Origin of the sequence: Bradyrhizobium sp. AUGA SZCCT0176 (assembly GCF_018130145.1) — a bacterium.
Taxonomy (GTDB): Bacteria; Pseudomonadota; Alphaproteobacteria; order Rhizobiales; family Xanthobacteraceae; genus Bradyrhizobium.
Window position 1 is genome coordinate 56110 of sequence record NZ_JAFCMB010000014.1, and the last position, 56742, is coordinate 112851.

Genomic DNA, 56742 nt, shown 5'->3' on the forward strand with positions numbered 1-56742 from the left:
GCTCGACGACGTGATCAAGGCCCGCAACTCCGCGATGTCCGCGCAAGGGCCGGCGCAGATCGGCGCCGCCGAGAACCAGCTGAGCGGTGCGCTCGGCCGCCTGATCGCGCTGTCGGAGGCCTATCCGGACCTCAAGGCCAACACCAATTTCCAGCAGCTCGCCGGCGAACTGTCCGACCTCGAAAACAAGATCGCCTCGAGCCGCCGCTTCTTCAACAACGCGGTTCAGGAATACAACACCGGCATCCAGCAGCTGCCCGCCGCGCTGTTCGCCGGCATGTTCGGCTTCACCAAAAAGGAATTCTTCGACCTCGGCGCCAGCCGCACCGAAGTCGAGGTCGTGCCGACCGTGAAGTTCTAACGGCCGCGACGTCCCAGCGAGAAGCAGCACATCATGGCCGCGTACGGGCTCTACACGCATATCGCATCGAACAAGTTCCGTTCGATGCTGCTGCTCGCCGGCCTGTTCCTGCTGATCTACGTGCTGGTCTATGCCGGCGCGCTGCTCGCGGAAGTCGTGATCCGCAGTGACCGCTCGGTCGATTATTATTTGCGGACAGCGGGGCGCGATCTGGTCACGGCCTTTCCCTATGCCACCGGCATCGCGGCGCTCTGGATCGTGATCGCCTATTTCTTCCATCAGAACATGATCGACGCCGTCACCGGCGGCGAGGACGTGACGCGAAAGCAGCAGCCGCGGCTCTATAATCTCCTGGAAAACCTCTGCATCTCGCGCGGCCTTCCGATGCCGAAGCTGAAGGTGATGGACAGCCCGGCGCTGAACGCATTCGCGAGCGGCCTCAACCGCCGGCAATACGCCATCACCGTCACCACAGGGCTGCTGAGGACGCTCAACGACCAGGAGGTCGAGGCGGTGCTGGGCCATGAGCTGACCCATATCCGCAACGGCGACGTGCAGCTGATGGTGATCGCGGTCATCATCGCCGGCGTGGTCGGCTTCTTCGGCGAACTGTTCTTCCGCATGTTCACCAACCTGTCGTGGAATTCGTCCGGCGGATCGTGGTCATCCTCGTCCTCGCGTTCGTCGTCCTCTTCGTCGTCGGACAGCGACAACAAGAGCTCCGGCGGCGGCGCGATCATCGTCGTCATCATCGCGGTCGCGCTGATCCTGCTGGCCTGGCTGCTGTCGCAGGTGGTCAAACTGGCGCTGTCGCGGTCGCGCGAATTGCTGGCCGACGCCGGCTCGGTCGAACTGACCAAGAACCCGGACGCCATGATCACGGCACTGCGCAAGATCGAAAATCGCGGCGAGCTTCCCGGCGCCACCTCGGCCGTGATGGAACTGTGCTTCGACAATCCCCGCGAGGGATTTGCCGATCTGTTCGCGACCCATCCGTCGGTGGATTCGCGGGTCAAGGCGCTCGTGCAGTACGCCGGCGGCCGCGATCCCGGCCCGCTGGCCTTGCCTGACGAGGCCGACGACGAGCCGGAGGATCAGGCGGAACCGCAGTCGGCGGATCAACTGCCGCCCCCGGTCACCCACGGTCCGTGGAGCGATGCCGCAGCGCCCGCGGGCCTGCCGCAAGGTCAGCGGCAGGGCGCACGACAGGGTCCTGGCTGGGGACCCTGGGGCCGGCACAGCTGAGCCCTCGGTACGGCGCCATTAACGAATTACCTACGAATAACGCCGGCGCGGGCTCAAGGAATTGAATTCTCCCTTGTTTCTGCCATGTTCGCGCCCAAACAGGTATATGGGGACCTGCCGATCGCTCCCGCGATCGGGGGCGCGTAGTAGGAAATTCCATGGCAAAGCCAGTCGTGATTGTGGTGGGCGCGGACAAGGGCGGGGTCGGCAAGACGACCGTGTCGCGAACGCTCCTGGATTATTTCAGTGCCAACAACGTCCCGACCCGGGCGTTCGACACCGAGTCGCCGCGCGGCACGCTGATGCGCTTCCACCCCGACATCACCCAGATCGTCGACATGACGACGACCGCGGACCAGATGAAGATCTTCGACACGCTCAATGCCGGGACCTCGGTGACCGTGATCGACGTGCGCGCCGGACTGCTGTCGCCGGCGCTGGCCTCGCTCCGCGACATCGGCTTTCTCGATGCCGCCAAGGCCGGCCAGATCACCTTTGCGGTGTTCCATATCCTGGGCCCCTCGATCGCCTCGCTGGACGAAATCGCCGAGACCGCCAATTTCATGCAGGGCGCCAAATATTACCTGGTGAAGAACTTCATCAACGACACCCAGTTCTTCCAGTGGGACCAGGCGACCTACAATTCCTATTTCCACCGCATCAAGGATGCCACCGAGCTCACGATCCCCAAGCTCAACGAAATGGCCTATGAGCAGGTCGAGGTCTCCTCGGTGCCGTTCCTCAAATTCGTCGCCAACAAGGGCACCAACGACGAGGCCGCGAACTATTCGTTCGTGCTCCGCGGCTATGTCCGGCACTGGCTCGCCAATGTCTGGAGCGAGTTCGACCGCATCAAGCTGACCGACCTGGTAGGCGGCGGCAGCGGCAGCGGCAAATCGAGCACCCGCAGCGGCGAAAAATAATCGCGCCAGGTGCGCGATGGGGCTGGATTAGGCGGAAAAATCGCCTGATATAGCGCGTGATGAGCCCCACGTCCGTCTACATCATCTGCTCGCCCCGCCCGCTGGTCGGCAAGACGCTGATCGCGCGGCTGCTCAGCGAATTCCTGCTGTTGAAGAACGGCACGGTGATCTCCTTCGACATCAATCTGAAGGAACCCTCGCTGCTGGAATATCTGCCGCGCACCACCGAGACGGCCGACGTCATCGACACCTTCGGCAAGATGCAGCTGATGGACCGCCTGATCGTCAATGACAGCGTCGCCAAGGTCCTCGACCTCGGTTTCCATGCTTTCGACGAGTTCTTCAAGATGACCGATGAGATCGGCTTCATGAAGGAAGCCGTGCGCCGCGGCGTCGCGCCGGTGATCCTGTTCGTGGCCGATACCGACCGTGCCTCGGCCACGGCCTACCAGATGCTGAAACAGCAAATTCCCGCGAATGCCCTGATCGCGATCGACAATGAGCACGTGGTGCGCGGCGAACTGCCCGCCGCGATGGAGCGGGGACGGGTGCTGCGGATATCGGCGCTGCCGGTGTTCCTGAAGACCTATATCGACCGGCTGACCTTCTCCTTCACGGGCTATCTGCGCCAGGAGAAGGATTCCTCGACCGAACTGCATCAATGGATCCGCAGGAACTACACCAGTTTTCGGGAGCTGGAACTCAGCCTGATGCTGCAGAGGTCGTGAAGCCGACCAAACAATATTACCCGGATAATATTGACGCAGGCCCGTCGGACTGGTACCGCCTCCCCGACAGCAAATCTCCGCGCGAGGCCTCCGGTGACATCAGACAGAAAAGCCGCCATCGCCGCCTACAAGGAGCGGAAGACCATCGCGGGGATTTTCGTGATCCGCAGCAAGGCCTCGGCCGAGCAATGGGTCGGTCAGGCCCCTGACCTCGAGAAAATCCAGAACCGGATCTGGTTTTCGCTGCGCCAGGGCAGCCACACCTGCCGCAGCCTGCAGACGGCATGGACCACGCATGGGCCCGAAAATCTGACCTTCGAGGAATGCGAGCGGCTGGAAGAGGAAGAGACGTCCTACATCAGGGACGCGCTGTTGAAGGAGCGCCTGCTCTATTGGCGCAAACAACTCGGCGCCGCTGCGGTCTAATGTCGTCCCTGCGCACGTGTTCGCAGGGACGACGAGGAAGAAAACTCAATGCCCTTCAAACGCCATCAGCGTTCGCACCGGCACGTCCATTGCCCGCAGCTTGTCGGCGCCGCCCAGATCAGGCAGGTCGATGACGAAGCAGGCCGCGACCACGTGGGCGCCGATCTGGCGCAGCAGCTTCACCGCGCCTTCCGCGGTGCCGCCGGTGGCGATGAGATCGTCGACCAGGATGACGCGCTCGCCGGGCTGCACGGCGTCGGCATGCATCTCCATTTCATCGAGGCCGTATTCCAGCGAATAGGCGATCCGCACCGTGGTGTGCGGCAGCTTGCCTTTCTTGCGGATCGGCACGAAGCCGGCGGAGACCTGATGCGCCACCGCGCCACCGAGGATGAAGCCCCTCGCCTCGATGCCGGCGACCTTGTCGACCTTGCTGCCGGCCCAAGGCTGCACCAGTTCATCGACCGAACGGCGGAACGCGCGCGCATCCGCCAGCAGCGTGGTGATATCGCGGAACAGGATGCCCTTCTTCGGGTAATCCGGAATGGTGCGGACGGTGGCTTTCAGATCATGTTCAAACGTCATCGGTTTCTCTTTTCCCCACTGTCATTCCGGGGCGATGCGAAGCATCGAACCCGGAATCTCGAGATTCCCCGGTGCGCAACTGCGCACCTGTGGTCTGGTGCTAGCGCACCATCCTGAATGACGCGTTGCCTCAATTCGCCGCAACATGCAGCCGGAACGCGTTCTCGACAATACGTAAACCCACCTCCCCGCCGAGCGACATCAGCGATTCCGGGTGAAACTGCACGCCGCCGACCGGCAGGGTCTTGTGTTCGATCGCCATCGCGACGCCGTCCTCGGTGGTCGCGGTGACCGTGAGCACGTCGGGCACGCTGTCGCGCTCGACATAGAGCGAGTGATAGCGGCCGATCACGATCTCATTGGGCAGGTTCTGCATCAACCGCCCGCCCCGCACCTGGACCCGCGACGGCCGGCCGTGCGCGGGCTGACCGAGTTGCCCGAGCTGGCCGCCGAAATATTCGCCAATTGCCTGCACGCCGAGGCAGACGCCGAAGATCGGCAGCTTCTTCTCCAGCGCCGTTCCAATGGTTTTCGAGATCCCGAAATCCTCGGGCCGGCCCGGACCCGGCGACAGCACCAGCAGATCCCAGTTCTTCTGGTTCAGCATCTGCTGCGCATGAACGTGCCGGACCACGGTCACGGACGCACCGACCTGCCGGAAATAATCCGCCAGCATGTGCACAAAACTGTCGTCGTGATCGATCAACAGCACCTTCTTGCCCGAACCGGTGGCATCCGGCGCGAACGCCGACAGCGGCTTCGGCGGATCGCCGCGCAGCGCCTGGAACAGGGCGGCCGCCTTGACCTGGCATTCCCTGTCTTCGGCGGCGGGATCCGAATCGAACAGACAGGTCGCGCCGACGCGCACTTCGGCGAGCCCGTCCTTCATCCGGATGGTGCGGATGGTAAGCCCGGTGTTGATGCTGCCGTCGAAATTCACAGCACCGATCGCGCCGGCATACCAGCGCCGGGACGAGCGCTCATTGTCCTCGACGAACTGCATCGCCCATAATTTCGGTGCACCCGTCACCGTCACGGCCCAGGCGTGGGTCATGAACGCATCGAGCGAGTCGAAGCCGGGGCGAAGAATGCCCTCGACATGGTCGACGGTGTGGAACAGCTTTGAGTAGGTCTCGATCTGGCGCCGCGCCAGCACCTTGATGGTGCCGGGCACGCAGACGCGCGCCTTGTCGTTGCGGTCGACGTCGGTGCACATGTTGAGTTCGAATTCGTCTTTTTCCGAATTCAGCAATTGCCGGATTTGCTCGGCATCGCCGATCGCGTCGACACCGCGCGCGATGGTGCCCGAGATCGGGCAGGTCTCGACCCGCCGTCCGTCGGAGCGCACGAACATTTCCGGCGAGGCGGCGACGAGAAACTCGCCCTCGCCGAGATTCATCAGCGCGCCATAAGGCGACGGGTTGATGCGGCAGAGCCGCTGGAACACTTCGGCCGGCGAACGCTCGCACGGCTCGGCGAATAACTGCCCGGGCACCGCCTCGAACAGATCGCCACGCGCGAACGCGGCGCGTGCGGTCTCAACCGTCGCCTGGTATTCGCCGGGCGCGTGATCGGCAAAACCCTGCCGCGGCGTCTTGGCGTAGACGCTCTCGGCGGTGTCGCGCGGCAGGCCGGCGGTGGATCTGCCGTTCCAGCTGAAATCGTAACTCAGCACCACGCCGCGGCCGGTGGCGCGGTCATAGGCGAGCAGGCGATCCGGCACATACAGCACGATGTCGCGCTGGTCGGTCTCGCGCGCGCGCTTCTGCACGAGGTCCTCGATCTGGAATACGAGGTCGTAGGCGAAGGCGCCGAACAGGCCGAGCAGCGGATCGTCATTGGCGGTGAAGCTTGCGACGAGATCGCGCACCAGCGACATCACGCTGGCGCGTCGGGTGCGCTGGTCTTCATCGACAGGCGCGGGTCCGCGGATGATATGGCCGGCGAGACGCGACGCGCTCTGCTCGGTGACGACGACGCAAGCCTCGCGCAGGACGTCGCCGAGAAAGGCGATCAGCACCTCGCCGCGCCCGTTGAGCGCGCTAAGCGCGAAATTCGCGCCCTCGGTTTCCAGCACCAGCGGCGGGTCGGAAAAGCCAAGGTCAAAGCTCTCGTAGCGGCCCGGCACCGTGGTGCCCGAAGACAGCACCACGCCACGGCGGCGGTCGAGCAGGTCGATCAGGTCATCGAGCCGCTTGGCGTCGCCGGAAAATTGCTCAACGGTGCGCGAGATCGCAAGACCACTGGCGGTCCGGTATTCGCTGTGCTCGGGCAGGGAGAAGACGGTCCTGTTCATGTGATCCTCTTACGAAACTTGGTGAGGGAACGCCACACAGGACAAACGAAGGGCAAACAAACTAACCGCCGGTCGCACTGCGATGGCGACCTTCGACGATTGTTAAAATGAAATCGCACCGGCCACCTCTTTAAGAGGTGCGCCACCAAAGACGGGATGGGCGGACGGCGGTGCTCATGGCGCTTAATCACCATCCGCCGCGAGCGATGTCAAGGGAGGCCCTGGCGCCCTGGCCTGCCCGTGCCTGGCCCGCCGGCCATCTTTTGGGGTTTGAAACGGGCAAAATCCGCGTAGCATCCGGCCCAAGCGGCGGCGGCAACAACGCCCGAAAACAACAAGCAGGCGGAGGCAAGGGATGGCATTGCTGGGTCTGGGATACGCGGGCTTCGGATCGGATGCGCTGGAGGACTGGCGCCAGTTCGGGACCTCGCTGGTCGGCCTGCAGGCGGTCGAGCGCGGCAACTCGCTGCTGGCCTTCCGGATGGACGACCGCAAGCAGCGCATCGTCATCGACCGCGCGATGGGCGAAGGCGCGCGCTTCTTCGGCTGGGAAGTCGCCGACGCGGCGGCGCTGGACCAGCTTGCAGCCCGGCTCGAACAAGCCGGCGTCAATGTCACGGCCGAGCCAAAGACGCTGGCCGATGCCCGGCGCGTGCGCGGCCTGATCTCGTTTCGCGATCCCGGCGGCAACCGGCTCGAGGCGTTTTACGGCGCCGAGATCGACGAGACGCCGTTCAGTCCGGGCCGCTCGATCTCGGGCTTTCGCACCGGTCCGCTCGGCCTCGGACATGCCGTACTGACCGTCGAGCACATCGATCCGATGATGGCGTTCTATGTCGACGTGCTCGGCTTCGGGCTTTCCGACTACATCGAAAAGCCGTTCCGCGCCTATTTCTTTCACGTCAACGCGCGGCATCACAGCCTGGCGCTGATCGAGACCGGCAAGAACGGCATGCATCATCTGATGGTGGAATTGTTCTCGCTCGACGATGTCGGGCAATCCTACGACATCGCAATGATGCAGCCGGACCGAATCGGCGTCACGCTCGGCCGCCACACCAACGATTTCATGACCTCATTCTACGCCAAGACACCGTCGTCCTTCATGATCGAATGCGGCTGGGGCGGCCGCGAGATCGATCCCGCGACATGGCAGCCGGTCGAAATGCATCACGGCCCGAGCCTGTGGGGACACGAGCGCGTCTGGCTGCCGCCAAAAGACCGCGAGACCGCGCGCCAGATGCGGATGCAAGCCGCCACCGAAGGCCTGCGCGCGCCGGTGCAGGTGATGGAAGGTAATTACCAGCTGATGTCGGGCACGTGTGCGTGGTGGGATGGGGTGAAGCAGTAGGACCGGCATGTCGTCCCGGCGAACGCCGGGACCCATAACCACCACTGTTCGTGGTTACGGGAGTCGTCGAACACTGATTTCTAACCGATAAGCCGCGGCGTATGCGTCCCGGCCTTCGCCGGGACGACGACTTCGTTGCTACCGATAACACCCCTCTTCGATCTCCTCGATCAGGCTCCGCGCCTGCGGCTTCCAGCCGAGCTGCCGTGCCCGCACCGCACGCACGCGGCTGTTGGATGCCATGGTGTTTTCAGCCGTGCCCTCGCCCCATTCGGCGGCCGCCTCTTCCATCGACATCGCCGATGGCGGTCCAGCAAAACCCAGCATGCGGTTGATGGCTTCGCAAACCTCGCGCATCGAATCCTCGCCGTTCTCGGCGAAGTAGAACGCACCGGCCGGCGACTTCTCGATCGCAAGCGCATAGAGCGTCACGAGATCGTCGATATGAACGTTCGACCAGATATTCTCGCCGGGACCGGCATGGGCCGCGTTGCCGCGTTTTTTCGCGAGCTTTATCAGGAAAGGTACCTGCACGCTGTCGCGCCCCGCCCCGTGGCCGATGCCGTAGATCAGGCTCGGGCAAATGATGACGGGACGGCAGCCCTTGTCGCGATAGGAGAGGATCAATTCGTTCAGCGCGACCCGCGCCGCACGCGCAGGCGATGGCGTAAACGGCGTGTCTTCATCGAACACCGCATCAGAGCGCTGGCCCTTGGATTGCGTGCCGATGATGCTCGACCCCGAGGTGTGGATGAAAGGCTTGCCGCTTCCGGCCAGCGCGCCGAGCAGGGCATCCACCGCGCCGGTGTGATCGGCGCTCGCCGCATTGATGACGACGTCGGCGGCGCGCGCCGCCTGCGCGAGGATTTCCGCGTCATCCAGCGTTCCCGATAACGGCTCGATGCCGCGGGTGCGCACCGCGTCGGCCTTTTCCGGGGAACGAACCAGGCCGGTGACCTGATGTCCGGCGGCCGCGAGATGAGCGGCCACCGATCCGCCGATATAACCGGACGCGCCTGTGCAGAAGACTTTCATTTACAACTCCACCGTCATTGCGAGCCGACGGGTCGCGCGGATGCGCGCCCGATGACAGGCTCCGCGAAGCAATCCAGTGTTAGGGACGCAAGATGGATTGCTTCGTCGCGACGCTCCCTTGCGCAAACGCCCGCGTTTGTCGCAGGCAATGACGAGGAGGCGCTTGATCTCACCCCAGATGCTTCCTGAAAAACTCCGTCGCGCGGCCCCAGGCGAGCTCCGCGCACTGCCGGTCGTGCACCGACAGGCGCTGTTCATTGCCGAAGCCGTGCTCGGCGTCATAGCGGAACAGCTCCAGCGACTTTCCCGCTTCCTTCATCGCCTTTTCGAAACCATCGACCAGCGCCGGCGTGCACCAGTCGTCCTTGGCGGCGAAATGGCCCTGCAGCGGAATTTTCACATCCGCCGGTTTTGCCGCCTGCTCCGGCGGGATGCCGTAGAACACGACACCGGCCGTGAGCTCCGGAATCCTGGTGGCGCCGATGATGGTGACAGCACCGCCGAGACAAAAGCCGGTCAGGCCGACCTTGGCGCCGTTCTTGGCGAGATATTGCGCGGCGCCGCGCACCGTCTGCGTCGTCGCATCCATGAAATCCAGCGAGTTCATCTCTTTGCCGGCGGCGTCGGTGTCGTGATACGGCACCACCGTGCCCTTGTAGAGATCCGGCGCCAACGCGTCGAAGCCGGCCACGGCGAAGCGGTCGCACATGCCCTTGATCTGGTCCTGCAGCCCCCACCATTCCTGGATCACGACCACGCCCGGCGCATTGCCGCGCGCGGCATTGGCGAGATAGCCGGCCGCGTCCTTGCCGTCGGGACGCTTGAAAGTGATGCTGGTTCCCATGAGGTCCTCCATATTTTTTGGGGAGCGATTGGCGGCCATTTTGTCCGCTGCAGGGTCAGGAAGCAATCCGCCTCCACCGTCATTCCGGGATGGTGCGCTAGCACCAGACCCGGAATCTCGAGATTCCGGGTTCGATGCTGCGCATCGCCCTGGAATGACGAACACAAAAAAAGCCCCCGCAGGGGCTTTTCCAAATTGCGATGACGCCAGCGCTTAGTGCGCGTTAGCCCAGACCTTCTTCTTGGTGAAGTAGAGCAGGCCCGTGAGCAGGATCAGGAACACGAACACCTGCAGACCGAGCCGCTTGCGCGCCTCCATGTGCGGTTCCGCGGTCCACATCAGGAAGGTGGTGACGTCCTTGGAGTACTGCGCGACGGTGGCCGGCGCACCGTCGTCATACGTCACCTGGCCGTCACTGAGCGGCTTCGGCATCTTGATGGCGTGGCCGGGGAAATACTTGTTGTAGTAGGAACCTTCCGGGAGCGAGAAGCCGGCCGGCGGCTTGTCTTCATAGCCCTGCAGCACGGCCGTAACGTAATCCGGGCCCTGCTCCTGGTACTGGGTGAAGAAGTCGACCAGGAACATCGGGAAGCCGCGCTTGTAGGAACGCGCCTTGGTGATCAGCGACAGGTCCGGCGGAAACGCGCCGCCATTGGCGGCCCGCGCCGCGTTCTCGTTCGGGAACGGCGACGGGAAATAGTCGGCCGGCCGGCCCGCCCGCTCGAACATCTCACCCTTGTCGTCCGGACCGTCCTTGACCTTGTAATCGGACGCGAACGCCGCCGCCTGCGCCACCGAATAACCGGGACCGCCGGCTTCGGCGAGGTTGCGGAAGGCGACGTAGGACAGGCCGTGGCAGGACGCACAGACTTCCTTGTAGACCTTCAGGCCGCGCTGCAGCGCGCCACGATCGAACTTGCCCATCGGGCCCGAGAACGACCACTTGTTTCCGGGCGGGGCAACGCCATGGTCCTCGGCGCGTGCATTCTGCGTACCACCGACCAGGAGACCGCCAGCGACGACGAGCGCGACCACCACTGAGGCCACCTTGCCGCCGTGCTTGGCCAGCACGTCGTCGGCGATCGAGTTCGGCACCGGACGCGGCGTCTCGATCCGGCTCAAGAGCGGCAGCAGGATCAGGAAATAGGCGAAATACAAGAAGGTCAGGATACGGCCGGCGATCACGTAGATGCCTTCCGGCGGCTGCGAGCCGAGATAGCCGAGCCCGAGGCAGACCACGACGAAGATCCAGAAAAACTGCTTCGCCAGCGGACGATATTTCGAGGAGCGGGTCCGCGCGTTATCGAGCCAGGGCAGGAACGCCAGGATGATGATTGCGCCGAACATCGCCACCACACCGGCCAGCTTGTTCGGGATCGAGCGCAGGATCGCGTAGAACGGCAGATAGTACCATTCCGGCACGATGTGCGCCGGCGTCACGCCGGGATTGGCGGGAATGTAGTTGTCGGCGTCGCCGAGATAGTTCGGCATGTAGAAGATGAACCATGCGAAGAACAGCATGAAGCAGGAGACGCCGAACGCATCCTTGATGGTCGCGTAGGGCGTGAAAGGCACGGTGTCCTTTTCGGTTTTCGCCTCGACACCGGCTGGATTGTTCTGGCCCGCAACGTGCAGCGCCCAGACGTGCAGCACGACCACGCCGGCGATCACGAACGGCAAGAGATAGTGCAGCGAGAAGAAGCGGTTCAGCGTCGGGTTGCCGACGGCATAGCCGCCCCACAGCAGCGTCACGATGCTCTCGCCGAAATACGGTACGGCCGAGAACAGATTGGTGATGACGGTGGCGCCCCAGAAGCTCATCTGGCCCCACGGCAGCACATAGCCCATGAAGCCGGTCGCCATCATCAAGAGGTAGATGATGACGCCGAGGATCCAGAGGATTTCGCGCGGCTCCTTGTACGACCCGTAATAAAGGCCGCGGAACATGTGGATGTAGACGGCGAAGAAGAACATCGAGGCGCCGCAGGCGTGCATGTTGCGCAGCAGCCAGCCGTAATTGACGTCGCGGACGATCAGTTCGATCGACTTGAAGGCCATGTCAGCGTGCGGCGTGTAATGCATCGCCAGGATCACGCCTGTCAGGATCTGCAGGCCCAGCATCATTGAGAGGATGGCGCCGAAGGTCCACCAGTAGTTCAGGTTACGCGGCGTCGGATAGGCCACGAACGAGGAATGGACGAGGCCCATGATCGGGAGACGCCGTTCGATCCACTTCAAGGCGGGATTGGTCGGCTGGAAATCGGATGGTCCGCTCATTGATGCGATCCTGAGGAAGTAAAACGACGCGACGGATTGAGGTCCCGGACGGGCGTCCGGGCCTTAGCCGATCTGGATTTTGGTGTCGGAAACGAACGTGTAGGGCGGCACCGGCAGGTTGCTGGGCGCCGGGCCTGAACGGATGCGGCCCGAGGTGTCGTACACCGAACCGTGGCAGGGGCAGAAGAAGCCGTCGTAACTGCCCTCATGGGCGATCGGGATGCAGCCGAGATGGGTGCAGATGCCGATCACGACCAGCCACTGGTCGTGGCCCGCCTTGACGCGTGCCGAGTCGGGCTGCGGATCGGGCAGGCTCGACAGCGACACCTTTTGCGCCTCTTCGATCTGCTTCTTGGTGCGATGGCTGATGTAAATCGGCTTGCCGCGCCAGAACACCTTGATGTCCTGTCCCTCGGCGATCGGCGTCAGATCGACCTCGATCGGCGCACCGGCCGCGATCGTCGCGGCGTCCGGGTTCATCTGGGCAACGAGCGGCCATACTGCGGCGGCGGCACCTACGGCGGCGACGGCTCCCGTTGAAACAAAAAGAAAATCACGGCGTGTCGGATGGTCCGCCGAAGACGCTGTCGTCACGATTCCAAGCCCTTTCTCATCTGCAGCCAGCGGAACCGCCCCGGAAACGCTGAAAACGCACCCAGAAGAGGCTGCCGGCGCCCGCGGCCCCCGCGGCGGCAGAAAGACCACTTTTCCCCGCCAAATCCGGCGGAACAAGCAATCCAGAATCGTTCTATTGGCACCCTTGCCGTAAGAGCGCAAGCCCGCTATCGGCTCGCAAGCGTGCAATGCACTAAATCCACGCCGAGCTGTGATTTTTCAGTCATTTCATCAGGGCTTCACAGGCCGCCAACATCATGCAGATTGCGCTTTTCCAGCCCGACATCCCCCAGAACACCGGAACGATTCTGCGCCTGTGCGCATGCCTGGATGTCGCGGCCCACATTATCGAGCCCGCGGGCTTTCCGGTCTCCGACCGCCATTTCCGCCGCTCCGGCATGGACTATCTCGACCATGTCGCTATTACACGCCACGACTCATGGTCAAAATTCGAGCAATGGCGTAACGACGGCGGTTTCCGGCTGGTCCTGCTTACGACCAAGGGGGCCGGTTCCTATCTGGATTACCGATACCAGCGGGACGACGTCCTGCTGTTCGGGAGGGAATCCGCGGGGGTCCCCGACGAGGTCGCCGGCGTCGCGGACGCGCGGCTGGTGATCCCGATCAAGCCGGGCCTGCGTTCGCTCAACGTCGCGATGGCGGCCGCCATGGCACTAGGCGAGGCGCTACGGCAAACCGGTTCCAAGACCTGATCGAGAAAGGCTTGATCGAGACCTGATGGAGAGATGGTGAGTTACGCGGTCAAAGAGATATTTCTGACCCTCCAGGGCGAAGGCGCGCATGCCGGCCGTGCGGCCGTGTTTTGCCGTTTCGCCGGCTGCAACCTCTGGACTGGCCGAGAACAGGACCGTAGCTCCGCCACGTGCAAATTCTGCGACACCGATTTCGTCGGCACCGACGGCACGCTGGGCGGCCGCTACGCCTCGGCCGATGAGCTCGCCGATACCATCGCCACGCAATGGACCGGCGCGAGCGCCAACCGCTACGTCGTGCTGACCGGCGGCGAGCCGCTGCTGCAGGTGGACACGCCGTTCATCGACGCGCTGCATGCGCGCGGCTTCGAGATCGGCATCGAAACCAACGGCACCATCGAGCCGCCCGAGGGCATGGACTGGGTCTGCGTCAGCCCGAAAGCCGGCTCCGACCTCGTGGTGCGCCGGGGCCATGAGTTGAAGCTGGTCTATCCGCAAGCGGGTGCAGCCCCCGAGCAATTCGAAGGTCTCGCCTTCGAGCGCTTCTCGCTGCAGCCGTTGGATGGACCCGACGTAACCGCAAATACCGCGCGCGCGATCGACTATTGCCTGCAGCACCCGCAATGGCGACTCAGCCTGCAGACACACAAGACACTCGGCATCAGGTAGTACTGGCATCAGATAGGATTTGAGCTTTCGCAATGTGGGAACTGACGAAATCGTTTCGCTTCGAGGCGGCGCATTCGCTGCCGGGAACGACCTTTGGCGCTGATAGCGAAGAGATTCACGGCCACTCGTTTCGCGCCGAAGTGAGCATGCGCGGCACGCCCGATCCCGCCACGGGGATGGTGCTCGATCTCGGCCTGCTCGAACGCAGCATGGCGGAGGTCCAGAAGACGCTCGACCACAAGCTCCTCAACAAGGTCGAGGCGCTTGGCCCGCCGACGCTGGAAAACCTGTCCCGCTTCATCTGGGAACGGGTCCAGCACGCCGGAAAGATCACCCGCGTCAGTGTCCACCGCGACAGCTGCAACGAGAGCTGCACCTATTACGGCCCGCAGAACTAACCCGTCATTGCGAGGAGCGAAGCGACGAAGCAATCCACACTTTCTTTGTCGCACCATGGATTGCTTCGCTTCGCTCGCAATGACGGAGGATAGACGTTAGGAATTACCGATGGACACCACCGTCATCGAGGATCGCAAGGCGCGGGCGCGGGGTTGGTTCGAAGCGCTGCGCAACGACATCTGCGCGGCCTTCGAGCGGCTGGAAGACGATGCGCCCGCCTCACTCTATCCCGGCAGCGCGGGGCGCTTCGAGCGCACGCCGTGGGACCGTGCCGACCATACCGGCAAACCCGGTGGCGGCGGCGTGATGTCGATGATGTACGGACGGCTGTTCGAGAAGGTCGGCGTGCATTGCTCGACGGTTCATGGCGAATTCAGCCCCGAATTCCGCTCGCAGATTCCGGGCGCCACCGATGACCCCAGGTTCTGGGCATCCGGCATCTCTGTCATCGCGCATATGCGCAACCCGCACGTTCCCGCCGTGCATATGAACACCCGCTTCGTGGTGACGACGAAGGCGTGGTTCGGCGGCGGCGCCGACCTGACGCCGGTGCTCGACCGGCGCCGCAGCCAGGAAGACGCCGACACGATCGCCTTTCACGCGGCGATGAAGGAGGCCTGCACCGGGCCGAACGGCGTTGCCGATTACGACCGATACAAGAAATGGTGCGACGAATATTTCTACCTGCCGCATCGCAAGGAAGCCCGCGGCATCGGCGGCATTTTCTATGATCACCACGATTCCGGCGACTGGGATGCCGACCTCGCCTTCACCCAGGACGTCGGCCGCGCCTTCCTGAAAATCTATCCCGAACTGGTAGGTAAGAATTTCGAAACGCCGTGGACGCCGGCCGATCGCGAGGAGCAACTGGTTCGCCGCGGACGCTACGTCGAATTCAACCTGCTCTACGACCGCGGCACCACCTTTGGCCTGAAGACCGGCGGCAATGTCGATTCAATCCTGTCGTCGATGCCGCCCGAAGTGAAATGGCCCTAAACAAGATGGTCCTGAACAAAAACAAGATGGTCCTGAACAAGATGACAAAGCTGCCCCGCGCCATGCTGATCGACATGGACGACACCATCCTGTCGGCCTATGGCCGCCCCGAGATCGCCTGGAATAATGTCGCGGCGGAATTTGCCGATGAGTTGGGCTCCATCCCATCGCAACAAGTCGCCGCGGCGATCGTGGAGTCCGGCCGGAATTTCTGGGCCGCGGCCGCAGCCGAATGGCGGCTGAAGCTCGAGGAGGCCCGACATATCGTGGTCGGCAACGGATTTGCAGCGCTTGCCGCCGCCGGCCACGCGCCGCTGTCGGCGGATCTGGCCGCGCGGCTCGCCATCCGCTTCCATGCCTACCGCGAGGAAGAGATGTTCGTCTTCCCCGGCGCGCACGACGCGATCGACGCGCTAAAGGCGCACGGGGTCAAGCTGGCACTGGTGACCAACGGCGCCGCCGGTCCGCAGCGCGCCAAGGTCGAACGTTTCGCGCTGTCGCACAGATTTGATCACATCCAGATCGAGGGCGAGCACGGCTTCGGCAAGCCGGAAGAGCGCGCCTATCTGCACGCGATGGAGGCCCTCGGCGTCACCGCGCCCGAGACCTGGATGATCGGCGACAATCTGGAATGGGAAGTCGTGGCGCCGCAGCGCCTCGGCATCTACGCGATCTGGATCGACGTGCACGGCGACGGCTTGCCCGCGGATTCGACGATCAAGCCCGACCGCATCATCCGCTCGCTGACCGAGTTGCTGCCTTAGAGCGTTTTCGAGCGAAGTGGATACCGGTTCGCGTGAAGAAAACGCGTCAAACAAGAGTCTAGAGCTTCGGTTCCACCGCTCAAATCTCCACCGCGAAAACGGCCGGTCGTGATCCGCCTGTCATGACAGATCGATAGCCTGTTCGTCGCGTCAGCGCGGAGGGAAGATCATGGAATTGAAGCCAGGCGATGTTGTTATTCTGAAATCCGGCGGTCACCCGCTGACGGTGGCCGAGGTCAACGACGACACGGTCGAATGCCTGTGGATGGGCGGCGAGGGCGATCTGTTTCGCGAAACGCTTCCCAAAGCGGTCCTCGAGCCTGCCGAAATCGATGATGCGGAAGACGACGATCAGGACGAAGACGATCAGGATGAAGACGAGAGCGAAGACGACGAAGATGAGGACGACGACCACAAGAAGAAAAAGAGCAAGAAGGTAGCGTAATAACTCCTTGCGATACCGCCGGGTCAGGATACCCGGCGGTATCCTTTTCCCGGCATTCCAATCGGCGCGCTCGAACCGAAGCGAGCTAGCCGAACAGAGATCGCGCGGCGGTCGAGATCATCACCACGCCGCCGGTGATGACGGCGGCGTCGAGGATCGCGGTATGAATATGTACCGGCATGCGCTCGACAAAGGCCTTGGCGAGAAACGCGCCAGGGATCGAGATCGCCCCGATCAGGATTGCAAAGGCGAGCACCTGCGCGGTGACGGCGCCGGCCAGGCCAAACACCGAAATTTTGATGATTGAGGTCGCAACCGAGATCACGGCGTCGGTGGCGATTACGGCTGCGCCTTCGAGGCCGACCGCCATCAACAGCGACAGCAGGATCACGCCCGAGCCCGAGGTGCCTCCGACCACCACCCCATACCCGACCGCGCTGGCGCCAAGTCCGGCGTCGCTGATCCTGATATCGCGGCGTTTGGCAAAACGGCGCAGCGGCACGCTCAGAATCAGCATGCTGCCGATCACCAGCGCCGCGCCGGAACCGGACAGCCGCGTATAGCCGTAAGCCCCGAGCGCCGTGGTCAGCGCCGCGGCCGATATCACGATCAGCGCGCGGCGGCGGTCGGCATAGCGGACATAGGCGACGAAGCGGCTGATATTGGTGAAGATCGAGGAGATCGCGATGATCGGCACCACCGGCTCGGCGCCGATCAACGGCACCAGCACCAGCGGCATCAGCGCGCCGGTGCCGTAGCCGGCAAGGCCGCCGACCACGGAAGCAAACAGCGCCACGCCGGCGACCAGCAACAGCTGGACGATCGAGATGTCGGCAAAGCCTGCGAGAATATTCACGGTTGCCGTTTCACAGCCGGTGGTCGCGGGTGAAGCGGGCGACGGTCTGGTCGGCAATGGCCGATAGCGCGGGTTGATCGAGCGGAAAATCCGCCGCCAGCCAGGCGTCCTCCGCCAGCGTCAGCACGTGGCCGAGCGCCGGGCCCTCGGCAATGCCGCGCGCGATGAAATCAGCCGCCTTTAGCGGGAATTTCGGAGCGCTCCAGCGCTGCGGCAGGGTGGCAAATTCACGCCAATAGGCGGCGCGATTGTCAGCGAAGTCCTGGCTCCCCCCTGAGCGCGCCCAGGCCAGCAGCAGCCGGTCGCGATATTGTTCCTCGCCTAGCCGGTAGAGCCGCCGCCGCGCCCTCGCCTCGTCCATGTCGGCAAGCCGCCACCAGCGGTGACCCATGGAGTCGAGCGCCTTGGCCTCGGCGTTGGTCAGACGCAGCCGCGCCGCGACACGCTTGGCGTCCTCGGTTACCGCCACCGAGAGCGCGCCGAGCCTGCGAACCGGGCTTGGCGTCAGCCCCAGCATGTGTTCCGCCGATATCATCGCAGCCATGGGTCCCGTGTAGGTGACGCCGCCGAAGATCGCTTGCAGCAGACCGGCATCGCCCATCGCGGTGACGGCAACCAGCGCGCCCTCCGCGACCATGATCTTCAACATTTCCATGCGCACGCGTTCGGCGGAGAGACTGGCCAGTCCCGCACGGCCGCCAATGCAGGCGAGATAGCCGACGCGGTCGGGCTCGCCAACGCCATAGACGGCGTTCATGCGGAAGAACCGCAGGATACGTAAATAATCCTCGGCGATGCGCTGACCGGCGTCGCCGATGAAGCGCACGCGACGGGCTGCGATATCGGCGAGCCCGCCGACATGATCGTGCACGACGCCGTCAGCATCGACGGACAGGCCGTTGATGGTGAAGTCGCGCCGCTCCGCATCGCGAACCCAGTCGCGGCCGAACGCGACCTTGGCCTTGCGGCCAAAGGTCTCGGTATCCTCGCGCAAGGTCGTGACCTCGAACGGCTCGGCGTCGACCACCAGCGTCACGGTGCCATGCTCGATGCCGGTCGGCACGCATTTGATGCCCGCCGCCTTGGCGCGACGCGCCACTTCATCAGGCAGCGCCGTGGTGGCGATGTCGATATCGCCGGGCGGGATGTTCAGAAGCGCATTGCGGACGGCGCCGCCGACCACGCGGGCCTCCTCGTTATTACCGTTGAGCAGAGCGAGCACGCGGGCAGCCGGACCTGACGTGAGCCAGGGCGTGTTGGCGAGCACGCGCACCTCGCTCATTTTCCGGCTCCGGGTCTATCGGTACCCGGAACGAACTTGCCGTTCTCGATGTGGGCGGGAACGTAGGTCGAATCCGGCGCTGCGCCTCTGAAATGCGCGAGCAGGACGAAACTGACGATCACGAGCAGCAGCGACCCCAGCACGAGCTTGGCGACGAGATGCGCCGGCCAGGAAGATTTCGCCAGCACGCCGGAACGGGTCGCAAGCAGGAACAGCGCATAGGCCACGAACGGGATCAGGAAAATTGCAAGTTCGGTCAATACCGGACGGATCATGCGAGATAAATCCGCTCGTACAACACCCGCAGGATGCCGGCGGTGGCGCCCCAGATGTAACGCTCGGCGAACGGCATCGCGTAATAGGAACGCTCCATGCCGCGGAATTCCTTGGAGTGGATCTGGTGGTTCTCCGGATTCATCAGGAACGCCAGCGGCACCTCGAAGGCGTCGACGACCTCGCCCTCGTTGATGTCAAGTTTAAAACCCGGCTTCACCCGCGCCACCGTCGGCAGGATGCGAAAGCCGAACGCGGTGCCATAGAGATCGAGATAGCCGATCGGCTCGATGAAGTCGCGCTTCAGTCCGACTTCCTCGTCGGCCTCGCGCAAGGCAGCGTCCATCGGCGAAGCATCGGTTGCATCGATCTTGCCGCCGGGAAACGAAATCTGGCCGGCATGGCTGCTCAGATGCTCCGAGCGCTGCGTCAGCAGCACCGTCGGCTCCGGATGATCGACCACCGGGATCAGCACTGCCGCCGGCCGCACCGGCTGTTCCTGGGCGATGATCTCGAGCATCCGATCATTGCCCTCGTCGCCGGTTCTGGGAATGATATTCGGATCGATCAGGCCGGGCGGGACGTCGAAGTTCAGCCGCGCCTTGGTCCGCGCGAAGAATTCCGCCGAGCTGACCGCTGCCGGTTCCAACTTCTTCAGCATCGGCTCGTTCAAAGCGCGTCCCTCACCTGCTTCGCGTCGGCCATCGCGAAGAATTCGCCGCCGGATTCGATTCCGAACATTGGCTGTCCATCGACCACCCGCTCTTCCCCCATGTCAACCAGATCGTAATAGAGCGCGCGGGTGACCTTGGCCCAGAGATCGCTGCGCACGTGAAGATAGGGCGTGAGGCCGCCGTCGGCAGCCATCTCGAACCGCAACCGGTGCTCGCCGTCGCAAGGCACCCAATCGTCTACATTGGTGCGGAAGCGCAGCAGGCGGCCACCGCCCTCGCTTTGCTCGTTCTGCATTTCGACCGCCAGGAACGGCGCATCGTCGACACGGATGCCGACCTTTTCTACCGGGGTCACGAGAAAGTGCTTGCCGTCCTCGCGCTTCAGGATGGTCGAAAACAGCCGGACCAGCGCCGGCCGCCCGATTGGCGTGCCCATGTAGAACCACGTGCCATCGCCGGCGATTCGCATGTCGAGATCGCCGCAAAACGGCGGATTCCACAGATGCACGGGCGGCAGGCCGCGTCCGGCGGGGCTGGCCTTTGCCGCATCGGTCGCTGCGGCGGTCAGACCTTCGAGACCGGTGTTTTCACGGCCTGGTTTGCTGGTTTGCCCTTGCTTCGCCATTGTTTGCCTTAAAGCTTCTGCGGCTCAATCTGGCACGATTGGTGCACGTCCGAGAGACGTGAGCGGGAACAATATTCTCGCCATATCGTGATGCCGTTCATACCCCCATATACCGATAATGTGGGGATAGTTTAATTCAGCGAATACATGGCCTTTGCGCAGGTTTAGCATGAGGTTCGTGGCATGACGACGCATTCGGCGGGGTCATGAAGCGGTGAAGGAGATGGATATGCCTGGCGCAGATGGTGTCGAAAAGCTCGAGGACGCAATCGTCCGTTCGGCCGAACAAGTCGCCGGCCAGATCAAGGCCGCGAAAGAAGCCATCTCGACCGTCATTTTCGGCCAGGAACGGGTGATCGAAAATACCCTGGTGACGATCCTGTCCGGCGGTCATGCGCTCCTGATCGGCGTCCCCGGCCTCGCCAAGACCAAGCTGGTCGAAACCCTCGGCATCACCCTTGGTCTCGATGCCAAGCGCATCCAGTTCACGCCTGACCTGATGCCGTCTGACATTCTCGGCGCCGAAGTGCTGGACGAGAGCAACTCCGGCAAACGCTCGTTCCGCTTCATCTCGGGCCCGGTATTCGCGCAGCTTCTGATGGCCGACGAAATCAACCGTGCCAGCCCGCGCACCCAGTCGGCCCTGCTGCAAGCCATGCAGGAACAGCACATCACCGTTGCAGGCGCGCGGCACGATCTGCCCAAGCCGTTCCATGTGCTCGCGACCCAGAACCCGCTGGAACAGGAAGGCACCTATCCGCTGCCGGAAGCCCAGCTCGACCGCTTCCTGATGGAAATCGACGTCGACTATCCCGACCGCGACGCCGAGCGCCGCATCCTGTTCGAGACGACCGGCGCGGATGAGACGCTCGCCAAGGCCTCCATGAACGCGGAGATCCTGATCACCGCCCAGCGGCTGGTGCGCCGCCTGCCGGTCGGCGACAGCGTGGTCGAGGCCATTCTTTCGCTGGTGCGGGCCGCGCGTCCCAATCCGGATGGCGAGAGCGAGAAGCTGATCGCCTGGGGCCCCGGTCCGCGCGCCAGCCAGTCGCTGATGCTGGCGGTCCGCGCCCGCGCGCTGCTCGACGGCCGTCTCGCGCCCTCGATCGACGATGTGCTCGACCTTGCCGAACCGGTGCTCAAACACCGCATGGCGCTGACGTTCTCGGCGCGCGCGGAAGGCCGCACCATTCCCGACGTGATCAGGCAATTGAAGACGCGGATTGGTTGATGGCCGCAGAGACCAAGCACGCCAACGGGGAGATCACAGCAATCCGACGTGCCGATGGCGAAAGCCGTACGCTCGCCGCATCGCTGCCGCGTCTCGTGCTTGAAGCCCGCCGCATCGCCGCCAACGTCATTCACGGCCTGCACGGCCGCCGCCGCGCCGGCTCCGGCGAAAGTTTCTGGCAATACCGCCGCTTCGTCTCGGGTGAGCCGTCGCAGAACGTCGACTGGCGCCGCTCGGCGCGTGACGATCATCTCTATGTCCGCGAGCAGGAATGGGAGGCCGCGCACACCGTATGGGTGTGGCCCGACCGCTCGCCGTCGATGGCCTTTGCCTCGAAGCAGGCGCGCGACAGCAAGCTGGAGCGCGGCCTGATCGTGACCTTCGCGCTGGCCGAACTGCTGGTCGCGGGCGGCGAACGCGTCGGCATCCCCGGCCTGATGAACCCGACCGCCAGCCGCAGCGTCATCGACAAGATGGCGCAGGCGATGCTGCATGACGATGCCGCGCGCGCGAGCCTGCCGCCGTCGTTCATCCCGTCGGCGCTGGCCGAGATCGTGGTGCTGTCGGATTTCTGGTCGCCGATGAGCGAAATCCACACCATGTTCGCGGGCCTGTCGGCCTCCGGCGCGCATGGCACGCTGATCCAGATCGTCGATCCCGCCGAAGAGACCTTTCCCTATTCCGGACGCGTCGAGTTCGTCGAACCGGAAAGCGGCGGCGTCATCACCGCCGGCCGTGCCGAGAGCTGGGCCAGCGACTATGTCGCGCGCGTCGCCCTGCATCGCGACGAGATCCGGGGCGAGACCAACAAGCTCGACTGGCTGTTTTCGACCCATACCACCAGCCGCTCCGCGGCCGAGCTATTGTTGTTCCTGCACTCGGGCATGATGGTGAGCAAGGGCGCGGTGCGCTCCTCGACCGTCAAAGCGGGGCGAAGCGCATGATCGCGGGCCTGCCGCTCTCTTTTGCACAACCGCTGCTGCTGCTGGGCCTGTTGTCTCTTCCAGTGCTGTGGTGGCTGCTGCGCGTGATGCCGCCGCGTCCGAGGCGGATCGAGTTTCCGCCGACGCGGTTGCTGTTCGACATCAAGCCCAAGGAAGAAACCCCGTCGCGGACGCCGTGGTGGCTGACGCTGTTGCGCCTGACCGCAGCAGCCCTGGTGATCCTCGCCGCCGCGGGTCCGATCTGGAATCCGCAGACCGCCGCCGGCGGCAGCAGGGCGCCGCTGGTGATCCTGCTCGATGACGGCTGGAGCGCGGCCTCGAGCTGGGAAACGAGGATCAAGGCCGCCGACGAATTGATCGCCAATGCCGACAACGACCGCCGCGGCGTCGCGCTGGTACCATTGTCCGAACCGGCGCGCGACGTCACGCTGATGCCGGGCGGCACGGCCCGCGTCGCACTGCGCCAGCTGGCGCCAAAGCCCTATTCGATCGATCGCGTCGAAACGCTCGCCGCACTCGACCGCTTCCTCAAGACCACCGGCGATGCCGAACTCGCCTGGCTATCCGACGGCGTCGATACCGGACGCGGCGCCGAATTTTTGGAGGCGCTGGCCAAGACGGTCGGCGATCGCACGCTGACGATCTATGAAGGCGGCGCAGCCTCAGCCCTGGCGCTGGTCGCCGCCGAAAACGCCGCGGCGAAGATGACGGTGAAAGTATTGCGCACCAACAGCGGCATTGCCGCCGGCGTGGTGCGTGCGATCGACGCCAAGGGTTCGCCGATCGGTGAAGCCCGTTACGCGTTCGGACCGCAGGACCGCGAAGCCGAAGCCGCGTTCGAACTGCCGGTCGAGTTGCGCAACGACATCTCGCGGCTGGAAATTGCCGGCGAGCGATCCGCCGGCGCCGTGCAGCTGCTCGACAAGCGATGGCGACGGCGCGCGATCGGCGTCGTCACGGGCGCCACCAGCGACACCGCGCAGCCGCTGCTCGCCTCGACCTTCTATCTCACCCGCGCGCTGTCGCCGTTCGCCGACGTGCGGCTCGGCGACCGCGGCGCACCGCAGCAGGTGATCGGACAGTTTCTCGATCAACGGCTGCCGATGATCGTGCTGGCTGATGTCGGCACGCTGTCACCGGAAATCCGCGAACGCCTCAACGCCTGGATCGACCAGGGCGGCGTGCTGGTGCGTTTCGCAGGTCCCCGCCTCGCTCAGGCCGATGACGATCTGGTGCCGGTCAAACTGCGCCGCGGCGGCCGCAGCCTTGGCGGCAGCCTGACCTGGGAAAAGCCACAGCATATGGCCTCGTTCGCCGCCGACGGCCCGTTCGCGGGCTTGCAGGTACCGAAGGACGTCACCGTCAACCGCCAGGTTCTGGCTGAACCAGATGCCGTGCTGGCAACCAAGAGCTGGGCTTCGCTGGAAGACGGCACGCCGCTGGTGACCGGCGAACATCGCGGCAAGGGCATCCTCAGCCTGTTCCATGTCGGCGCCGACTCGCGCTGGTCCGACCTGCCGATGTCCGGCAGCTTCGTCGAGATGCTGCGTCGGCTGGTCGATACGTCCGGCTACACGCAAAAGCCGGGTGCGGGCGTCGCCGGCGAAGCGACCAATGTCGAGACCGTGGCGCCGCTGCGCACGCTCGATGGCTTTGGCGCATTCGGCCCGCCGCCCTCCACCGCCAAGCCGATGCCGGCCGATTATCGCGACCGCGCCACCGCGGATCATCCGCCGGGTTTCTATGGCGCGGCCGAAGGTCCGATCGCCGTCAACACGCTGGCCTCAGCCGATCGTATCGCAGCACTCGACACGACGTCCCTGCGCGCCCGGCGCGCCAGCTACACCAACGCCGAACCGCGCGATCTGCGCGGCATCCTGTTGTCGTCATCGCTGGCGCTGTTCCTGATCGATGCGATCGTGGTTGCCATGCTCGGCGCGGGACTTGCCGCGCTGTGGCGGCGGCGTGCTGCGCCCGCAGCATTGGTGTTGGCGATGATCCTGGCCGCGACGTCGATCGCGCCCGCCCCGCTCCGCGCCGCCGACAATGACGATTTTGCGATCAAGTCGGTCTCGCAGACGCGCCTCGCTTATGTCGTCACCGGCAATGCCGACGTCGACTCCATCGTCAAGTCAGGCATGTCGGGACTGACGTTGTTTCTCGCCCAGCGCACCGCGCTGGAAGCCGGCGACCCCGTCGGCATCGATCCCGCGCGCGACGAGCTGGCGTTCTTCCCGCTGATCTACTGGCCGGTGGTACCGGGGGCGCCGAAACCGCCGCAGGACGCCATCAACCGCATCGACGCCTATATGAAGCAAGGCGGCACGGTCGTGTTCGACACCCGCGACGCCATCGAGGCGCCGCCGGGCGAGAACGGCGCATCGCAGACGCCGGGCATGCGCACCTTGCGCGAGATTCTCTCCTCGCTCGATGTGCCCGAGCTCGAGCCGGTGCCACGCGAGCACGTGCTGACCAAGACGTTTTATCTGCTGCGGGATTTTCCGGGCCGGTTCAACTCGGGCCAGACCTGGGTCGAAACCCTGCCGCGCGAGGATGACGACGAAGCCGCATCGCGGCCCGCGCGCGGCGGCGACGGCGTCTCGCCGATCATCATCACCTCGAACGATCTTGCGGGGGCCTGGGCGATCCGTCCCGACGGCCAGCCGATGCTGCCGCTGACGCCGAGCGAGCCGCGCCAGCGCGAATTCGCCTTCCGCGCCGGCGTCAACATCGTGATGTACACGCTGACCGGCAACTACAAGGCCGACCAGGTGCACGCGCCTGCCCTCATCGAACGGCTGGGGCAATAACGGCATGCAGTACGGCATCGCGTTCACCCCCCTCGTCCCCAGCCTCGTGCTGTGGATCGCGCTGGCCGCGATCGTCGCGATATCCGTGCTGCTGCTGATCGGCCGCGCGCGGGGCGCAGCCGTGCGCGTCACCGCGCTGGCGCTGATCTTGCTCGCGCTCGCCAACCCTTCCTTCACCCGCGAAGACCGTGAGCCGTTGTCGTCGGTGGCCGCCGTGGTCATCGACAAGAGCCCGAGCCAGAATTTTGGCACGCGCAACGAGGAGACAGTGAAGGCGCAGGAAGCGCTGGTCGACAGCCTCAAGAAGGTCAAGGGACTGGAAGTGCGCGTCGTCGATGCCGGACAGGCCGACGGCGAAACCGACGGCACCAAACTGTTCGGCGCGTTGTCGTCGGCGCTGGCGGATGTTCCCGTCGATCGCGTCGCCGGCGCCTTCCTGATCACCGACGGCCGCGTCCATGACATTCCCGCCAACGCCGCGGCGCTCGGCTTCCAGGCGCCGGTGCATGCGCTGGTCACCGGCCGCAAGGACGAACGCGACCGCCGCGTCGCGATTTCTGCTGCGCCAAGATTTGGCATCGTCGGCCAGCCCCAGACCATCACCTACCGGCTGGACGACCAGGGCGTCACCGGCCAGCGCGCCAGGATTGTGGTGCGCCGCGACGGCGAGGTGATCAACGAACGCACGTTGCAGAGCGGCCAGACCGCCAATGTCGAGATCGACATCAAGCATGCCGGTCCCAATATCGTCGAGATCGAAGCCTCGCCGCTGGAAAACGAGCTGACGCTGGTCAACAACCGCGCCGTGGTCGCGATCGACGGCGTGCGCGACAAATTGCGCGTGCTGCTGGTATCGGGCGAGCCGCATTCCGGCGAACGCACCTGGCGCAACCTTTTGAAGTCCGACGCCAGCGTCGACCTCGTGCATTTCACCATTCTTCGCCCACCGGAGAAGCAGGACGGTACGCCGATCAACGAGCTGTCGCTGATCGCTTTCCCGACCCGTGAATTGTTCCAGCAGAAGATCAACGAGTTCCAGTTGATCATCTTCGACCGCTACGCCCGCCAGGGCGTGCTGCCGATTCCCTATTTCGAGAATATGGCGCGCTATGTGCGTGCCGGCGGCGCGGTGCTGGTATCCGCCGGACCGGACTACGCCTCGACCAGCAGCATCTGGCGCACGCCTTTGGATTCGGTGCTGCCGGCCGAACCCGTCGGCGTCTCCGAGAAGCCGTTTTATGCACGTCTGAGCGACATCGGCAAACGTCATCCGGTCACGCGCGGCCTCGAAGGCTCCGCCAACGAACCGCCGCGCTGGAGCCGGTTTTTCCGCACCGTGGAAACGCGCAATGCCATCACGCCGCCGGTCATGACCGGCGCCGACGGCAAGCCGCTGCTGCTGCTGTCGCGTTTCGGCGAGGGCCGCGTCGCGCTGCTGCTGTCTGACCATATCTGGCTGTGGGCGCGCGGCTATGAAGGCGGCGGCCCGCATCTCGATCTGTTGCGGCGGATGTCGCATTGGCTGATGAAGCAACCTGATCTGGATGAAGAAGCACTGCGCCTGCAGATCCAGGGCAAGGACCTCGTGGTGTTGCGGCAGACCATGGCCGACAACGTCGCACCCGTAACGGTGACCTCGCCGAGCGGCGCCACGCGCGAATTGACGCTGAGCGCGAGCGATCCCGGCACCTGGCGTTCGACCATACCGGCGAGCGAACTCGGCCTGTGGCAGGCGACCGACGGCACGCTGAAGGCGCTGATCAATGTCGGGCCGACCAACCCGAGGGAATTTTCCGAAGTCACTTCGACGATCGAAATGCTCAAGCCGCTGGCGCAAGCGACCGGCGGCGACGCTCGACGCGTGGTCGACGGGTCAAGCATCGACCTGCCCCGCATCGTGCCGGTGCGCTCCACCAGCATCTTCCGCGGCGACGGCTGGATGGGCGTGAAGATGCGCGACGCCAGCGTCGTCAAGGGCGTCGGCGTGCTGCCGATGTTCGCGGGCCTGATCGGCCTGCTGCTGCTGCTCGGCGCCTTCGCAGCCACCTGGGTCCGCGAGGGGCGCTAGGCGCGGCTGCATAAAAAGCTATGCGGCCTCATCGGCACGTCGCCATCTGGGGAAAGGATCGGGCAGACTAGCCCATTCCTCGATGTGCATGCCGGACTTTCCTGGAACAAGACATGCGTCAAGGCGCGCCGTGATGGCATCCTGGTCCATGGCGGTGCCGATGAAGACGATCTCCTGCCGGCGATCGCCGTACAGTTCGTTCCAGCTCTTCTTGAGCGACTGCCGCCAGAACGGATCGTCCGGCCAGCGGTCAGCCGGCACGTTGGCCCACCAAAATCCCAGGCCTTCGGTTCGGACAATCGCGCCGGCCTGACTTAATTCACCCAGCCATTGCGGACGCGTGGCGATCCAGAAATGGCCCTTTGCCCGGATGACTCCAGTCCAGCTTTCCCTCAGGAACTGATGGAACTTCGCCGGCTCGAACGGTCGACGCGCACGATAGACGAAGCTGCCGACGCCGTATTGTTCGGTCTCCGGCGTATGGTCGGCAAAGCCATACAGCTCCTTGAACCAGAGCGGATGTTGTTGCGCCCGCTCGAAATCGAAACGCCCGGTGTTGAGAATGCGCTCGAAGGGCGCATTGGCAAAATTGGTCTCCACGATGTCGGCTGTGGGGTTCAACGCGCGGATGATTTTGCGAGCGGCCTCCAACTGTTCATTGGAAGCATCATCGATCTTGTTGAGCACCACCACATCGGCGAATTCGATCTGCTCAACCAGTAGATCCACCATCGTCCGCTTGTCGTCAGCACCGAGCGACTCGCCGCGATCCCGAATGAAGTCGGTCGAGGAATAATCGCGCAGCAGGTTTACCGCATCGACCACCGTCACCATGGTGTCGAGCACCGCCACGTCGGAAAGACTGTCGCCTTCCTCGGTGCGGAAATCGAACGTCGCCGCGACGGGAAGGGGTTCCGAAATGCCGGTCGATTCGATCAGGAGGTAGTCGAACCGATCGCTCTCGGCGAGCGCGCGAACTTCCTTCAAGAGATCGTCCCGCAGCGTGCAGCAAATGCACCCGTTGGTCATTTCGACCAGCTTTTCATCCGTCCGCGACAGGTTCGCACCGCCATCGCGTACGAGGTCGGCGTCGATGTTGACCTCGCTCATGTCGTTCACAATCACCGCCACTTTCAGGCCATGACGGTTGTTCAGCACATGGTTCAGCAAAGTTGTCTTTCCAGCCCCGAGGAAGCCGGACAAGACCGTGACGGGGAGTTTTCGCATCGAGGTCAAAGAGCCTGTTCAGTTCACGGAATCCCAAACTAGGACGGCGAGGCATGGGATGATCCGTATCTATGTAATGTTATAACATAACAATCTGAACGCGGTTCGGCTGTCAACCAGGAAACTTGAGGGACGCCAGGTGCGCCCAATCGACGATGATCAGCTCGACCCGCATACCGTTGCGTGAATCACACACACGCTTTGAATTGCGCCGGCACCCGGATCGAGCACGGTTGACCCCGCAGACCACCGCTGATGTTATAATATTACATTGGGACGGCCGAGACACCTTGGCCGGCCTGGGACAAGGCCTCCATCGTCGTGAAGTGGTTCCGGAATAACGTCAAACACGGCTCGCGGCTGGCGCTGCTCGCGCTCGCGATCCAGTTTGCGCTGTCGTTCGGGCATTTCCACCCGGTCGCGGCCGCGCCTGCGATCGCGTCCAGCCTGACGCAGGTGGATCTCGATCATGCGCAGATCCCCGCCGTACCGGAGGCGGCAGGCCAGGCCGCCCAGGCGCAGCCACCGTCCAGTCACGACACCGATCATCCGGCTGAGGCCTGCGCGATCTGCGCCGTCATTTCGCTGGCCAACAACCTCGTATTCCCGGCACCGCCGCTGTTGCTGCTGCCGCAGGCTATCGAACTTCTGTACCTGACGACCGACGCCGAATTCGCGCATCTGAGTTCGGTCCGCTCGCCGTTCCAGTCCCGCGCCCCTCCCGCCTCCTGAACATCGATTGACTGATGCGCCCGAACGGGATCGCCGCGTGACACGTGGCCGATCCGCCAAGGGATAATCGAATCGATCCGTCGCTTGACGGAATCAGGATCGGGACAAATGACATTCACTAAAAGACGAGCGTTCCACATCGGTGGCGCAAGCTGGCTATTCCTTTGCGCGGTCGGCAGCGGCGCGATGGCCCAGGACGCGGCTTCGCCATCCTCCTCGACACAACTGCCGGAAATCACCGTGACGGCGCCAAGCCCGATCGTGCGGAGAAACGTGACCCCGGCGCGAAAGCCGGCGCGCGTCGCCCGCGGCGTGCCCGGCCGCAATCGCGAGCGCGATAACGAGCCGCAACCGGTCCCCGTCGCCGCCACGCCCCAACAGGGCGTGCTGCCGGTCGTGACTGATCAGTTCGCAACCGTCACCGTCATGCCCAACGAGGAAATCCGCCGGCAGGGCGGTGGCACGCTCGGCGATCTCCTGTTCTCCAAGCCCGGGATCACCGGCTCGAGCTTTGCACCCGGAGCGTCAAGCCGGCCGATCATCAGGGGCCTCGACGTCAATCGCGTCGGCATCGTCGAGAACGGGATCGGCAGCAACGGCGCTTCGGACCTCGGCGAAGATCACTTCGTGCCGATCGATCCGCTTTCGACCAATCAGATCGAGGTCATCCGCGGTCCGGCAACCCTGCGTTACGGGTCCACGGCGATCGGCGGCGTTGTCAGCGCCACCAACAACCGCATTCCGGACGCCTTGCCCACCTGCGCGGCCCCCCCGTTTCAGACCTATGGGCTTCCGGTGAAGGCCCCGCTCGCCAATGCCGCATCGCCGGGGTGCCTGAACGTCGAGACCCGCACCGCGGTCAATTCGGTCGATCGCGGCGTCGAAGGCGGCATTCTGCTCGACGCCGGCGGCGGCAATTTCGCCATTCATGCCGACGCCTACGGACGAAAGTCGGGCGATTACAGCATTCCGAGCTATCCTTATCTGTTCGACCAGACCCGGCCGGTCGATGGACGCCAGCCGAATTCCTCGGCGCAGGCCACCGGCGCATCGATCGGCGGTTCGTATTTCTTCCATGGCGGATTCATCGGAGCGGCCGTCACGCAGAACGACACGCTCTATCACATACCCGGCATCGACGGCGCCGATCACCAGACCCGGATCGACGCACGTCAAACCAAATTCACGACCAAGGGCGAATACCGGCCGGACGCGGCGGCAATCGATGCGGTGCGTTTCTGGGCGGGCGCCACCGACTATAAGCACAATGAGATCGGCCTCGCCGACCCCGCCGATCTGACGACGCTTGGCGTGCGCCAGACCTTCACCAACAAGGAGCAGGAAGGCCGCGTCGAGGTACAGTTGGCACCGTTCAACGTCCGCTTCGCCGCCCTCACCACGGCTGTCGGCATCCAGGCGTCGCATCAGGAACTCACAGCACCGAGCCCGGATGATATCGGCAGTCCAGTGAACGGCTTGTGGGATCCCAACAAGAACACCAAGGTCGCCGGATACATCTTCAACGAGCTGAAATTCAGCGATGCGACAAAGGCGCAGATTGCCGGGCGTATCGAGCACGCCAACCTGACTGGAACGACGCCGGCTTTCATTCCCGATGAGTTCGACCTCAACGTCGATCCCGGTGCCATTGGCCCCGCCACGCCGCGCAACCTCAACTTCGCGCCGAAGAGCGGGAGTATCGGCCTGATCCAGAATCTTCCATGGAATCTGGTTGCGAGCATCACCGGCCAATATGTCGAGCGCGCCCCCAAACCCGCGGAGCTGTTTTCACGCGGCGGTCACGATGCGACCGTCACATTCGATATCGGCAATCCCAATCTGGGTATCGAGACCGCGAAATCCGTCGAAGTCGGTCTGCGACGGGCAACAGGCCCCTTGCGATTTGAAATCACCGGCTATTACACCAAGTTCAACGGCTTCATCTATCGGCGGCTGACCGGCAACACCTGCGAAGACGGTGTGTGCCAGGCGGGCCCGGGCCTCGAACTCAACCAGGCGATCTACTCCCAGCGCGACGCCACCTTCCGCGGCGGCGAATTCCAGTTTCAGTACGATGTGCTGCCGGTCTGGAACGGTCTGTTCGGAATCGAGGGGCAATACGATATTGTCCGCGCGACCTTCGAGGACGGGACCAACGTACCGCGTATTCCGCCGCAGCGGCTCGGAGGCGGCCTGTTCTATCGCGACGCCAATTGGTTGATGCGGGTCAATCTGCTGCACGCCTTCGCGCAGAACGATATCGCCGTGATCGGCGAGACGCCGACGGCGGGATATAATCTGTTGAAGGCCGAGGTCAGTTACAGGACCAAGCTCGATGCGTCCTGGTTCGGCGCGCGGGAAATGACGGTTGGCCTCGTCGGCAACAACCTGTTGAACGAAAACATCCGCAACTCGGTGTCCTACTCCAAGGACGAAGTCCTGATGCCGGGCATCGGGGTGCGGGCGTTTGCGAATTTGAAGTTCTAGTCTGGCGGCCGAAACGGGAAGCGAAGCAGCTCAGGATGTGAAATCCGGGCTGCGCCCAACCCGAGAACGAACAACCGGCCCCTCACGCAAGAATGCTGCGCTTGATACGAACGCCTGCGGCCTCGCGATCCCACGTGTCGGGCGTCACTCCTTCGCGCCGGAGCGCGTGTTTTTCGACCTTGGCCGTCGGTGTCTTGGGCAGCGCATCGACAACCCGCACATAACGCGGCACCATGAAATGCGAGGCGCGTTGCTCCATGAACGAGACCAGGCCCTCCGGATCGATCGTCGTTCCCGGCTTCGGCACAACGACCACGAGAACGTCTTCCTCGCTCACCTCGTTCGGTACACCGACTGCCGCGACCTCGAGCACCGAAGGAAATGACGCAACTTCGCACTCGACCTCGAAGGACGAAATGTTCTCGCCGCGGCGGCGAATGGCATCCTTGACGCGATCGACAAAAAAGTAGTTGCCGCCGGCATCGACGCGAAATGCGTCTCCGGTATGAAACCAGCCATTGCGCCAGGCTTTCGCGGTGGCCTCGGGCATCTTGTAGTAGCCACTGAACATCGTCCACGGGCAATCGGTGCGCAGCACGAGTTCTCCAACCTGGCCGACCGGGACCTCGCAGTCATTTTCGTCGACAATCCGAGCCTCGACGCCGCTGCGCAGCCTGCCGCAAGTCCCGCGCAAGGTCGGATTGAGCTCGGACCGGATAGCAGTGGAGATCTCACTCATGTTGAAAACGGTATACACGTCGACTCCAAACCGCTCCGCAAAAGCTTGCGAGTCGTCGCCCATTGGAAGCAACATGACGCGGCGCAGCGTATGATCGCGGTCCGCCGCAGCCGGTGGCTTCCCCATCAGAAAACCGGCCATGGCGCCGACCAGAACACACGCCGTGGCTTTGAGTTTCTTGCATGTTTGGAGAAACGTATCGGTTTGGAATAGCGACAGAAACGCTATCGACGAGCCGCGTGCAAGCGCGCCATAGGCGAACAGGGTTCCACCGACGTGGAAGAACGGCAGGTTGATGATGTAGCGGTCGTCGGCACCAAGGCCCTCCATGCATTCGCGCCCCATCACGCAAAGCTGCAAATAAGACGACATGACCGCCTTGGAGGGTCCGGTTGTGCCCGACGTGTAGCAGATCGCCTGCCAGCTCCACGGTTCCAATCCGGAGACCGGCAAATCGGCAGCGGCTTCCGCCTGCGTCAGCACTTCGTACGGCAGCAGATCGATCCCGGCCTCTCGAAACCGCGCGCCATCGCTTGCGATCTTCTCTGCTGCGGTCACGACGGTCTTCAGACGGCCACGGCGGGAAATGTCTAGCAGACGATCTGCAAGGTCGGGATGGCAGATCATGATTTCGGCGTCGGAATTATCGATCACATGCTCGAGCAACGCGCCTTTGTAGCCCGTATTGATGGCAACATAGACCGCGCCGACATAGCTGGTGGCAAACCAGCTTCCAAGGCAAAGCTTGTTGTTGGGAAGCCAGATGACGACCTTGTCTTCACGCTTGACGCCGATGTTTCTCAGGCCATTGCCGATCTGCCTGGCGATCTCCTGGGTGCGCTGATACGACCACGCCTCTTCATCCTCAAACACGACGAATACCCCGTCCGGGGCGTCGCGCGCGCGATCCTCAAGCATGTACGGAAGAACACATGCCTCCCTCGAAGGCATGCGTGGATCATACCGCACATTGTCATGCTGCATGGAAGCCTCCTCCATCTAGATAATCACCCGTTTCGACCGGGCCTGGCCTGGACCGGCCCCGAAAATCGATCGTTTTCAGACCGCGCATGATCCACAGACGCGTTTCGGAAGGATCGATAACAGCATCGATTTCCAACGTGGAAGCCATGTTGACGGCTTTGCCATGCTCATGGAACTGCGCGAGTTTCTCCTCGAAAAAGCTTTGCCGTTGTTTGGGATCGGCAATGGCTTCAAGCTCCTTGCGATAGCCGAGGCGGACCGAACCTTCCGGTCCCATTCCGCCAAATTCACCCGTCGGCCATGAAGCGTTCAAGACCGGCGCATGGAAACAGCCGGCGGCCATGGCTTGCGCCCCAAGACCATAAGCCTTGCGCAGAATGATGGTCAAAACCGGAACGCGAAGCCGTGCGGCGGCGAGATACATGGCGCAGGAGGCGCGAACCTGACCTTGCTCCTCGGTCTCAGGACCGACCATGAAGCCCGGTGTGTCGCACAGCGTGAGCAGTGGCAGGCCGATCGAATTGCACAGATCCATGAAACGGGTTGCTTTTTGAGCCGCCTCGACATCGATGGCGCCACCCAGATGCGTGGCATTGTTCGCCATCACCCCAAGCGCACGGCCTTCGATCCGTATCAGAGCGGTTACAATTCCCTGGCCAAAAGCGCGGCCGAGTTCGAGGACGGATTCCACGTCGGCCAGCACCTCGATGCCCGCTCGAATGTCGTAGGTGCGCCTGCGATTTTCGGGGATGAGATGACGGAGGTGGCGTTGATCGGGGCAGCTCCACTCCGCGAGATCTCCTTGCGTGTAAGACAGGTAGCGCTTTGCGAGCGCGACTGCTTCCACCTCGGTCTCGGCTATCAGATCGATGCCGCCGTTTCGGCTCTGGACCGCGGTTGCCCCGATCTCTTCCGGTTTATAGACACCCAGGCCGCCGCCCTCGATCATCGCAGGTCCACCCATGCCGAGATTGGCATCCTTGGTGGCAATAATCACGTCGCAGCAGCCCACCAGCGCGGCGTTGCCCGCAAAGCAGCGCCCGGAGACAATTCCCACCAGCGGCACTGTCCCGCTCAATCTTGCAAATCTTGCGAAGCTTGGTGTGTCGAGACCATGCGCGGACAAGCCGTCGGTCTCTCCCGGACGACCTCCGCCACCTTCGCCGAAGACCACAATGGGAATTTTCCACCTTCCGGCAAGCTCGAACAACCGATCCTTCTTCTTGTGGTTCATCCAGCCTTGCGTGCCGGCGAACACAGTAAAGTCATAGGACATCACCAGGCAGCGTGCTCGGGTCTCGCCAAACGACGCGGCATTCACGGTGCCCAGACCCGCGACCAGACCGTCCGCCGGGCTGAGTTCGATCAACTGATCCATGGTTCGCCGCTGCCGCTGGGCGGCCACGGCGAGCGCACCATATTCAACGAAGCTGCCGGGATCGCAGAGGTCGTCGACGTTTTCGCGCGCGGTGCGCTGGCCGCGGCGACGACGCCGTGCGACCGCTGCGGGGCGCGCAGCATCGAGACCCGCAGCATGGCGTTCGATCACGGTCGCAAGATCCGGACGAATGGCATCGAGATCAACCGAAGCGCTTTCTGCCTTCCCCACGACATCGTCGAATTCGACAGGATCGAGATAGAGGAGCGGCGCGCCGGCCGAGACCGTTACGCCGACCTCGGCGGTGATTGCGCGCACGCGGCCGCCGACGGCCGAAGCGACGAGATGCTCCATTTTCATGGCCTCGACCACGGCGACGTGGTGACCCGGCCGCACCAGATCGCCCAGGGCGACATGCAAGGCCGAAACCGTGCCCTGAATGGGCGTCGCAATCGACAAGCCGTCTTCCGGGAGAAGAACGGGCACATCCTGCAGTCCGGCTTCGCCCTGCGCGTGGCCAATCCGCCCGTTTTCCTTCGCCATCAACGCGCGCTCGCACGAAACGGCGGCGAGAATCTCGCGCAAATGCTCTTCAACGTAACGCGTATCGACCTGGTTTTGCGCGACCGCGTCCGTCGCAAGCAGCGCGCGCAGAAACGGCAGATTTGTCGTTACGCCACCGATCGTGAATTCGCCGAGTACGCGTCGGCAGCGCGAGATGACGGCGGAATAATCCGGCGTCGGCGCGTGGACGATGATCTTGGCGATGAGAGAATCAAACAGGCTGCTGATTCGATAACCCGAATGTACGGCGGTATCGACGCGAACCCCCGGACCGGTGGGCGGTTCGAACTGCACGATCGTCCCGGCCGCTGGACGAACGTCTCCGCTCTCGTCCATCTCTTCGGCATTGACGCGCACCTCAACGGCAAATCCTCGCGGAGGGGAGATGTCCTGTTGACGCAATCCGAGTTCCCGCAGCGTCTTCCCTGCCGCAATCTGCAACTGGGCCTGAACGAGGTCGATGCCTGTGATCGCTTCAGTCACGGTATGTTCGACTTGCAGACGCGGATTGGCCTCCATGAAGAAGAATCCGGCCTCGCCTGGCGCGGCATTCGCCTCCACCAGGAATTCGAACGTCCCGAGACCACGGTAGGGAAAATGTGCCGCGAGGCGAATCGCAGCCGCGGTAATCCTCCCGCGAAGCGCGGTATCGAGCGTCGGGCTCGGCGCGATCTCGATCAGCTTTTGATTGCGCCGTTGCAGGCTGCATTCACGTTCGAAGACATGAGCGACATCCGTGCCGTCTCCGACGATCTGCACTTCGATATGTCTGGCAGGGCGAACCACCCGCTCGACATAGAGGTCGCCGTTTTCAAAGGCCTTCGATGCTTCGGTCTGGCACTGATTGAACGCGGCGGCGACGTCGTCATCTCTTCCGACGACCCTCATCCCGCGGCCACCGCCCCCGGCGATCGCCTTGATCATGGCGCTCTGCCCCTCAGGCAGCGCGCGCACGAAATCGATGACTTCAGCGAGGCTTGTTGCGGCGAACGTCCCCGCCACCAGCGGCACATCGAGCGACCTGGCCAGCGCGCGGGCCCGCGCCTTGTCCCCCAGTTCCTCCAGCGTGGCCGGATCGGGACCCACAAAAACCAGGCCGTTGCGCTGACAGGCCCGGGCGAAATCGGCGCTCTCGCTCAGGAAGCCGTACCCCGGATGAACCGCGTCGCAACCCGATTGAAGGGCCGCCGCAACGAGCCCATCCTGGTCAAGATACGCACGCGCTCCTCTGCCTTCGAGCCGAACAACGTCGTCCGAAAAGCGCCGGCGAGACGATTTCTCGTCGGCGTCGCAATAGGCCCAGACGGTCCGGATGCCGAGATCTGCCGCAGCGCGCGCGATACGAACGGCGATCTCGCCGCGATTGGCTATCAAAAGTGCCGAAATCGTCATTCGTCCGCCTTACCGCCGGAAGCAGCGATCGACGTCGCGATGCAGAGTTCCGACACTCTGCATCCTTCATCAATCGCGAGCTTCATTTCTTTGCTTGCGCTTCTTTCACGCTCGGACATTCGCTTTCCGAAAGCGGACGAAAAGCTTCATCGCCGCTCAAACTCTGAACCTTCTTCATGAGATCCCACGCCCCCGTGGACTCTTCCGGCTTCTTGACCTCAAACAGGTAGAAGTCCCGGAGAACGCGACCATCCTCGCGGATGCGGCCATTTTTCGTCATAAAGTCGTTGATGGGAGTCTCGCGCATCTTGGCCGCGACTTTCTGGGAACCAGTCGTTCCAGCCGCCTTTACCGCCGTGAGATAGTGCCACACCGCACTGTAGGCACCTGCCTGCATGCTGTTTGGCATCGCCTTGCGGGTAACAAAAAAGCGCTTCCCGAATTCGCGGGTCGCATCGTCCATATCCCAATAGAAAGCTTCCGATAGCAGCAGCCCCTGGGTTGTCTTCAGACCAAGCGCATGTATGTCGGTGGCGAAGGAGACAAAGGCCGCAAGATGTTGGCCACCCTGCGCAACTTGAAATTCGCCGGCCTGCTTGATGAAATTGACGAGATCCTGCCCTGCGATCGCCAGCATGACCGCCTTTGCACGGGACGCCTGGGCCTGGAGGATGAAGGAGCCGAAGTCCGAACTGTTTAGCGGCACCCGCACACTGCCGAGGATTTTGCCGCCGACGGCTTCTGCGAACCGAGTGCCGTCCCGCGCCAGCGCCGCACCGAAGGCATAATCGGCAACAACGAAGAACAACGTATCGGCTCCCGACTTGACGGTCGCTCCACCGACGGTTTTCGCCAATGCGTAGGTATCGTAGACCCAATGAAACGATGTTGGTGTGCAAGCCTTGCCGGTGAGCTCGCTCGACCCGCCGCTTGTCACGATGTCGATCTTGCCCTTCGAACTGGCGACGCCGCGGGCTGCAAGTGCGACCGCCGTATTGCCTAGTCCGGTAATCATCTCGACGTCATCAAGGTCGAGCCATCGCCTCACAATCGTCGAGGCAACGTCGGCTTTGTTCTGATGGTCCGCTGAAAGAATTTCTACCTTTCGTCCCAACACCGGTCCGAAATCGTTGGCCGCCATTTGTGCGGCCGCCACCGTACCCGGCCCCGTGACATCAGCAAAAACACCGGACAAATCTTCAAGGACACCGATGCGTATCGGCTTCTCTTGCGCATCCGCGGCCAAAGGCACGAGCGCCATCCAGAGACCGATGCTCAGGGATCTTAGTACACGCAATTGCTCCTCCCGCTCCCAGCTATATACCCAATTTATTGTTTTTATACCCGCGGGTATAACTCGAGTAGTTGCAGCTGGCAAGGCCGCCGAGGCGGTTTTCTCAGGGAGTTTCGTGCAGGCCGCGTGGGCGAGGGTCAGTTGCCCCCAGCATCGCCATCGCAAGGTCGACAATCGCCTTGGTCACTTCCTCAGCCGGCTTCGGACCTTCGGACGAAAACCAGTTGAACAGCCAGGTACCCAGTCCAGTAAGGCTCTGACCCGTTATACCCGCGTCGATGAAGTGGAATTCACCAGTTCGTCGCCCCTCTTCGAGCAACGCACTCAACACCACGTGAAAGCGCCGGCGCCTATCACGGAACTCTGCTTGAACCTTGGTCGGGAGATGCCCGGCTTCACGAAACATGACCGCGATATATTTGCGCTCGTCGATAACTCGGAGGGCAAATGCGCGCATGAACCATTGCATGCGGGTAGTCGGCGAGTCCGGTTTTCGAAGGGCCTCTTCCGCAAGCGCGCGCGCAAAGTCAGTCGTGCGACTGCAAACCTCGGCAAGAATGTCGAGCTTGCTCGGAAAATAATAGTAGATAAACGGCTTGGTCACCGAGAGTGCTGCCGCGATGTCGTCGATCTTGGTGGGACCGTATCCTTTTGAATAGAACAATTCACAGGCAGCGTCGAGAATCAGTTCCTTCTTGTATTCCAGGATGATCTTCTTGGCCCCGGGCCTGCTCTCGGCAGTCGGTCGTTTGCCTGCCGTGACAGAAGGCTTGGACTTGGCGCGCGTTCGGAGTGGTCTCGGCATGCTCGACCCATAACGCTTTTGCTTCGACAATGCGATAGTGACTTGCGGAGGTATGGGAATCGATCCCGCGCCTCGCTTCTGGGTGCTCAAGCGCGCAGGATGACTATGAGCCCTCCGGTCGGAATTGGCGCCGAACGGGTTTGGACGTTGGGATGCGCGGCTCCAGTCTGGACATCCCGCTGGAGCAGGGCGAGATCAGCGCGCCTTGCTCCAGTCCGGGCGAATGGCACCGGAGACGCCATCGAAGGCGCCGTCGACGAGTTCGGCGACCAGGAGGCGGCTGTAATCGACCGGGCCGGGCATCGTCGCCTGCCCCTTCGGCACGGCCTTGAAACCGACACGGCTGTAATAGGCCTCGTCGCCGACCAGAATAACCAGGCGATGGCCCTTTGCCTTGGCATCCGCAAGCGCGCGATCGAGCAGCATGCGTCCGACGCCGCGGCTTCGAAATGGCGGCTCGACCGTCAACGGCCCAAGCATCAAGGCGGGGGTATCGCCGATGCAAACCGGCAACTGGCGCACCGAGCCGACCATCAGCGTACCGATCCGTGCCGTGAACGACAGATCGAGCAGATGATCGACGTGCTCTCGCAGCCGGTAGGCACTCAGCACGAAGCGGCCGGGGCCAAAGGTGCGTTCGAGCAGACGTTCGATGGCCTGCGCGTCCTTTGGCGTTTCGGGCAATATGGTGACGGAAAGTTCGCTCATGGTAAGGCGCGGAATAGCATCTGGCAGCGGCGCGGTCCATTGCCGCCAGCGCTAAACCATGCCTCATTTCTTGTTGATGGCCGGTTGCGACAGATAGGCCAGCAGTTTCATCTCGCGGCGGCCGCGCGTCACCGTATCCAGCACCAGCCCCGACGAAACCGACAGCACCGCCATAATCATCAGCCCCATCGACAATACCGCGGTCGGTAGTCGCGGAACGAGACCTTGCTCGAGATAGGTGATGATGACGGGGATCGCGAGGACGACGGAAATCACCATCAGCAACACGCCGATTGCGGTGAAGAATCGCAGCGGCTTTTCCGAGCGATAGAGTTTCAGGATGGTGCCGAGGATGCGGAAACCGTCGCGCCAGGTGTTCAGCTTGCTGAACGACCCCTCGGGCCGGGCGAAATAGGGTGTCTCGATTTCGGCCACCGGCAGCGCCAGTTCGAGCGCATGCACGCTGAGCTCGGTTTCGATCTCGAAGCCGTCCGACAACACCGGAAACGATTTGACGAAGCGGCGCGAGAACACGCGGTAGCCGGAGAGGATATCCTTGAACGCCTGACCGAACACCATCGAAAGGAATCCGGTCAGCATCCAGTTGCCGGTGCGGTGACCGGGCCGGTAGGCGGCGGCCGATTGATCGACGCGAAAGCCCACTACCATGTCGAGGTGTTCGTTGACCAAGACCTCGATCATGCGTGGGGCGCTGGGGGCGTCGTAGGTCGCGTCGCCGTCGACCAGCACGTAGATGTCGGCATCGATATCGGCAAACATCCGCCGGATGACATGCCCCTTGCCCTGACGGCGTTCGCTGCGCACCTCTGCGCCGGCCGCCCGCGCGAATTCGACGGTGCGATCTCTTGAATTGTTGTCATAGACGAAGATTTCGGCCGCCGGCAGTACTTTGCGAAAATCGGAGACCACGGTCGCGACGGCCGCCTCCTCGTTAAAGCACGGCACCAGAACCGCAACTCGCAACGCTGGTGTCGTCATCGCGGACCTGCCGAATCAGGCCTGACCATGGATCGCCGATGCCGCTTCAGGGCTTTTGCCAGTTGAGGGAAGCCCGGCTCGGCGGCGGCCTCGCCGCGCAGATTGAGCGTTGCGAACAGCAGCGTCCACAGCGTGAGCATGTCGATCGGCATGATGTAATAGGGCGTGAAGATCGGATGCGTCATGAAGAAAATCAGGTTTATCACGAGATTGGCGGCCAACACGATGGCAACCCGCCTCGCACCGCCGCGATTGAAACGCCAGAGCCAGGCGGTCCATGCCGCCGCGATCGCCAGCAAGGTGAACTGCACGTCCCTGAAATACTGCCAGAGGACGCCAGCATCCAGCTCCGGCGGCGTGACGTCCTGTCCGCCATAGGTCGTCGTGAAGGGGCTGCCCGCATTGATCGCATTCGCGATCAGCGTCGGCGCCATCCCGATCAGGAACGCAACGCCGAATGCCGCCCCTTGCAGGAACGTCTCCCTGTTTCGCGCCAGCAGGAATGCGCCGGCCAGATACAGGCAATAGCCCGCCGACAGGAACAGGTTCGGCAGGCGCAAATTCACGGACAGCCCGATCAGCAGCCCCACCAGCGCGAGCAGCACAAGTCGATGCCGCGATCCATCCTTCAACAGCTTCGCGGTGAGCCAGCCCGCGAGCGCGCAGACCATCATGGTCGGCGCTATCGAATAGCTCGCCTTGGTCGGATTGATCATCAGGTAGATAGCGACATCCCCGAAGACGGCCGCCAATGCGAGCGAATACCACGTTGATGCGCAGCTCAACGCGAGCAGTGCGAAACCGGTTACCACGATCGACGCCAGAACATAGAGCGGGATAACCTGGAAGCCTTCGGGGAACAGCGCCAGCGCAAACCCGGTCCCCGGCGGATATTGAATGACGGTTTTTTTCGTCTTCTCCATCCAGACGTGGCAGGGAGCCCGCGTCGCCACGTTCCACTCGGGATAGTCGATCGCCTTCAGCTTGTTGGCGAGATATTGGTCGTCCTCGCGCTTGATGTCGGTGTTGAGCCCGTCCAGGCCGAACAGCTTGAACAGATGCGCCTGCCGCAAATAGCAGATGTCGTCATAGACCCCGCGGCTTTCGCTCCAGCGCGAGATGGTCCAGATGTTGCTCGCCAGCACCACCAGGAAGGCGAAGCCGCAGAGAAGTTTAATCAGTTTCATCCTGTCCGGCCCCGCCTCGACTGCTCCGCTTCTAGGGGCTGTGATGGCGGCACGCAACCGAGCGCGTGCGCAAAAATCAGCGCCAGGTCGCGGTCCGTGCCTTGAAATCCAACACTTCGGCGATCCGAAGGCGCGTACCTCGGGTGGTGTCCGCCGGCAGCGCAGCCGCATCGTAGAACCCGCATTCCACGATTTCGCGGTTGGGCTCCGGCAAGCGGTCCTGCCGGAATTGCCTGACGACATAGACCGCGACGTGGTCGCGGCGGGAGATATGGCCGTTGAAAAACAGACCATGCAACGCCGGCTCGTCGGTCAGCTCGATCCGCCCCTCCTCCATGAGTTCGCGCCGCAATGCTTCGAGGAACGTCTCGCCGACCTCGACCCCGCCGCCCGGCAGATGCCAGCCGGAGATATAACTGTGCCTGACCAGAAACACCCTGTTGCTGCCGTCGAGCACGACGCCGCGGACCCCAAGCGTCATGCCGCGGGCGATCCGCCAGTAAAGATGCATTACCCGCCGCAGCTGCGGCTCGAAGCGTTTTCGAAGATTCTGCAGGGCGGTCACAAATACCTCAAATGGCGGACATGATGTTTGATCCTTGCGCAGATACCGCCGGCTTGCCAATACATTGCAGGGATTCTGGCAAGGATTCCTGACGAGGTTGTTGATGGCCGCATTCACGCTGGCGCATTTGTCCGATCCGCACCTGCCGCCGCTGCCGGCGGCACGGCTGCGCGATCTCGCGGGCAAGCGCGCGCTCGGCTATCTCAACTGGACCCGCAACCGCCACAAATACCACCGCCGCGAGGTGCTCGACGCATTGGTCGCCGACATGCAGGTCCAGCAGCCTGACCATATCGCGGTCACCGGCGATCTGGTCAATCTCGCGCTGGAAGCCGAGTTCTCGCCGGCGCAGGCCTGGCTTGAAAGCGTCGGCGCGCCGCAGGAAGTCACGGTGATTCCCGGCAATCACGACGCCTATGTGCGCGCCACCAGGCATCGCTTCGCCGGAACGTTCGGCGACTATCTGCGCGGCGATGCCGGGCCCAACGGCGCGACGTTTCCGTTCGTGCGCCGGCGCGGCCCGCTGGCGTTGATCGGCGTATCCTCCGCGGTGCCGACGCTGCCGCTGATGGCCACCGGCAGGCTTGGGCGGACCCAGCTCGATGGACTGGATAGAATCCTGACGCAATTGTCGTCCGAACAGGCATTCCGGGTGTTGCTGGTCCACCATCCCCTGCATTCGGATTCCCGCATCAAGCGGCTGACGGATTCGCGGCAGCTCCGCGCGCTCTTGAAGCGCCATGGCGTGGAATTGGTGCTGCACGGGCACGACCATATTCATTCGACCATGTGGATCGAAGGCACTGACCGCCAGATTCCCGCGATCGGCGTGCCTTCGGCGTCGGCACTGGCGCACCGGCACTATCCCGCCGCGGCCTACAATCTGTTTTCGATCGAGCGCGACGGCGACCACTGGCGCTGCGTGCAGACCGTGCGCGGCTTTGGCGATGACAATGTCATCCGGCAGTTGGCGCAAGTCAGGTTGTCGTAACCGGTTCAAGCAGGGTTAGTCCCCACCGCCACCGCCGCAACCGCCGCCGCCGCCATCTCCGCCACCACCCCCATCGCTAGCCCCGCCATCGCCGCCATGGCTGGCGTCGCCATCGCCGAAGCCAGACGACGAGCCATCGACCGACGAGTCCGCGAAATCACCACCGCAGTATGCGGTGCCGCTGCCGTTCTTGCGCAACTCCTCGCAGTCGGGATGATAGACAAAGCCGTTGGGGATCTTGAACTTGCTGTCGAGCGCAAATAACAGCGGCAGCCGGCTCGGCCTGACAGGATCGATACTCTCGTACTTGCAGCAGTACCACCAGACCCGCCGCAGGCCCTCGTTGCTCTTGCTATGCTCGCTCAGCACCACCGCCGGGGTGTGATGCAGGAAACCGCCGAACGCGCGGCGGCAAAACGCATCATACTCGCGCGTGTAGAGGATAAACTCGTGCCACAGATCGTCCGCGACTTGCGAGGGCATCGAGACGTAGCGCTTGCCGCTCATGAGATAGGCGAGGAAAAACTGCCGCAGGCCCCGCGAGACCAACGCGCTGTCCTTGCGCTGGAAGCCCGGGTAATGCTGCTCCAGCCGCTGCAGCAGCCCGCGCGGCCAGCGGAAGGTGCGGATATATTCGGCACGCCTCAGCGTCAGCCATTTGCCGTACAGGCTCGCGGCGATGACCAGGACGATCACCGCCACGATGGCGTTGCCGATGATGATGGCTGGCACGAGGTCCCCTTCAGGCTCCGCGCTAGAGGTTTCGCAGGCTCGCGAACAGCGCGACGCCGAACAGGGCGGCGGCGCCGAGCAGGAAGCCGAACACGAACATCCCGAGGCCGCCACGGCGCTTCGGCGGCTCTTCGGCTGATGGCTCGACCATCGGGGTCGCCACCATCGCATGCTCGCGCTCGATCATGCGGCGCGCGACATAGTCGGTGACGGCATCGACGATGACGGGCACGTCGTGGGATTCGGCGAGCACGATGCGGCCGAAGCGGGTGTCCTGCACGAAGCGGTAGATGCGCTTGTCGCGTCCCATCAGGATATGCGCGACCACGTCGATCCACAGCCGCGGGGTCTCGCCCTGGCTGACGCCGCGGTCGAACAGATCGACCTTTTCGGGGACCTGCGCGAACAAGGGATCGAGCGCCTCGTTCATGATCTCGAGCCGCGCGACTTCGGCATCGCGCAGTTCGACGACGACGCCGGTGCGGTCGGCGGCCTCGATCCGCGCCTTGCGCAGCGCGTCGCGCAGCCGCGTCGGTTGCGGTTCGGTGATGGCGGTACTCTGAACGTCTGACATCTTGCGGCCCGCCTTTGTCCTGAAGGGTTGGCGGGGGTTAACCTAGCAGTAACCATGTTTTGCGCAAAGCTCGTTTGTTCCCAATGACTTAGGTTTTGGTTGAAAAGCCTTGTTTCGGTTGAAAACGGCCGACGGCCCCACCCGGAGATCCGGATGGGGCCGTCCCACCTACGTTTTCCTTGGACGTTTCTTCTAGTTTATCGGCAGCAGCCGCTCAGGCCGAGACGCGGGAGGGCTCTTCGACGATCGAAAAGCGCACGCCGGCCTTGTGACGGTTCTCTTCCGAGACCGCGCGCCAGGCATCCTCTGCCTCTTTGCGGGTCTTGAAAGGTCCCTGTACCTGGGCCGAGCCTTCCACGAGCTTGTGGAAGTTCATCGAGCCGAACTCGCCGCCAATCACCCAGAAATTGCTCTTCGTCATGACTAGTCTCCTGCTTGTTACCGTTAGCCGAACTGGTTCATCGTGTTGTGGGCGCCGCCCGCCTTCAGAGCGGCTTCCCCGGCGAAATATTCCTTGTGCTCGTCACCAATATCGGAGCCGGCCATGTTCTGATGCTTGGCGCAGGCGATACCCTGACGGATCTCCTGGCGCTGAACATTCTTCACATAGCCCAGCATGCCCTGCTCGCCGAAATACTCCCTCGCGAGATTGTCAGTCGACAGAGCTGCCGTGTGATAGGTCGGCAACGTGATCAGATGATGGAAGATGCCGGCGCGCTTGGCTGAATCGGCCTGGAAGGTGCGGATGCGCTCGTCGGCTTCAATGCCCAGCGGCGTATCGTCGTATTCCGGCTTCATCAGATCGGCGCGGTTGTACTTGCTGACATCCTTGCCGGCTTCCTTCATCGCGTCGTAGACCTGCCAACGGAAGTTGAGCGTCCAGTTGAACGACGGCGAGTTGTTGTAGGCCAGCTTCGCGTTCGGAACGACCTCGCGAATGCGGTCGACCATCTTGGCGATCTGCTCGATATGCGGCTTCTCGGTCTCGATCCACAACAGGTCGGCGCCGTTCTGCAGCGAGGTGATGCTGTCGAGCACGCAGCGATCTTCGCCCGTGCCGGCACGGAACTGATAGAGGTTGCTGGCAAGCCGCTTCGGACGCATCATCTTGCCGTTGCGGTTGATGATGACATCGCCGTTCCGGGCATTGTCGGCCGTGATTTCCTCGCAATCCAGGAAGCTGTTGTACTGATCGCCGATGTCGCCGGGCTTGTGGCTGACAGCGATCTGCTGCGTGAGACCGGCACCCAGCGAGTCGGTGCGGGTCACGACGACGCCGTCTTCGACGCCGAGTTCAAGGAAGGCATGGCGGCAGGCACGAATCTTCGCCAGGAACACCTCGTGCGGCACAGTCACCTTGCCGTCCTGGTGGCCGCACTGCTTTTCGTCCGAGACCTGATTTTCGATCTGCAGCGCGCACGCACCTGCCTCAATCATCTTCTTTGCGAGCAGGTAGGTCGCCTCCGCATTGCCGAAACCGGCGTCGATGTCAGCGATAACAGGCACGACATGGGTCTGGAAGTTGTCGACCTTTTCGATCAGTTCCTTTTCCTTCGCCTTGTCGCCTGCCTTGCGGGCGGCGTCGATGGCGCGGAAGATATCATTGAGCTCACGGGAGTCCGCCTGACGAAGGAAGGTGTAGAGCTCTTCGATCAACGCGGGCACCGAAGTCTTTTCGTGCATCGACTGGTCGGGAAGCGGTCCGAACTCGGAGCGCAGCGCGGCGATCATCCAGCCGGAGAGATAGAGATAGCGGCGATCGGTCCTGCCGCCGAAATGCTTCTTCACCGAGATCAGCTTCTGCTGCGCGATGAAGCCATGCCAGCAACCCAGCGACTGGGTGTACTTGGTCGGATCGGCGTCATAGGCAGCCATATCGCTGCGCATCAGCGCCGCGGTGTACCGGGCGATGTCCAGGCCGGTCCTGAAGCGGTTCTGCAGACGCATGCGCGCCACGGCTTCGGCGGTGACACCGTTCCAGGTCGGCTGGGTCTCGAGCAGCGCCTTGGCAGCGCCAAGCTCGCTCGCGTAGGAAGCGGGTCCCTTGATCGCCTGGTCGATGCCACGTGGCTGATAGTTCATTTGCTTAATCCTTTCGGTGACGACTAATTTGCGGCATTCATCACTCTTTGCCGTAATCGACATTCATGACAGTGCATTGCAAAACGTACCGAAAGCTAAACGCCAAAATCCCGATTTCGTATAGATAGCTTGATTTTGAATGGTGATGTCATGTAACATCTATACTTGTCACAGATGTCATTTTGTCAATTTTGTCACAAAATCCGTCAGAAAGGCTGACATGGCGAGCGAGTCCGGAAAGAAGCTGTTTGTCGGTCCGCGGTTTCGCCGGATCCGCCAGCAGCTCGGCCTTTCGCAGACCCAGATGGCCGAGGGCCTGGAGATTTCTCCGAGCTATATCAACCTGATAGAGCGCAACCAGCGCCCGGTGACCGCGCAGCTGCTGCTCCGGCTGGCGGAGACCTATGACCTTGATTTGCGCGATCTCGCGACCGCCGACGAGGATCGTTTTTTCGCCGAACTGAACGAGATATTTTCCGATCCGCTGTTCCGGCAAATCGACCTGCCAAAACAGGAACTGCGCGATCTCGCTGAATTGTGCCCCGGTGTGACTCATTCGCTGCAACGGCTGTACGCCGCCTATACCGAGGCCCGCCGCGGCGAAACGCTGGTGGCGGCGCAAATGGCCGACCGGGACGAGGGAACCCGGTTCGAGGCCAATCCGATCGAACGGGTGCGCGACCTGATCGAGGCCAACCGCAATTACTTCCCCGAACTCGAACAGGCCGCGGAAAGCCTGCGCGACGAACTGGGCGTGCCGTCCGAGGAATTGTTTGCGGCCCTCGCCGCGCGATTGCGCGAAAAGCATTCGATCGTCACCCGCATCATGCCTGTCGACGTGATGCGCGAGACGCTGCGACGGTTCGACCGCCATCGCCGGCAGCTGCTGGTCTCCGAACTGGTCGACGGCCCCGGCCGCGCCTTCCAGCTCGCGCTGCAGATCGGGCTTGCCGAATGCAGCGCCAGCATCGATACCATCGTCAACCGCGCCGGCCCGCTCGACGACACGCCGCGAAGGCTCTACCGGATTACGCTGGCGAATTATTTCGCCGCCGCCACCATGATGCCCTATCAGGCGTTTCATTCCGCGGCCGAGGCGCTGAACTACGACGTTCACGTGCTGGCGCAGCGCTTCAATGCCGGTTTCGAGCAGGTCTGCCATCGCCTGACCACGCTGCAGCGGCCGAACGCGCGCGGCGTGCCGTTCTTCCTGCTGCGCGTCGACAATGCCGGCAATGTTTCCAAGCGGTTTTCCTCCGGCACGTTTCCGTTCTCGAAATTCGGCGGCACCTGCCCGCTGTGGAACGTGCACTCGACCTTCGACACGCCGGACCGGCTGCTCAAGCAGGTCATCGAATTGCCAGATGGCACCCGTTACTTCTCGATCGCGCAGATGGTGCGCCGGCCGGTGGCGCCGCACCCGCAGCCGCAGCCGCGCTTTGCGATCGGTTTGGGGTGCGAAATCCGCCATGCCGCAAAACTGGTTTATGCCGCCGGCATGGACCTGGAGAAAACCGAGGGTACGCCGATCGGGGTCAATTGCCGGCTCTGCGAGCGCGAAAACTGCAGCCAGCGCGCCGAGCCGCCGATCACGCGCACCCTGATCCTGGATGAGAACACGCGGCGCGTGTCGTCGTTTGCGTTCAGCAATGCGAGAGAGTTGTGAGTGTTTGAGATTTCTGACTGCACGAGATTTTGGGGCTGTCATTCCGGGGCGATGCGAAGCATCGAACTACGATGTGCTATTGCACATCGGAGAATCTCGAGATTCCGGGTCTGGTCCTGCGGACCATCCCGGAATGACGGCCTCCCCAGAGCCACAAATCCTCTGACCTGAGAGACAACCGAATGTTCGTTTCATTCTTCCCCCGCCCGAAAATCTTCTTCATCTCGGCGATCGTCTGGGCCGCGCTGGCGATGACGCTCTGGTACAGTTACGCCAACGAACTGTACGGGTCGTCAGCGCCTGTTGTCGGCGTCTCGACCTTCTGGTCAGTGCGTTCGCTGTGGTTCGATCTGTATTTCTGGGCGTTCGTCGGCATCTTCACAGCCTTCTGGATGTGGTTTTCGCCGCATCCCTGGGCGCTGTGGTCGATCCCGGGCTCGGCGCTGATCCTGTTCGCCACCTATTTCCAGGTCCAGGTCAGCGTCGCCATCAACACGTGGTACGGGCCGTTCTACGATCTGCTCCAGGCCGCGCTTTCGAAATCGAAGCCGGTCACTGTCGAACAGATCTACGGAGAATTTTCGACTTTTGCCGGCATCGCGCTGGTCGCCGTTACCGTCGGCGTACTGACGCGTTTCTTCGTTAGCCATTACATCTTCCGCTGGCGCACCGCGATGAACGATTTTTACATCGCCCACTGGCCGCGCCTGCGCACCATCGAAGGCGCCTCGCAACGCGTCCAGGAAGACACCATGCGGTTTGCGACCATCACCGAAGGCCTCGGCGTCAATTTCATCAGCGCGATCCTGACGCTGATCGCCTTCCTGCCGGTGCTGCTCAGGCTTTCCAGCATTATCACCGAGCTGCCTATCGTCGGTGCGATCCCCTATCCGCTGGTGATCGCCGCGATCGTGTGGTCGATCTTCGGAACCGGTTTGCTGGCGCTGATCGGCATCAAGCTGCCCGGCATCGAGTTCTTCAACCAGCGGGTTGAAGCCGCCTACCGCAAGGAGCTCGTGCTCGGCGAAGACGATCCGGCGCGCGCCGATCCGATGACGCTGAATGAGCTCTTCGTGCACATTCGCAAAAACTATTTCTGGTTCTATTTGAACTACCTGTACTTCAACGTCGGCCGCATCGTCTATTTGCAGACAGACGTCATCTTTCCCTACATCCTGCTGGCGCCGACGATCGTCGCCGGCAAGCTCACGCTGGGTCCGCTGCAGCAGATCCTGAATGCGTTCACTCAGGTGAGAAACTCGTTCCAGATACTGATCAACTCCTGGACCACGATCGTCGACCTGCTCTCGGTCTACAAGCGCCTGCGCGGCTTCGAAGCCATGATCGCCGGCGCCCCGCTGCCCGACATCGAGCACGTGAAGGAGCCCGCGGGGATTTGAGGGAGTTGCCGTCAATATCGCAATCGTCGTCCCGGCCTTGAGCCGGGACCCATACGCCGCGGCAGTCATTGTTGAAGAAGGTCTCTAACGCCAGAGCTTTCACCGATGGGCCGCGGCGTATGGGTCCCGGGTCAAGCCCGGGACGACGGCGGTGTTTGTTGTTGCACCATCATTCACATTCAAACGCAGCTCCACGTTCTCGCGGCGCATTGCGCCCGAGCGTTGCTGGAAACTTCTCGCCCTCATGAAATCAGAGGGCGCAGGGAATGCCGGATGCGCGCTGCACCCGCGGTCTCGTGTGCGAATTGTGCTAAGTAGGCTGCACACGAGCATACAGGGCAGCGGAGAGCATCCGACATTCCCTGCGCAATGGCTTTACGACTTATGACGCGCTCTCCCCGGTGAGACGGCCTCTATTGCCACCGTCGCCCCTCGGAAGCGTTAGCTCCCGAAAGGCTTGACGCCGTTACGGGCGCCAGGACCACACGCTTTCACCGTACGCATCAGCCGCGACCGTCAATCGCAACCTCAGCGTCCACCGCAACCCGCCCCTCGTCGTGACGACGGCCGACGCCCCTCTGAGTGGGACGGGATGGCTATTGATGTGCAGGTGATTTGGGGTCGAAGGAAAGCGAAATATTTTCGATTTTCGGAAATTTTCGACTTGACGCGATTTCTGACAATCGGAATTGATTTGCCCGTCGGGTCGTTTTGTCGCAGTCAGCCGCGTCTTCCTGCGCCTGACTCATAAAGAGATCAATGAAATAGCGCCTTGTACCGAACACCGTCATGCCCGGCCTTGTGCCGGGCATCCACGTCTTGGCTTCCATAACAAGAAAGACGTGGATGGCCGGGACATAGGCGAGCGGAAGCGACGCCGTCCTACAGACGGCTATGCCCGGCCATGAGGAAAAAAGTTGACCCGCTCAAATCGGGCGCCGGCGACCTGCGACCATGCTGTAGACAAGCAGGACAACAATGGCGCCCACGACCGCGCCGATCAGGCCGGCCCCCTCGCCGGGGCGATACCAGCCGAGTGCCTGGCCGAGAAACGTCGCAACGAACGCCCCGATGATGCCGAGTATCGTCGTGAGGATGAACCCCGAGGGCTCGTTATCTCCGGGCATGATGAACTTCGCTATCACGCCGGCCACGAAACCAATAATGATCGTCCAGATAATGCCCATATCAAAATCCTCGGTTTGTGAGCGTCAGCTCGGAAGGCGCCCGTCGGGCGTATATTGATCAACGGCATTTGGCAGTTCTCGCGACAGCCTTGCCAGGAGTTCTTCCTGCGACAGGCCGGTTTGCTGTTCGAGTGCGGCCAGCACATCCGCGCCGATAGCCTGTTTCAGTTGCGGGGCAGGAAGCTCCTTGTTCGGTCCCTTCCCGACCCAGGACTCGGCAGCATCTCCCTGGCCGTTCTCCTTGAAGCGTTCGAGCAACTCACCCAGCCCGCCGCCCAGCAGTCCGCCGACACCGCCGCCGCCGAGCGCTCCGCCGAGATTGCCGAGCAAGCCGCCCAGGGGACCTTGCTGGTTGCCGGCGCCCGGCTGCGCGTTGCCGGTCGCGCCTTTCAGCATCTCGGCGATCTTGTCCCTGTTCTGGTAGCCCGCCAAAGCGAGCAAGCCCAATAGCGCTGTCATCGATGGCATCCCGCGGGACATGGTCGTCTCCTTCGTTGAATCACTGAATCACCGCGCCTGTAACGTGCCAGTTCCTGCCGGGTTCCATGCCAGCCGTCAGATGGCTTCGATTGTCGTCTGAGAGGATTTGTCCTTTCGCACAGCGGCAGCACTCACCGCCCCAAAAACCCGCCAACGATCATACTGACCGGTCTGGTGGCGCCGAACGAAAGACGCATGACGTCGCGATGCGAGGAACCAAAGACATAACGGGAGATTAGGCCCGCTCCTGAAACTCTGGAGAAAATTATGAAACGCTCACTTCTTTTCGTTTGTATCGGATTGCTGGCGGCCACTACGGCCTCGGCGCAAAATCCGCCGGCGCAGCCCGGACCAAACAACAACGCGGTCAACAGCGCCGGACAGAACAACTCCAACGCTCCTGTCGCGGGTCGCAACAGTTTCACCGAAGGACAAGCCAAGTCGAAAATCGAGGATGCCGGCTACACCAACGTCACCGAACTCAAGAAGGATGACAACGGCGTGTGGCGCGGCAAGGCCAGCAAGAGCGGGTCCGCTACTGCGGTGAGCGTCGATTTTCAAGGCAACGTCAATACTGCCAAGTAAGGAAAAATAAAAATGACCGTCACAATCTCTCGCCTCTACAACAATCACACTGACGCTCAGCAAGCTGTCCAGCGCCTCGAAACCGCAGGCGTGCCGCACTCGGACATCAGCCTGGTCGCCAATAATTCCGACGGCTGGTTCAATACCGACAAGAAGGTGGATCGTGACCACGATGGCACCGACGACCGCGCCGAAGGTGCCGGCACGGGCGCCGGCATCGGCGCCGGCGTCGGCGGCGCAGCCGGCCTGCTGGCCGGACTAGGCTTGCTGGCGATCCCCGGACTGGGGCCCGTTGTTGCGGCCGGTTGGCTGGCCGCAACGGCGGTTGGCGCGGCCGCAGGTGCCGCGACCGGCGGTATCGTCGGCGCGCTCACGCAAGCCGGCGTTTCGGAAGCCGATGCTCACTCCTACGCCGAGGGCATTCGCCGAGGCGGCACGCTGGTGTCAGCACGCGTTGCCGATGCGGATCGTTCCCGCTTTGAGGCGGCATTGAACGAATCTGCCGTCAACCTGCGCGACCGCAGCGCCGCCTGGCAGAAGACCGGGTGGAAGTCGTTCGATCCCGCCAGCAAGCCCTACGGCGCCGAGGAAGTCCGCAAGGAGCGGCAGCTCTACGGCGGCGGACTTCGCTAAGCAAAGCATCAAGGCGGCCCGCCCCGGCGGGCCGCTTCTTTGCCGAACATCGACACTCAACATGAGAGATCAGTCATCGACGCAGTTCGCGGTCGAACATATAGGCCTTTAACGGACATGTTTTTCTTCCCCTGGTATTCCGCCATGATGCTTGCCGTTGAAGCAGGCACCGTTATCGACAGGAGATTGTGGAAGATAGCCCAGGGCGGGGCCGAAGGGGCGGCCGAAAGTCATCTGATGGTCCAAGAGAAGGTCGATGCCTTGTTTCAGGCGGGGTCGGTTCTGTTGGCTGGAGGAAGCTCCGCTCAGGTTATCGACATGTATCGCAAGCATGTGGCTGCCAACGCGTTACGGCTGCAGCCGCTCCTCGCGGCGCAAATCAACAAGCCGGAAGCAATACTTCCCTCCCAGGCGGACGAATTCTAATCGTCGTCCGCGGCCCAGGGAACGGTGCCGCTCTTCCACTTGCCTTCGACCTTGTCGGTATCCTCGATCAGTTGATCGATGACGCTGATCGGCTTCTTGCCCGGGTTCTTCTGGCAGAATTCGTAGATCAGCGGGAGGATCTTCTTTTCGTTCATCAAATAGAGGTCGACATACTGGCTGTCGCCCTCGAGCAATGCGATGTTGGCGGCGCTCATATAACCCTGGACCCAATAGAAGATCAGGGAGTTGGTCACATTGTTGAAGCCCTCTGCCGGATTCATGTCCTTGGCCAGCTTTTCGCAAGACGCGACGCCGATCCCGTTGGTCGCCAATTGTTGTGCGCCGGCCGGCGCGGCGGAGGTGAAGAAGCAAGCTGCAACGGCCGATAGTCCGTAAGAAATGCGATTGATAGCGCTCATGGAAGCTCCCGTTTGTGCGCGCAATGGCTGCAAGTATGCCTTGCAGACTGCCCCATCGGCGGATTCGAGTCGACTCCCCGGCCTAAGGTAAGCGATTCTGCCCCAACGACGGCGCGGCCGCTCTGCCCATCTCAACGCGCGCACCATGCCTCGGATATTCCAGCTGCATCGCGACAAAGTCGGCGGTCGGCATGCCGTAGCGCACCTCGATTGCGGCAAGCGTCTGGTCCAGCGCCTTCGCCGGCGGCGAAACGCCGATATCAGGCAGCCGCCGCTCCGCCGGCCAGGTGGCGGCGACCTCATCGGGCACAATGCGAATGCCGTTGCGGGTCGCTAGCGCGCCCGCGCTAGCGGCAAAAATCACTGCGCGTGAGCGATAGGTGCGCGACCACGCGTCCGCGACGAGGGCCAGCGACACTTCGTCCATGCCGGACGAAAGCTCGATGCCGAGTTGCTCGCGATTCCAGAAGGCCAAGACATTGCGCATCGCCGTCAGCGCGAACGAGCGCGTAAACTGAAAGGCGTTGCTGTCGTGACGCGCGTCCCAGTCGGCAAGGCCGATGTCGCGGCCGACGGCTTCGGCCTTGGCGCGGCCGGCGATGGCCTCGATCAGGGTCAGCGACATCGGCATCGACGCTGAGATCCCGGTCGTCGTCGCAACGGCGCCGTCGACCACCAGCCGCCGGTTCGCGACATAGCGGATCGACGGATGCTTGCCCTGCAACTCCTGCAGCGAATACCAGTGCGTCGTCGCCCGTTTGCCGTGGAGCAATCCGGCGTCGCCGACGACTTTTGCCCCGGCACAGACGCCGATAACGATCGCTCCCTTGGCCGCCTGGCTCCTGATCCATTGCAGCGCGGACGGATCGTCGTCACGGCTCATGGCGGGGACGATGACATAGTCGGCTCCATCAGGATGCTGCGCGTCGAAATCAGCGATGGTCGCCTGCGGCTCCACCTTCAGCACCGGGAATAGCGACATCGGCCCCGGATTGGTTGCCAGCGTCACCACATCGGCCACATCGGCGCGCCGCAAAATGCCGTAGGGCATCAGATAGTCCGTGGTCTCGGTGGCATCATTGATGCCGATGATCGCGATCAGCGGACGCTGGCGCTTCGGCGGCTTCAGCGCGGCAATCGTGGCCTCAGCCTCCTCTTTCGCGATCTGCGGCGCAGCGGCAAACGAGGCCGCCGGAGGCAGCGTGAAAATCCAGCCCGCAAAGATGATTGCGAACAGTGCCGGGGCGCCCAGGCCGATCCATTTTACAAGTCGCCAGTTCATGGTTGCTTGGCTCTGACATCCATTGCGATTTGGCGCGCAAGCTACTGCGCGCATGGCCGCGCCGAAATGGCGTAAATCGCGCAAAAACAGACATGCGTTGGAAGGCGATCATCGTTCACGATTTCATGAACCAGTGCCCTTCACGCGCCTGGTCATCATCTTGCCAACGTTATGGACTGAACAGGATTTCGGTTGGTTGAATGGCGCAGGAGCCCGCGCGCCGCGCACCCAGTATGGTCGACCAAGCCAGAGGTCAGCGTTGTCGGAATCTCCACTCATTCTCGTCGTCGAAGACGAGTACCAGTTGCAGGGCGTCGTCGAGGCCTCGCTGATCGACGGCGGTTTTGCAGCCGACATTCTGTCGTCGGGCGAAGAGGCGCTGACCCTGGTCAGAGGCCGGATCAAGAACTACCGGGCGCTCGTCACCGATGTCAGCCTGAAGGGCACGATGAGCGGCTGGGACGTGGCGCGACAGGTCAGGGAGATCGACCCGCATTGTCCGGTCATCTACATGACGGGCCTGGCTGCGGATGAATGGTCATCGCGGGGCGTGCCCAACAGCGTGCTGTTGCAAAAGCCGTTCGCGCCGGCGCAACTCGTCACGGCGGTTTCCCAGCTGCTGAATGCCGGCCCGGCAATCGCGTAAGCAAGGGCCGAACGCAGCCTCATCTCACGTTGCCCGATGAGCCCGACGTCAATCACTTCCCTATTCCCGCCTGCGCTGTTACGTTCGGCCCCACAAAAACACGGCACGTCGCCGGCCGCTCGGCGCAACTTCGGGGAGAAAGACAAGATGTTTTCGCACGTCATGATCGGGACCAACGATCTGGAAAAGGCCAAGGTGTTTTATGACGCCTTGCTGGGCACGCTCGACATTCCGCCCGGGCGGGTCGACCGCCACCGCATCTTCTACCGCAGCAAAACCGGCACCTTCTCGGTTTCGAAGCCGATCGACGGCAAGGAAGCATGCCACGCCAATGGCGGCACCATCGGCTTTACCGCCAATTCCCCCGAACAGGCCGACGCGTTTCATGCGGCCGGCCTCGCCCATGGCGGCAAGACCTGCGAGGATCCGCCCGGCATCCGCGAAGGCAGCGGGGTGAAACTCTACATCGCCTATCTGCGCGACCCTGATGGCAACAAGCTCTGCGCGCTGCACCGCGTGGCGTGAGGCGAATGTAGAGAGGCGAATGTAGCCCGCATGAGCGGAGCGATATGCGGGTAGATCCAAGATCCCGGATATATCGCTTGCCTCATCCGGGCTACGATTGCCACTCGGCGGCGTTGCCATGACCGCGGCGCGTCGAATCTTCGCAGGAACAATTCGTGATTCCGCCGGTTGCTCGTTCTCAAACAATGGAGGAGCAACCATGGTTACGGAAGCAAGAGAGACCGGTTCCCTGATCGGCAGCGACAAGGTGGAAGGAACCGCCGTGTACGGCGCCGACGACACCAAGATCGGGTCGATCGAACGCGTCATGATCGACAAGACGAGCGGCAAGGTCTCGTATGCCGTGTTGAGCTTTGGCGGCTTTCTCGGGATCGGTGACGACCATTATCCGCTGCCCTGGCAGTCGCTGAAATACGACACCAATCTCGGCGGCTATCGCACCGGCATTACCGAGACGCAGCTGAAAGGCGCGCCGAGATACGGCAATGACAACGCCTGGAACTGGTCCGACCCTGCGCGTGTACGCACGGTCAACGACTATTACGGCATCGCGATGTAGTCACCGCCGCCGCGCAAGACTGCAAAGGTCCGCTCTCAGGCGGGCCTTTTCGTTTGGCG

General features: G+C 62.8%; 55 protein-coding genes (1 of these 55 only partly in view). 27 read left to right on the forward strand and 28 right to left on the reverse strand.

What is annotated here, in order from left to right; translation table 11 throughout:
* The 5 genes from JQ600_RS26515 to JQ600_RS26535 all read left to right on the forward strand — a co-directional run.
* On the forward strand, positions 1-361 hold the 3' portion of the coding sequence (locus JQ600_RS26515) for a LemA family protein (RefSeq protein WP_212269505.1). 200 nt of this gene lie to the left of the window's left edge; only the last 361 of its 561 coding nucleotides appear in the window; its start codon lies off the left edge, out of view; the stop codon is at positions 359-361.
* 33 nt (positions 362-394) lie between these two features.
* Positions 395-1606 carry a M48 family metallopeptidase gene (locus JQ600_RS26520; RefSeq protein ID WP_212387664.1) on the forward strand — a complete coding sequence of 404 codons (1212 nt, stop codon included), beginning with the start codon at positions 395-397 and terminating at the stop codon, positions 1604-1606.
* 158 nt (positions 1607-1764) lie between these two features.
* Entirely contained in the window at positions 1765-2529 is a 765-nt protein-coding gene (locus JQ600_RS26525) for a hypothetical protein (RefSeq protein WP_192738565.1), read from the forward strand.
* A gap of 59 nt (positions 2530-2588) precedes the next feature.
* The gene (locus JQ600_RS26530) at positions 2589-3257 is read left to right on the forward strand and encodes a hypothetical protein (protein ID WP_212387662.1); all 669 of its coding nucleotides are present in this window, start codon (positions 2589-2591) and stop codon (positions 3255-3257) included.
* Positions 3258-3350: 93 nt separating this feature from the next.
* Positions 3351-3683 (forward strand): GIY-YIG nuclease family protein, encoded by a 333-nt coding sequence (locus JQ600_RS26535; RefSeq protein WP_212387660.1) that lies wholly within the window; start codon positions 3351-3353, stop codon positions 3681-3683.
* A gap of 45 nt (positions 3684-3728) precedes the next feature.
* On the opposite strand, the gene JQ600_RS26540 is transcribed toward JQ600_RS26535, so the two are convergent.
* On the reverse strand, positions 3729-4268 hold the full coding sequence (locus JQ600_RS26540; RefSeq protein ID WP_212269509.1) for an adenine phosphoribosyltransferase: 540 nt from the start codon (positions 4266-4268) through the stop codon (positions 3729-3731).
* Between the two features lie 130 nt (positions 4269-4398).
* Positions 4399-6564 carry an anthranilate synthase component I gene (locus tag JQ600_RS26545; protein ID WP_212387656.1) on the reverse strand — a complete coding sequence of 722 codons (2166 nt, stop codon included), beginning with the start codon at positions 6562-6564 and terminating at the stop codon, positions 4399-4401.
* Positions 6565-6919: 355 nt separating this feature from the next.
* Here JQ600_RS26545 and JQ600_RS26550 point away from each other — a divergent pair, with 355 nt between their 5' ends.
* The gene (locus JQ600_RS26550; protein ID WP_212387653.1) at positions 6920-7915 is read left to right on the forward strand and encodes a VOC family protein; all 996 of its coding nucleotides are present in this window, start codon (positions 6920-6922) and stop codon (positions 7913-7915) included.
* Positions 7916-8053: 138 nt separating this feature from the next.
* On the opposite strand, the gene JQ600_RS26555 is transcribed toward JQ600_RS26550, so the two are convergent.
* The 4 genes from JQ600_RS26555 to petA all read right to left on the reverse strand — a co-directional run bounded on the left by JQ600_RS26555 (position 8054) and on the right by petA (position 12665).
* Positions 8054-8950 (reverse strand): NAD-dependent epimerase/dehydratase family protein, encoded by an 897-nt coding sequence (locus JQ600_RS26555; RefSeq protein ID WP_212269512.1) that lies wholly within the window; start codon positions 8948-8950, stop codon positions 8054-8056.
* 169 nt (positions 8951-9119) lie between these two features.
* Entirely contained in the window at positions 9120-9794 is a 675-nt protein-coding gene (locus tag JQ600_RS26560) for a dienelactone hydrolase family protein (RefSeq protein ID WP_212387651.1), read from the reverse strand.
* A gap of 213 nt (positions 9795-10007) precedes the next feature.
* Complete coding sequence (locus tag JQ600_RS26565) at positions 10008-12071, reverse strand: cytochrome c1 (protein WP_212262500.1); 2064 nt, start codon at positions 12069-12071, stop codon at positions 10008-10010.
* A gap of 63 nt (positions 12072-12134) precedes the next feature.
* Positions 12135-12665 carry a ubiquinol-cytochrome c reductase iron-sulfur subunit gene (gene petA, locus JQ600_RS26570; RefSeq protein WP_212387648.1) on the reverse strand — a complete coding sequence of 177 codons (531 nt, stop codon included), beginning with the start codon at positions 12663-12665 and terminating at the stop codon, positions 12135-12137.
* A 278-nt stretch (positions 12666-12943) separates the two neighbouring features.
* Here petA and JQ600_RS26575 point away from each other — a divergent pair, with 278 nt between their 5' ends.
* From JQ600_RS26575 to JQ600_RS26600, 6 genes are all read left to right on the forward strand, one after another.
* Complete coding sequence (locus tag JQ600_RS26575; RefSeq protein ID WP_212262504.1) at positions 12944-13399, forward strand: tRNA (cytidine(34)-2'-O)-methyltransferase; 456 nt, start codon at positions 12944-12946, stop codon at positions 13397-13399.
* 36 nt (positions 13400-13435) lie between these two features.
* Positions 13436-14068: a 7-carboxy-7-deazaguanine synthase gene (gene queE / locus JQ600_RS26580; RefSeq protein WP_212262506.1), complete on the forward strand. Its 633-nt coding sequence runs from the start codon at positions 13436-13438 to the stop codon at positions 14066-14068.
* Positions 14069-14100: 32 nt separating this feature from the next.
* A complete protein-coding gene (locus JQ600_RS26585) occupies positions 14101-14466 on the forward strand; it encodes a 6-carboxytetrahydropterin synthase (RefSeq protein WP_212387646.1) in 366 nt (121 codons plus the stop codon).
* A gap of 109 nt (positions 14467-14575) precedes the next feature.
* Positions 14576-15463 carry an oxygen-dependent coproporphyrinogen oxidase gene (gene hemF / locus JQ600_RS26590; RefSeq protein WP_212387643.1) on the forward strand — a complete coding sequence of 296 codons (888 nt, stop codon included), beginning with the start codon at positions 14576-14578 and terminating at the stop codon, positions 15461-15463.
* A gap of 41 nt (positions 15464-15504) precedes the next feature.
* Positions 15505-16227, forward strand: coding sequence for an HAD family hydrolase (locus tag JQ600_RS26595; protein WP_249136103.1), 723 nt, complete (start codon positions 15505-15507; stop codon positions 16225-16227).
* Positions 16228-16396: 169 nt separating this feature from the next.
* Positions 16397-16672, forward strand: a complete 276-nt coding sequence (locus JQ600_RS26600; protein WP_212387633.1) for a YodC family protein — start codon at positions 16397-16399, stop codon at positions 16670-16672.
* Between the two features lie 85 nt (positions 16673-16757).
* Here JQ600_RS26600 and JQ600_RS26605 read toward each other — a convergent pair whose 3' ends face one another.
* Genes JQ600_RS26605 through JQ600_RS26625 form a run of 5 tightly spaced genes read right to left on the reverse strand, consistent with a single transcriptional unit; the run spans position 16758 to position 20382 of the window.
* Positions 16758-17528 carry a TSUP family transporter gene (locus JQ600_RS26605; RefSeq protein ID WP_212387630.1) on the reverse strand — a complete coding sequence of 257 codons (771 nt, stop codon included), beginning with the start codon at positions 17526-17528 and terminating at the stop codon, positions 16758-16760.
* Between the two features lie 10 nt (positions 17529-17538).
* Positions 17539-18810: a CCA tRNA nucleotidyltransferase gene (locus JQ600_RS26610; protein WP_212262514.1), complete on the reverse strand. Its 1272-nt coding sequence runs from the start codon at positions 18808-18810 to the stop codon at positions 17539-17541.
* A complete protein-coding gene (locus JQ600_RS26615) occupies positions 18807-19085 on the reverse strand; it encodes a DUF6111 family protein (RefSeq protein WP_212262516.1) in 279 nt (92 codons plus the stop codon). The genes JQ600_RS26610 and JQ600_RS26615 overlap by 4 nt, the downstream gene beginning before the upstream one ends.
* Complete coding sequence (locus JQ600_RS26620) at positions 19082-19744, reverse strand: CoA pyrophosphatase (RefSeq protein ID WP_409363283.1); 663 nt, start codon at positions 19742-19744, stop codon at positions 19082-19084. Before JQ600_RS26620 ends, JQ600_RS26615 begins: the two co-directional genes overlap by 4 nt.
* 8 nt (positions 19745-19752) lie before the next feature.
* Positions 19753-20382, reverse strand: coding sequence for a DUF1285 domain-containing protein (locus tag JQ600_RS26625; protein ID WP_212262518.1), 630 nt, complete (start codon positions 20380-20382; stop codon positions 19753-19755).
* Positions 20383-20611: 229 nt separating this feature from the next.
* Here JQ600_RS26625 and JQ600_RS26630 point away from each other — a divergent pair, with 229 nt between their 5' ends.
* From JQ600_RS26630 to JQ600_RS26645, 4 genes are read left to right on the forward strand one after another with little or no spacing between them, the layout of a single operon-like run.
* On the forward strand, positions 20612-21613 hold the full coding sequence (locus JQ600_RS26630; protein ID WP_212033218.1) for a MoxR family ATPase: 1002 nt from the start codon (positions 20612-20614) through the stop codon (positions 21611-21613).
* Positions 21613-22557, forward strand: coding sequence for a DUF58 domain-containing protein (locus tag JQ600_RS26635; RefSeq protein ID WP_212490157.1), 945 nt, complete (start codon positions 21613-21615; stop codon positions 22555-22557). Before JQ600_RS26630 ends, JQ600_RS26635 begins: the two co-directional genes overlap by 1 nt.
* Positions 22557-25367, forward strand: a complete 2811-nt coding sequence (locus JQ600_RS26640) for a DUF4159 domain-containing protein (protein ID WP_212387896.1) — start codon at positions 22557-22559, stop codon at positions 25365-25367. Before JQ600_RS26635 ends, JQ600_RS26640 begins: the two co-directional genes overlap by 1 nt.
* 4 nt (positions 25368-25371) lie before the next feature.
* Positions 25372-27435, forward strand: coding sequence for a hypothetical protein (locus tag JQ600_RS26645; RefSeq protein ID WP_212387629.1), 2064 nt, complete (start codon positions 25372-25374; stop codon positions 27433-27435).
* A gap of 18 nt (positions 27436-27453) precedes the next feature.
* Here JQ600_RS26645 and zigA read toward each other — a convergent pair whose 3' ends face one another.
* Positions 27454-28662 carry a zinc metallochaperone GTPase ZigA gene (gene zigA, locus JQ600_RS26650; RefSeq protein WP_212387626.1) on the reverse strand — a complete coding sequence of 403 codons (1209 nt, stop codon included), beginning with the start codon at positions 28660-28662 and terminating at the stop codon, positions 27454-27456.
* 321 nt (positions 28663-28983) lie between these two features.
* Here zigA and JQ600_RS26655 point away from each other — a divergent pair, with 321 nt between their 5' ends.
* On the forward strand, positions 28984-29394 hold the full coding sequence (locus JQ600_RS26655) for a DUF2946 family protein (RefSeq protein ID WP_212387623.1): 411 nt from the start codon (positions 28984-28986) through the stop codon (positions 29392-29394).
* Between the two features lie 108 nt (positions 29395-29502).
* Positions 29503-31881, forward strand: a complete 2379-nt coding sequence (locus JQ600_RS26660) for a TonB-dependent receptor (protein ID WP_212490158.1) — start codon at positions 29503-29505, stop codon at positions 31879-31881.
* Between the two features lie 82 nt (positions 31882-31963).
* On the opposite strand, the gene JQ600_RS26665 is transcribed toward JQ600_RS26660, so the two are convergent.
* From JQ600_RS26665 to JQ600_RS26700, 8 genes are all read right to left on the reverse strand, one after another.
* Positions 31964-33538, reverse strand: a complete 1575-nt coding sequence (locus tag JQ600_RS26665; RefSeq protein ID WP_212387618.1) for an AMP-binding protein — start codon at positions 33536-33538, stop codon at positions 31964-31966.
* Between the two features lie 55 nt (positions 33539-33593).
* Positions 33594-36938, reverse strand: a complete 3345-nt coding sequence (locus tag JQ600_RS26670; RefSeq protein WP_212387615.1) for a carboxyl transferase domain-containing protein — start codon at positions 36936-36938, stop codon at positions 33594-33596.
* Between the two features lie 82 nt (positions 36939-37020).
* A complete protein-coding gene (locus JQ600_RS26675; protein WP_312017264.1) occupies positions 37021-38235 on the reverse strand; it encodes an ABC transporter substrate-binding protein in 1215 nt (404 codons plus the stop codon).
* Between the two features lie 100 nt (positions 38236-38335).
* Positions 38336-39037 carry a TetR/AcrR family transcriptional regulator gene (locus tag JQ600_RS26680; RefSeq protein WP_212387612.1) on the reverse strand — a complete coding sequence of 234 codons (702 nt, stop codon included), beginning with the start codon at positions 39035-39037 and terminating at the stop codon, positions 38336-38338.
* Positions 39038-39232: 195 nt separating this feature from the next.
* The gene (locus JQ600_RS26685) at positions 39233-39745 is read right to left on the reverse strand and encodes a GNAT family N-acetyltransferase (protein ID WP_212387610.1); all 513 of its coding nucleotides are present in this window, start codon (positions 39743-39745) and stop codon (positions 39233-39235) included.
* A gap of 63 nt (positions 39746-39808) precedes the next feature.
* Positions 39809-40744 carry a glycosyltransferase family 2 protein gene (locus JQ600_RS26690; protein WP_212387607.1) on the reverse strand — a complete coding sequence of 312 codons (936 nt, stop codon included), beginning with the start codon at positions 40742-40744 and terminating at the stop codon, positions 39809-39811.
* Positions 40741-41931: a hypothetical protein gene (locus JQ600_RS26695; RefSeq protein WP_212387604.1), complete on the reverse strand. Its 1191-nt coding sequence runs from the start codon at positions 41929-41931 to the stop codon at positions 40741-40743. Before JQ600_RS26695 ends, JQ600_RS26690 begins: the two co-directional genes overlap by 4 nt.
* Positions 41932-42007: 76 nt before the next feature.
* Complete coding sequence (locus JQ600_RS26700) at positions 42008-42496, reverse strand: NUDIX domain-containing protein (RefSeq protein WP_312010941.1); 489 nt, start codon at positions 42494-42496, stop codon at positions 42008-42010.
* Positions 42497-42599: 103 nt separating this feature from the next.
* Between JQ600_RS26700 and JQ600_RS26705 the strand changes: the two genes are divergently transcribed.
* A complete protein-coding gene (locus JQ600_RS26705; protein ID WP_212262537.1) occupies positions 42600-43487 on the forward strand; it encodes a metallophosphoesterase in 888 nt (295 codons plus the stop codon).
* A 15-nt stretch (positions 43488-43502) separates the two neighbouring features.
* Here the strand turns inward: JQ600_RS26705 and JQ600_RS26710 are convergent, their stop codons facing one another.
* From JQ600_RS26710 to JQ600_RS26725, 4 genes are all read right to left on the reverse strand, one after another.
* The gene (locus tag JQ600_RS26710; protein ID WP_212387601.1) at positions 43503-44219 is read right to left on the reverse strand and encodes a hypothetical protein; all 717 of its coding nucleotides are present in this window, start codon (positions 44217-44219) and stop codon (positions 43503-43505) included.
* A 22-nt stretch (positions 44220-44241) separates the two neighbouring features.
* Positions 44242-44793 (reverse strand): hypothetical protein, encoded by a 552-nt coding sequence (locus tag JQ600_RS26715; protein WP_212262541.1) that lies wholly within the window; start codon positions 44791-44793, stop codon positions 44242-44244.
* 214 nt (positions 44794-45007) lie between these two features.
* A complete protein-coding gene (locus JQ600_RS26720; protein ID WP_212033207.1) occupies positions 45008-45214 on the reverse strand; it encodes a hypothetical protein in 207 nt (68 codons plus the stop codon).
* A 23-nt stretch (positions 45215-45237) separates the two neighbouring features.
* A complete protein-coding gene (locus tag JQ600_RS26725; protein WP_212387598.1) occupies positions 45238-46875 on the reverse strand; it encodes an isocitrate lyase in 1638 nt (545 codons plus the stop codon).
* 220 nt (positions 46876-47095) lie between these two features.
* On the opposite strand from JQ600_RS26725, the gene JQ600_RS26730 reads away from it, so the two are divergent.
* Both JQ600_RS26730 and sbmA read left to right on the forward strand, forming a co-directional pair.
* Complete coding sequence (locus tag JQ600_RS26730) at positions 47096-48541, forward strand: short-chain fatty acyl-CoA regulator family protein (RefSeq protein ID WP_212387595.1); 1446 nt, start codon at positions 47096-47098, stop codon at positions 48539-48541.
* A gap of 182 nt (positions 48542-48723) precedes the next feature.
* Entirely contained in the window at positions 48724-49941 is a 1218-nt protein-coding gene (gene sbmA, locus JQ600_RS26735; RefSeq protein ID WP_212262547.1) for a peptide antibiotic transporter SbmA, read from the forward strand.
* A gap of 926 nt (positions 49942-50867) precedes the next feature.
* On the opposite strand, the gene JQ600_RS26740 is transcribed toward sbmA, so the two are convergent.
* Positions 50868-51128: a GlsB/YeaQ/YmgE family stress response membrane protein gene (locus JQ600_RS26740; RefSeq protein WP_212387593.1), complete on the reverse strand. Its 261-nt coding sequence runs from the start codon at positions 51126-51128 to the stop codon at positions 50868-50870.
* A gap of 24 nt (positions 51129-51152) precedes the next feature.
* Entirely contained in the window at positions 51153-51608 is a 456-nt protein-coding gene (locus JQ600_RS26745) for a YidB family protein (RefSeq protein WP_212262551.1), read from the reverse strand.
* Between the two features lie 267 nt (positions 51609-51875).
* Here JQ600_RS26745 and JQ600_RS26750 point away from each other — a divergent pair, with 267 nt between their 5' ends.
* The 3 genes from JQ600_RS26750 to JQ600_RS26760 all read left to right on the forward strand — a co-directional run bounded on the left by JQ600_RS26750 (position 51876) and on the right by JQ600_RS26760 (position 53252).
* A complete protein-coding gene (locus JQ600_RS26750; protein WP_212387590.1) occupies positions 51876-52193 on the forward strand; it encodes a hypothetical protein in 318 nt (105 codons plus the stop codon).
* A gap of 12 nt (positions 52194-52205) precedes the next feature.
* Positions 52206-52826: a hypothetical protein gene (locus tag JQ600_RS26755; protein ID WP_212262555.1), complete on the forward strand. Its 621-nt coding sequence runs from the start codon at positions 52206-52208 to the stop codon at positions 52824-52826.
* A gap of 117 nt (positions 52827-52943) precedes the next feature.
* Positions 52944-53252, forward strand: a complete 309-nt coding sequence (locus JQ600_RS26760) for a hypothetical protein (RefSeq protein ID WP_249133494.1) — start codon at positions 52944-52946, stop codon at positions 53250-53252.
* On the opposite strand, the gene JQ600_RS26765 is transcribed toward JQ600_RS26760, so the two are convergent.
* Both JQ600_RS26765 and JQ600_RS26770 read right to left on the reverse strand, forming a co-directional pair.
* On the reverse strand, positions 53249-53671 hold the full coding sequence (locus JQ600_RS26765) for a hypothetical protein (protein ID WP_212387587.1): 423 nt from the start codon (positions 53669-53671) through the stop codon (positions 53249-53251). The two genes, JQ600_RS26760 and JQ600_RS26765, sit on opposite strands and share 4 nt — an antisense overlap.
* 82 nt (positions 53672-53753) lie before the next feature.
* Complete coding sequence (locus JQ600_RS26770; protein ID WP_212387584.1) at positions 53754-54953, reverse strand: DJ-1/PfpI family protein; 1200 nt, start codon at positions 54951-54953, stop codon at positions 53754-53756.
* 52 nt (positions 54954-55005) lie between these two features.
* On the opposite strand from JQ600_RS26770, the gene JQ600_RS26775 reads away from it, so the two are divergent.
* From JQ600_RS26775 to JQ600_RS26785, 3 genes are all read left to right on the forward strand, one after another.
* Positions 55006-55599 carry a response regulator gene (locus JQ600_RS26775; protein ID WP_212387581.1) on the forward strand — a complete coding sequence of 198 codons (594 nt, stop codon included), beginning with the start codon at positions 55006-55008 and terminating at the stop codon, positions 55597-55599.
* 147 nt (positions 55600-55746) lie between these two features.
* Entirely contained in the window at positions 55747-56124 is a 378-nt protein-coding gene (locus JQ600_RS26780; RefSeq protein ID WP_192738521.1) for a VOC family protein, read from the forward strand.
* A gap of 199 nt (positions 56125-56323) precedes the next feature.
* Complete coding sequence (locus tag JQ600_RS26785; protein ID WP_212387574.1) at positions 56324-56683, forward strand: PRC-barrel domain-containing protein; 360 nt, start codon at positions 56324-56326, stop codon at positions 56681-56683.
* Positions 56684-56742 lie beyond the last annotated feature (59 nt).

Coding starts and splice junctions, on each gene's coding strand:
- JQ600_RS26520 (WP_212387664.1), top strand. CDS start 395: ATGGCCGCGTACGGGCTCTACACGCATATCGCATCGAACAAGTTCCGT.
- JQ600_RS26525 (WP_192738565.1), top strand. CDS start 1,765: ATGGCAAAGCCAGTCGTGATTGTGGTGGGCGCGGACAAGGGCGGGGTC.
- JQ600_RS26530 (WP_212387662.1), top strand. CDS start 2,589: ATGAGCCCCACGTCCGTCTACATCATCTGCTCGCCCCGCCCGCTGGTC.
- JQ600_RS26540 (WP_212269509.1), bottom strand. CDS start 4,268: ATGACGTTTGAACATGATCTGAAAGCCACCGTCCGCACCATTCCGGAT.
- JQ600_RS26545 (WP_212387656.1), bottom strand. CDS start 6,564: ATGAACAGGACCGTCTTCTCCCTGCCCGAGCACAGCGAATACCGGACC.
- JQ600_RS26550 (WP_212387653.1), top strand. CDS start 6,920: ATGGCATTGCTGGGTCTGGGATACGCGGGCTTCGGATCGGATGCGCTG.
- JQ600_RS26555 (WP_212269512.1), bottom strand. CDS start 8,950: ATGAAAGTCTTCTGCACAGGCGCGTCCGGTTATATCGGCGGATCGGTG.
- JQ600_RS26560 (WP_212387651.1), bottom strand. CDS start 9,794: ATGGGAACCAGCATCACTTTCAAGCGTCCCGACGGCAAGGACGCGGCC.
- JQ600_RS26565 (WP_212262500.1), bottom strand. CDS start 12,071: ATGAGCGGACCATCCGATTTCCAGCCGACCAATCCCGCCTTGAAGTGG.
- JQ600_RS26575 (WP_212262504.1), top strand. CDS start 12,944: ATGCAGATTGCGCTTTTCCAGCCCGACATCCCCCAGAACACCGGAACG.
- JQ600_RS26585 (WP_212387646.1), top strand. CDS start 14,101: ATGTGGGAACTGACGAAATCGTTTCGCTTCGAGGCGGCGCATTCGCTG.
- hemF (WP_212387643.1), top strand. CDS start 14,576: ATGGACACCACCGTCATCGAGGATCGCAAGGCGCGGGCGCGGGGTTGG.
- JQ600_RS26595 (WP_249136103.1), top strand. CDS start 15,505: ATGACAAAGCTGCCCCGCGCCATGCTGATCGACATGGACGACACCATC.
- JQ600_RS26600 (WP_212387633.1), top strand. CDS start 16,397: ATGGAATTGAAGCCAGGCGATGTTGTTATTCTGAAATCCGGCGGTCAC.
- JQ600_RS26610 (WP_212262514.1), bottom strand. CDS start 18,810: ATGAGCGAGGTGCGCGTGCTCGCCAACACGCCCTGGCTCACGTCAGGT.
- JQ600_RS26615 (WP_212262516.1), bottom strand. CDS start 19,085: ATGATCCGTCCGGTATTGACCGAACTTGCAATTTTCCTGATCCCGTTC.
- JQ600_RS26620 (WP_409363283.1), bottom strand. CDS start 19,744: ATGCTGAAGAAGTTGGAACCGGCAGCGGTCAGCTCGGCGGAATTCTTC.
- JQ600_RS26625 (WP_212262518.1), bottom strand. CDS start 20,382: ATGGCGAAGCAAGGGCAAACCAGCAAACCAGGCCGTGAAAACACCGGT.
- JQ600_RS26630 (WP_212033218.1), top strand. CDS start 20,612: ATGCCTGGCGCAGATGGTGTCGAAAAGCTCGAGGACGCAATCGTCCGT.
- JQ600_RS26635 (WP_212490157.1), top strand. CDS start 21,613: ATGGCCGCAGAGACCAAGCACGCCAACGGGGAGATCACAGCAATCCGA.
- JQ600_RS26645 (WP_212387629.1), top strand. CDS start 25,372: ATGCAGTACGGCATCGCGTTCACCCCCCTCGTCCCCAGCCTCGTGCTG.
- zigA (WP_212387626.1), bottom strand. CDS start 28,662: ATGCGAAAACTCCCCGTCACGGTCTTGTCCGGCTTCCTCGGGGCTGGA.
- JQ600_RS26660 (WP_212490158.1), top strand. CDS start 29,503: ATGACATTCACTAAAAGACGAGCGTTCCACATCGGTGGCGCAAGCTGG.
- JQ600_RS26665 (WP_212387618.1), bottom strand. CDS start 33,538: ATGCTTGAGGATCGCGCGCGCGACGCCCCGGACGGGGTATTCGTCGTG.
- JQ600_RS26670 (WP_212387615.1), bottom strand. CDS start 36,938: ATGACGATTTCGGCACTTTTGATAGCCAATCGCGGCGAGATCGCCGTT.
- JQ600_RS26680 (WP_212387612.1), bottom strand. CDS start 39,037: ATGCCGAGACCACTCCGAACGCGCGCCAAGTCCAAGCCTTCTGTCACG.
- JQ600_RS26685 (WP_212387610.1), bottom strand. CDS start 39,745: ATGAGCGAACTTTCCGTCACCATATTGCCCGAAACGCCAAAGGACGCG.
- JQ600_RS26690 (WP_212387607.1), bottom strand. CDS start 40,744: ATGACGACACCAGCGTTGCGAGTTGCGGTTCTGGTGCCGTGCTTTAAC.
- JQ600_RS26695 (WP_212387604.1), bottom strand. CDS start 41,931: ATGAAACTGATTAAACTTCTCTGCGGCTTCGCCTTCCTGGTGGTGCTG.
- JQ600_RS26705 (WP_212262537.1), top strand. CDS start 42,600: ATGGCCGCATTCACGCTGGCGCATTTGTCCGATCCGCACCTGCCGCCG.
- JQ600_RS26715 (WP_212262541.1), bottom strand. CDS start 44,793: ATGTCAGACGTTCAGAGTACCGCCATCACCGAACCGCAACCGACGCGG.
- JQ600_RS26720 (WP_212033207.1), bottom strand. CDS start 45,214: ATGACGAAGAGCAATTTCTGGGTGATTGGCGGCGAGTTCGGCTCGATG.
- JQ600_RS26725 (WP_212387598.1), bottom strand. CDS start 46,875: ATGAACTATCAGCCACGTGGCATCGACCAGGCGATCAAGGGACCCGCT.
- JQ600_RS26730 (WP_212387595.1), top strand. CDS start 47,096: ATGGCGAGCGAGTCCGGAAAGAAGCTGTTTGTCGGTCCGCGGTTTCGC.
- sbmA (WP_212262547.1), top strand. CDS start 48,724: ATGTTCGTTTCATTCTTCCCCCGCCCGAAAATCTTCTTCATCTCGGCG.
- JQ600_RS26740 (WP_212387593.1), bottom strand. CDS start 51,128: ATGGGCATTATCTGGACGATCATTATTGGTTTCGTGGCCGGCGTGATA.
- JQ600_RS26745 (WP_212262551.1), bottom strand. CDS start 51,608: ATGTCCCGCGGGATGCCATCGATGACAGCGCTATTGGGCTTGCTCGCT.
- JQ600_RS26750 (WP_212387590.1), top strand. CDS start 51,876: ATGAAACGCTCACTTCTTTTCGTTTGTATCGGATTGCTGGCGGCCACT.
- JQ600_RS26755 (WP_212262555.1), top strand. CDS start 52,206: ATGACCGTCACAATCTCTCGCCTCTACAACAATCACACTGACGCTCAG.
- JQ600_RS26760 (WP_249133494.1), top strand. CDS start 52,944: ATGTTTTTCTTCCCCTGGTATTCCGCCATGATGCTTGCCGTTGAAGCA.
- JQ600_RS26765 (WP_212387587.1), bottom strand. CDS start 53,671: ATGAGCGCTATCAATCGCATTTCTTACGGACTATCGGCCGTTGCAGCT.
- JQ600_RS26770 (WP_212387584.1), bottom strand. CDS start 54,953: ATGAACTGGCGACTTGTAAAATGGATCGGCCTGGGCGCCCCGGCACTG.
- JQ600_RS26775 (WP_212387581.1), top strand. CDS start 55,006: ATGGCCGCGCCGAAATGGCGTAAATCGCGCAAAAACAGACATGCGTTG.
- JQ600_RS26780 (WP_192738521.1), top strand. CDS start 55,747: ATGTTTTCGCACGTCATGATCGGGACCAACGATCTGGAAAAGGCCAAG.
- JQ600_RS26785 (WP_212387574.1), top strand. CDS start 56,324: ATGGTTACGGAAGCAAGAGAGACCGGTTCCCTGATCGGCAGCGACAAG.